A 55384-nucleotide genomic window follows, 5' to 3' on the forward strand; every position below is an offset into this window, starting at 1 on the left:
TCTTGTTCATCGCCTGGCCGATGGGAAAGCGCATCGACTCCGGCGAATAGACGCCGATGATCGACAGCGTGCCGGCCTTGGCCAGCGCCTGAACCGCCCACTCCAGCGCCTGGGATGGGGCATCGCCGGGCTGCCACTGGGCGTTGTCGTTGGGCGCCGGTGCATGGCCGGTCGGCTGCTTGCCGCAGCAGCCATGCTCGGCGTCGATACCGACGGCATCGATGGCACGATCCACGCCGATGCCGTCGGTCAGCCGCTGGAGCGTGGCGATCGGGTCCTCGCGGTTGAAATCGATGATCTCCGCACCCTGACGCTGGGCGGCGCGCAAGCGGTCAGGGTACTGGTCGATGGCGAACACGCGACCGGCACCCAGCAAGCGGGCGCTGGCGATGGCGAACAGGCCGACCGGGCCGCAGCCGAACACCGCAACGGTATCGCCCGGGCGTATTTCGGCCATCTCGGCGCCGAAATAGCCGGTGGGGAAGATGTCCGAGAGCAGGATCGCCTGATCGTCGCTGATATCCGAGGGCAGTCGCACCAGGCCGATGTTGGCGAACGGCACGCGGGCCTTTTCCGCCTGCAGGCCGTGGAACGGCCCGGTGCCGGCGGGGCCGCCGTAGAACGCCGTGCCGGCCTGCTTGCCGTTGGGGTTGGCGATGTCGCACTGCGCGAAGTAGCCGGCGCGACAGTAGGCGCAGTTGCCGCAGGCGATGGTCGACGGAATCACCACACGATCGCCGACCTGCAAGTTGCGCACATCCTCGCCGAGTTCCTCGACGATGCCGACGCCCTCATGGCCGAGGATGGTGCCCGGCTGCATGCCGCCTACGGTGCCGCGCACGAAGTGCAGGTCGGTGCCGCAGATCGCCGACGCGGTGAGACGCACGATGGCGTCGGTGGGGGCCTGAAGGCGTGGCTCGGGAACATCCTCCAGGCGAATGTCGCCGACCGCGTGATAGACAACAGCTTTCATAACCACTCCAGCTCGCCAGGCGCGTGGTGTGCACGGCTGCGAGTCGATGGGGCGGAGGGAACGAGCAGTTCGCGTGCTGCAGGATGAACGGCGCGATGCTCGATTCGCGGCTCCGCGGGATCGGAAGAATTCGAACGGACGTGGCGTCTTTGCCACCGCTCACATCTGTTCGGACTTTTTCCGACTGGGGCGGTTCATCTTTTTTTGCGAATGGCGTCGGCGCGCAACGACGGCCGCAGGGCGGCGGTTCATTCGCGTGTCAGGCTCCACGGCGGCTCGCCGGCGAAGGCCTGGACCAGGAAATCGATCATTGCCCGCACCTTGGCCGGTGGCCGACGGTCGGGCGGATAGACCGCATAGATGCCGCCCAGCGTGACGCATGGATGGTCCAGTTCCAGCGCGACCAGCGCGCCGCTGCGCAGCGCGTGGGCGACGATGAACTGTGGCTGGTAGATCACACCCTGACCGCCGATGGCCGCGGCCAGCAGCGCCGTGCCGTTGTTAGCGACCAGATCGCCGCTGATCGCGACGCTGATATCGCCAGCGTGGCCGAACGCCCAGCGCTTGGCGCCGACCCGCGAGGACAGGCTGTAGCCCAGGCAGTTGTGCTGAGCCAGTTCGGCGACGCGGCGCGGAATGCCGCGCGCGTCGAGGTAGCTCGGTGCGGCGCAGACCTGCAGCGGGCAGTCGGCCAGGCGCCGCGCCTGCAACGGGCTGTCTTCGAGCTTGCCGATGCGCACGGCCAGGTCCCAGCCGTCATCGAGCAGGTCGACATGGCTGTCGGTCAGGCCCAGCTCCACGCGCACCGCCGGATGGCGCTGGCTGAACTGCGGCATCAGCGGAGCGATGAAGCCTACGCCGAACGACAGCGGCACGTTCATGCGCAGCAGGCCGGTGGCCTCGATGCGCTGCGAGGCGACGCTGGCTTCGGCCTCGTCGATATCCGGCAGGATGCGCTGGCAGGCTTCCAGGTAGTCGCTGCCGGCTTCTGTGAGGCTCAGCCGGCGAGTGCTGCGGTGGAACAGTTTGACGCCCAGGCGCCGCTCCAGCGCGTCGACATGCTTGGTCGCCATCGCCGGCGACATATCCAGCTGGCGGGCGGCGCCGGACAGGCTGCCGACGCCGGCGGCGCGCACGAAAACCCGCATGCTGGTGATTCGATCGAGCATCTCGGCTCCTACTCAGGGTAATAAGTGTTCTCTTCAAACGACACGTTCTCACACGCCTGACTGTAGTCCATGCTGGTGCCTACTTTCATTTGCGGAGTAGCAGCATGACCGATGTCATCGTCTCGTCCCCGGCGCGGCGCATGCCGACGCTGTTCGTTCCGCACGGCGCCGGCCCCTGTTTCTTCATGGACTGGAACCCGCCGACCGCATGGAACGCCATGGCCGACTTCCTCAAGGGCGTCGCCGCCACGCTGCCGGCTCGCCCGCGCGCGATCCTGATGGTGTCGGCGCACTGGCTGCAGCCGGCCTTCAGCGTCACCGGCGCGGCGCGGCCGGAACTGATCTACGACTACTCCGGCTTTCCCGCGCACACCTACGAGCTGCGCTATCCGGCGCCGGGCGAGCCGCAACTGGCGGCGCGCGTGGCGACGCTGCTCGGCCAGGCGACGCTGGCGCATGTCACGGACCCGCAGCGCGGCTTCGACCATGGCATGTTCATCCCGCTGAAGCTGATGTTCCCGGAGGCGGACATTCCGGTGGTGCAGCTGTCGCTGCGCAGCGATCTCGATCCGCAGGCGCACCTCGACGCCGGCCGCGCGCTGGAGCCGTTGCGCGACGAGGGTGTGCTGATCGTCGGCAGCGGCATGAGCTTTCACAATATGCGCGGCTACGGCGATGCGCGCTTCACGCCGATCTCCGCCGAATTCGATCACTGGCTGAGCGCCGCGGTCGAAGCCGCACCGGCACAGCGCGACGTCGCGTTGCAGCATTGGGAGCAGGCGCCATCGGCGCGGCTCTGTCATCCGGCACGCGCCGAGGAACACCTGCTGCCGCTGCTGGTCGCCGCCGGAGCGGCGGGGCAGTCTCGCGGGCGCAAGCTGTTCGGCGACCGGGTCATGGAGACCGAGCTATCGGCATACGGTTTTGGTTACGACGACTGAGGAGCAGGCAATGCAATCGATCTATCGGGCAGGAAGGCCATCGTCATTGGCCAGGCCAGAGCGGGCGCCTGCGTGGCGCTGGTGGGCCGTGGCCAAGGGCGCCAGCGCGAAGAGCAGGACGGCACTCGGTGTCCAAGGAGGCATCGTTGAACGCATCGCCTGAACTGCAATACCCGTGCAGCAGCGCCGCCACGGTGGCGACCGCCAATCCGTCGCGGCTGATCAACCGGCTGTGCAAGCACTGGGCGCACAAGTTTCCGGTGCGCCACGACGAGCAGGGCGGCGAGATCACGCTCGGCATCGGCGAGTGTCGCTTGCGCGCCGCCGAGGCTGGCTTGGAGGTCCGCCTGCACGCCGCCAACCCCGCACAGCTGCGACAGCTGCAACAGGTGGTCGCCGACCATCTGCTGCGCATGGCGTCCGGCGAGGCCCTGGCATTCGCCTGGCACGCCGGCGTCGGCGCGGCACCGAGCGAGGAGCCAAACGGGCTGCATGACACGCGAGAACGCTACGGCAGGATCAGCCGTGGCTTCCATTGGCTGATGGCCGGGCTGATCGTCTGGCAGTTCCTCAAGCTCGGCGACCGCATCGACGAAGGCGAGCACTGGATCGGCCAGACGCTGGTGCCCTGGCACATCTCCATCGGCGCCTTGCTGCTGGTGCTGGTGGTGCTGCGCGTGGTCTGGGCCTCGACCCAGCGCGGCAAACGTCCGCTGCCGGCTCCGGCCACGGCTGCGCTGGTCAAGGGCGGCCATCTGGCGCTGTACGCGTGCATGCTGTTGCTGCCGGTCAGCGGCATCCTGTTCATGCTCGGCAATGGCTACGGGCTGGAGGTGTTCGGCGTGCAGCTGGCGGCGAAAGGGCCGGAAATCGCCTGGGCGGCGTCGCTGGGTAGCGTCCATTCGCCGCTCGCCTGGCTGACGGTGCTGCTGGTGGTCGGCCACGCCGGTATCGCGCTGCTGCATCACCTCGTCCGGCGTGACGGTGTGCTGCAACGCATGCTGTGAACGCTACGGCTCACTCATCGCGAAGTTCGGCAGCGAATCGACCGGCTGGGCGAAACGGAAGGGGATGGACGCGAGTTCGTCCCCGACTTTTTTCTGCACCACGAAATGCAGGTGCGGCCCGGTACTGCGTCCGGTGTTGCCGGATTCGCCGAGACGCGTGCCGACCTTGACCTGCTGTCCGGGGCGAACCTGCAATGAGCCGCGACGCAGGTGCAGGTAGGCACTGTGGGTGCCGTCGGCATGCTCGATGCGCACGTAGTTGCCGGCCGGATCGGGAAAGCGCCCGCGCTGGCCGTCGCGCACCTTCACCACCGTCCCGGCGCGCGCCGCGACGATCGGCGTGCCCACCGGCATGGCGATATCCACCGCATAGCGGCCTTTGGTGGTGTTGTGGCTGTAGTCGCCGCCGGCGCCCTGGGAGATGCGGAACGGCCCGCCTTTCCAGGGCAGGGCATAGGCGTGCCCGCCGATGTGGCCGCCGGCCATGCGGCGCGCCGGATCGGGCGCATAGATCATTCCGTAGCTGAAACTGTGGCGGTACATCAGCGGATAGCCGACCTGCCGCTTGACCAGCGTCGCCACGCGCAGCTGGCTGCGCGGCGGCACCGTCTTGCGGATCACGCCGTCGCGCAGCCCCGCCACGTTGACCAACCGGCTCAGACGCAGCGTGGCTTCGACCGGCACGTCCAGCTCGTTGCGCACATCCAGCACCTTGCCGGAGCGCGTCGGGTTGACCAGCAGGCGCACCGTGGCGGCGCGATGGCTCGGAACTTCGATGGGTTTCGCTGCGCCGCTGGCCGTGGCGGCGCTCGGTGCGAGCGTGGTGCCCAGCGAGAGCAGCAGCGCCAGGGCTAGGGGTGGGATTGCGTACATGGGCCTGTGATCCGTCACGAAATAAAGGACTGTTCGCCTGCGCCTGGCAGGTGAATCGGGTGGTCGCCACGGCGTTCGAGGGCGCGAGGCGGCCACAGGTTCACTGCCATACGTCGTGAAGCGGTTTCAGCCAGTGGCGCGCGGAACGTCGAGCGGGCTGACCGACCCGCTCATCCGCGCGTCCGGCGCCGGCTCATTCGTCCTCCTTGATCAGCTCCAGCAGCAGCAGCGAACGCCCGGTCACCGCGTACTCGTCGTTGAAGTCGAAACGCTCCGGGCGCACCAGCGGCTGGTTGGTATCGATCAGGCGATTCCAGAAGATGCCCTGCGGCACCTCCGGCAGGGTGAAGTTCACCAGGTCGTGGTGGGCGTTGACGATCAGCAGCAGCGTCACGTCCGAACCCGCGCGGCGAATGCCGGTGGGCTGCGCGCGGCCGTCGAGCAGCATGCCCATGCAGCGGTTGTGGGCATCCTGCCATTGCTCGATGCTCATCTCATCGCCGTTGGGCGCCAGCCAGGTCACGTCCTTGACGCCCAATTCCTCGTTGTAGGCGCCGACCAGGAAGCGGGTGCGGCGCAGCATGGGGAAGCGCTGACGCAGGCGGATCAGCTTGCGCACGAAGGCCAGTAGCCCGTAGCTGTCCTCACTGATGTCCCAATTGACCCAGCCAATCTCGCTGTCCTGGCAGTAGGCATTGTTGTTGCCGTGCTGGGTGCGGGCGAACTCGTCACCGGCGACGATCATCGGCGTGCCCTGGGCGAACAGCAGCGTGGCGAAGAAGTTGCGCATCTGCCGGTAGCGCAGGGTGACGATTTCCGGATCATGCGAGGGACCTTCGACGCCGTGGTTCCACGACAGGTTGTTGTCGCTGCCGTCGCGGTTGCCCTCGTCGTTATCCTCGTTGTGCTTGTGGTTGTAGGACACCAGGTCCTTCAAGGTGAAGCCATCGTGCGCGGTGACGAAGTTGACCGAGCTGAATGGCCGCCGTCCGCGCTGGTTGTACAGATCGCCGGAGCCGGTCAGCCGTGCGGCGAAGTCGGCGAGCTTGCCGTCGTCGCCTTTCCAGAACGCGCGCACGGTGTCGCGGAATTGATCGTTCCACTCGGCCCAGCCGGGCGGAAAGCCGCCGACCTGATAGCCGCCGGGGCCGCAGTCCCAGGGTTCGGCGATCAGTTTGGTCTTGGCCAGTACCGGGTCCTGGCGGCAGGCGACGAGAAAGCTGTGGCGCTCGTCGAAGCCCGCGTGTTCGCGGCCGAGGATGGTTGCCAGGTCGAAGCGGAACCCGTCGACGTGCATCTCCGTGGCCCAGTAGCGCAGTGAGTCGGTGACCATCTGCAGGACACACGGGTGGCTCATGTCCAGCGTGTTGCCGGTGCCTGAATCGTTGACGTAATAGCGCTTGTCGTCCGGCATCAGGCGGTAGTAGGAGGCATTGTCGATGCCGCGCATGGACAGCGTCGGGCCCAGCTCGTTGCCCTCGGCGGTGTGGTTGTAGACCACGTCGAGGATGACTTCGAGATCGGCGTTGTGCAGGTGCGCGACGGTTTCCTTGAACTCGCTGATCTTGCCGCTGGCCAGGTAGCGCGGGTGCGGCGCGAAGAAGGCGATGCTGTTGTAGCCCCAGTAGTTGGTCATGCCTTTTTCCAGCAGGTGCTGGTCCTGGACGAACGCATGAATCGGCAGAAACTCGATGGACGACACGCCGAGCTTGCGGATGTAGTCGATCACTTCCGGCGTCTTGAACGCCGCGAAGGTGCCGCGCGCCTCGTCGGCGACCGCCGGGTGGCGCATGGTGTAACCGCGCACGTGGGTCTCGTAGATGATGGTCTTGTCCCACGGCACTTGCACCGGATGGTCGCGACCCCAGGTGAAGGCCGGGTCGATCACCTTGCACTTGGGCACGAAGGGCGCGCTGTCGCGCTCATCGAAGCTCAGGTCGCCATCGGGGTGGCCGATGGTGTAGCCGAACAGCGCTTCCGACCAGCGCAGCTCGCCCACCAGCTGCTTGGCGTAGGGGTCGATCAGCAGCTTGTTGGGGTTGAAGCGATGCCCGGCTTCCGGCTCGTACGGGCCGTGCACGCGGTAGCCGTAGATCATCCCCGGATGCGCGTCGGGCAGGTAGCCGTGCCAGATTTCGTCGGTGTATTCCGGCAGCTCGATGCGCTCGATCTCGGTCTCGCCCTTGTCGTCGAACAGGCACAGTTCGACCTTGGTGGCGTGGGCCGAGAAGATCGCGAAGTTAACCCCCAGGCCATCCCAGGTCGCGCCCAGCGGAAACGGCAGGCCCTCTCGAACCCGCGAAGGCGTCACGACCGGGGAAGCAGGACTCTTTATCTGACGGCTCATGGAAACTCCGTGATTGGCGCATGAAATAACGGCCCGGCCGGACAGGCTGGCCGGGACACTGCAGCGGCTGCGGGACGCCTGTCAGGCGTCTTTCTTGGCCCGCGGGCTGCGCGGTTTCTTAGCTGATTGCGGCGTCGGTTGGGCCGCATCGGCGGCCGCCGGGCTGGCGGCTTTCTTCGTCGTCGCGCGTGCGGCGCGTGGCTTGCTGGCTGGCGCGCCGGCGCCGGCTGCCACCTCGGTGGGTTTGGTGGCCGGCTTGCGGGCACGGCTGGCCAGCTTGGCGCTGGGTGCGCTCTGCTGCGCCTCCACCAGCTTGCGTGCCATTTCCCAATGGCGCTCCTCCTGGCCGTGCGGACAGCCCTCGGATTGCCAGATCTGATAGGCGAATTCGCGGATGCGTTGTTCTTCTGGGTTCATTGTTCGGATTCTCCTGATGACCATCCGGTTGTGTGCAGGACCTCTACCGACAGCTCGTCGAGTACCTGCGCCACGCTCAAGCCGGCTCGTTGGAATGTGACTGCGGTTGAAGAAAAAAGTCGCTGCAGCGGCCGACCGTCCAGCGCTTCGGGCAAAACCACGCGGGTATCGCCCCAGCGATCGGCGGCGATGCGCGGCAGCGGGCTGCCGTCCAGCAGGGCGCTACTCAGGCGCGGGACCAGCACCACCAGCCAGTCGCCATCCGCCTCGCGGGCGAAGGCGAGCAGATGCTCGGCCTGCGCGCCCTCGACCGCCAGCGGCTGGTAGCGCCCGCCGGTGAACAGCTGCGGCCGGGCGAGGCGCAGGTTCAGCGTGCGCGCGATCAGCCATTGCTTGATGCGGCCGTCATGCCAGGCGGCCAGCAGCTCGGCGGACGGGGCGTCAGGGTCGAAGCTGGCGCGGCGGGCGGCGAAGTCCACCGGCCGGCGGTTGTCCGGGTCGACCAGACTGAAGTCCCAGTAATCGGCGCCCTGGTAGAGGTCCGGTACGCCGGGCGTGGTCATGCGCAGCAGCGTCTGGGCGAGGCTGTTGAGCGCGCCGGCGGGCGCCAGTTCGAGCGCCGCGGCGGCGATGGCCTGACGCAGGCGGGCGTCATTGCCCAGCAGCAGGCGTTCGACGTACTGCTGACAGGCGCCTTCATACGCCTCGTTGGGCGCGGCCCAGGTGCTGCGTAGCTTGGCTTCGCGCACGGCCTTGCGCTGCCATTGCAGGATGCGTTCGCAGTAGCCACTCAGGCCTTCGCGATCATCCGCGCGCAGCTCCAGCGGCCAGCTGCCGAGCAGGGTCTGGATCAGCAGCAGCTCGTCGGCAGGCGAGGGGGCCAGACCATCGTCCAGTGGCTGCAACAGGTCGGCGGCCAGCGCGCGCCATTCCTGCACCTTGCCAGCGAACCAGTGCGCGCGTTCGCTGAGTACGGCGATGCGCGCGCGGGTGTCTTCGCCGCGTTTGTGGTCGTGGGTGGCGGTGGTCAGCAGGTTGTGCGGCAGGTGCTCGGCGCGCTGCATGCATTCGGCGTGGAAGTCGGCCGGCGAGGCGCTGAAGCGTTGCGGATCGAAGCCGACGTCGTTGCGCGACAGCAGCACCGCGGAACGGTAGCAGGCGGTGTCCTCCACCGCCTTGGCTGCCGCGGGTGAGGTGAGCTGTTGGAAGCGTGCACAGACGTAGCGGCGCAGCTTGCGCTGTGGCCCCGGTGGCAGATCGCGCAGGCTTTCACCGCCCAGCCAGCGCTGCAGGTGCTCGAGCAGCGGCCAGTCGCTTTCACCCAGCGTGGTGCGCGCGCCTTCCAGCGCCTGCTGGAAGAACGGCTCGTCGGCCGCGCGCCGGCCCGGCGCGGCGATGTAGGTGCGGTAGACCGGGAAGTGCACGATCAGCTCCAGCAACGCGCGGCGAATCTGCCCGAGGGTGATGTCGCGGGTCATCACGTCGCCGCGCGCCACCTGCAGCAGCGCCTGCGCCACGGCCTCGAAATCACCCGCCAGCGGCCCGGTGAGCACCAGCTGGCGTGCCTGCCGGGCTTCGTCGAGGAAGTCCGCCGGGCGTCCGCTGGTGTCGCTCCAGAGCGCGCAAAGCGGCGCCTGCCCGGCCGGGTCGTGCTGGAGCAGCGATACCTGGTTCATGAATTCATAACCGGTGGTGCCGTCCACGCCCCAGTCGTCGTGCAGATGCTCGCCGGCGGCGAGGATCTTCTCCACATAGATCGGCACGTGATCCTGCGCTGCCTCGGGTGGCCGCGCGGCGTTCAGCCGGTCGACCCGACGGCGCAGGCGCCGGCAGTAGCCGCGCGGGTCGGCGAGGCCATCGATGTGATCGATGCGCAGGCCGTCCACCAGACCGTCGGCCAGCAGCTGGAAGACCTTCGCGTGGGTCTGCTCGAACACCACCGGGCGCTCGACGCGCAGGCCGCCCAGCTCGTTGATGTCGAAGAAGCGCCGCCAGTTGATGTCGTCGGCGGCGGTGCGCCAGCTCGCCAGCCGGTAATGCTGGCGTTCGAGCAGCGCGTGCAGGCGCTGGAAGCCCTCGGCGTTAGTCGCGTCGTAGCGGGACAGAGCCTGCTCCAGCTGCTGGCGGGTATCGGCGTCCTCGAGCTGCTGGGCGAGGTCCGCGCGCAACCTTTGCGCGGCAAGGTAGGGCGCCGGCTCGGTCTTCAGTGCATCGAAATGCTGGGCCAGCGCGCGCAGCTGCGGGTGTTCGGTCTGGCGCAGCACTTCGCCGTAACTCGGTGGTGTCAGCGGGAAACGGTGTTCATAGTGCTCGGCGTAGAGCGCGCCGTTCTCCACGTCCAGACGCAGCACGACGTTGCCTTGCTGCAGCGCTTCGCCGTAGTCGCTGCCGAGAAAGGGCACCAGCAGCTGCCCTTCGAGCAGCGGGTCGGGCGAATTCCATTCGATGTCGTAGAACTGTGCATAGGGGCTGCGCTTGCCCCATTCGAGCACGTCCAGCCACCAGGGGTTGCCGGCGCCGCCGACCGCCATGTGGTTGGAAACGATGTCGAGGATCAGCCCCATGCCGCGTGCCCGCAGTGCCTCGACCAAGCGACGCAGCGCCGCCTCGCCGCCCAGCTCGGGATTGATGCGGGTCGGGTCGATCACGTCGTAGCCGTGCATCGAGCCGGGGCGGGCGGTCAGCAACGGCGAGGCGTACAGATGGCTGATGCCGAGTGCGGCGAAGTAGTCGACCAGCGCGGTGGCGTCGTCGAGGGTGAAGTCGCGGTGGAACTGCAGGCGCAGCGTGGCAGTGAGCGGCTTCATCGACGGCTTCCTTCGCGGTGATCGTGGCGGGCCTTGTTCAGGCAATGCAGGCGGCGGCTGCAGACGGGCTGGTCGAGCAGGGTGGCGCTGTCGTACGGGTAGCGCCGTCGCCAGTTCGGATGGATTTCGACGATGCCGGGCATATTGGTCTGCTCGCTGAGGCCGAGCGCATCCTCCACCGGCAGCAATGCCAGCGGCGCGGGGGTATGGCCGAGGAAACAGGCGGCGGCATCGACCGCCTGTTGAACCTCCAGCAGCTGCCCGGGATCGCGCCCGCCGTCTTCGCAGAGCACGCGATTCAGCCCGGCGCGCTCGTGCTCGCGTGCGCGCCACTGAGACTCGCGCTCCGCTTCGCTCAGCTGGCCGATCCTGATCCGCCAGTCGATGTCATGCCCGCTCCACCACCCGGCGAGCGGCGGAATATCGTGGGTGGTGCTGGTCGCCAGCGCCTGATCGGAGTACTGACCGGCGCGCTGGAAATGGCCGTCGTGCTGCTCGAACAGCAGCACGCGCATGCCGAGTATGCCGCGCGCGGCGAGCACCTCGCGCAGGCCTTCGGGGATGGTGCCGAGGTCTTCGCCGAGGATCACCGCGCGGTGCCGCCAGGCCTCCAGGCAGAGCAGGCGCAGCATGTCGTCGAAGGGGTAGTTGAGGTACACGCCGCGCTTCGGATCGGCGCCGGCCGGCATCACCCACAGGCGCTTGAGGCCCAGCACGTGGTCGATGCGCATGCCGCCAGCGTGCGCAAGGTTGGCGCGCAGCATCTCGATGTAGGCGCGAAAGCCGTGGCGCTGCAGGCCCCAGGGTGAGAACGCGGAGATGCCCCAGTTCTGCCCGGCGCGATTCATCACGTCCGGTGGCGCGCCGACGCTGAGCGCAGCCAGGAGTTCGGCCTGCCGGCTCCAGGCCTGACTGCCGCCGCCATCGGCGCCGACGGCCAGATCCGAGATCAGGCCGATGCGCATGCCGGCGCTACGCGCGGCGACATGGGCGCGTTGCAGGCCGCGCGCCATCAGCCATTGGCCGAAGGCGTGGTAGCTGACCGCATCGGCGTGTTCGCGGGCAAACGCGGCCACCGCCGGGCTGGCCGGATCGCGGTATTCGGCCGGCCAGGCATTCCAGTGCTGCGGGTTGCCCTCGGCATCGCGCAGGTGGTCGTGCAGCGCCTCGAACCGGCAGTGGTTTTCCAGCGCTTCGCCCCCGCTGGCGCGGAAGCTGTCGAAATCGACCTGCTGCGCATTGCCGCCGCGATTGAAATCCTCGAACAGCTGACGCAGCAGGCGCTGACGGCTGAGCGCCACGGCCGGCCAGTCGATCAGCTCCAGCTGCTCCAGACGCTCCCGCTCGCGGCCCAGATCGCAGGTTTGGATGCCTAGCTGCACCGGGCGCTCGCCGAGGATTGCGCCGGGCGCGGCGTGCAGCACATTGAGGAAAAGCCGGCTGGATGGCGAGTAGGGGCTGTACTGATGGGGATAGGCGCCGAACATGGCGTGCACCGGGCTGATGCCCAGCGCGTCGGCACCATGGGCGGCGGCACTGCGGGCCAGGGTTTCCAGCGCCTGGGTATCGCCCAGGCCGCCGTCGCCTGGCCGGCGCAGGGCATACAGCTGCACGGTGAGGCCCCAGGCGTCGGGACCGGCGATGTCCGCCACAGTCGGGCAGGCATGCGGCGCCACCGCCACGGTCAGCTGGTGCTCGGCGATGCTCAGCTGGTAGTAGCCGGGAGTGCCGATCGCCGGCAGCCGCGCCTGCTCGTCGAGCTGGCCGTCACGGGCTTCGCCGTCCTCGGACGTCAGCTGGTAGTGGCTCGCCGGCGCGAAATAGCTGCCCAGTTCCAGCGCGGCGTGCTGGTCGCAGGTCAACAGCGGCGGCACGCCGCCGTGGTTGTACTGTTGCGCGAGCAGATCGAGGCTGGCCTGAATGTCGGCTTCGCTGTGCGCGGCCAGCCCGAGGCAGCCCAGCACCTCGCGAAGCACCTGCGGCTCGACGCGTTGCGGGCAGTTGTCGGCGTCCGTCCAGTCGACGGACAGCCCCGCGGCAGTGGCCAGGCGGATCAGCGATTCGTCACTCATGGTCTTTCTCCAGATACAGCCTGGCCAGACGCGGCGCCAACGTATCGCGTGCATCGACCACCTCGCGGCTGGCGAACAGCAGTTGGGCACCCGGCGGGGCCTCCGACAGCGGCGCGGCCTGCTCGCCGAGATTCAGCTCCAGGCGCAATCGGCAGCCGCCGCCGAGGCGCCAGTGCACCAGCACCGCTGCATCGCCCAGCACACAGGCATCGAGAAAACGCGCACCCGGCAGGCGCGGCACGATCTCGCGCCGACGAATGTCCAGCAGCTGGCGATACAGCGCCTGCCATTCGGCATGCCCCGGCTCCTGGCGCGCGCCGAAATCCGGGCACGAGGCGTCGAAGGTGGCGATGGCGTTGGGGTCCGGGATGCGCTCGCGGGTGTTCTCGTCGGCGAACTCGGCAAACTCGGCGAACTCGTTGCGGCGGCCTTCGCGCACGGCGTCCGCCAGTTCGCCGTGGTGGCTGGTAAAGAACAGGAACGGCTGGCGCGCGCCCCATTCTTCGCCCATGAATAGCAGCGGAATCATCGGCGAGAGCAACAGCACGGCCGTCGCGGCACGCAGCGATTGCGGGTCGGCGAGGCTGATCAGGCGCTCGCCGAAGGCGCGGTTGCCGATCTGGTCGTGGTTCTGCAGGAACAGCACGAAAGCGGTCGGGGACAGGTGGCCGCTGGGTTCACCGCGCGTCTCGCCACGGCGGTTGGCCTCGCCCTGGTAGATGAAACCCTCGCCGAGAAAGCGCGCCAGCTTGGCCGTGGCGTCGCCGTGGTAGTCGGCGTAGTAGCCCTGGCGCTCGCCGGTGAGCAGACAGTGCAGGACATTGTGGCCGTCGTCGTTCCACTGCGCGGTGAAGCCCTGGGCCAGCAGGCTGGCGCGGTTGTCCTCGTTCTCCAGCACCAGGTGGACGTGCCGGCCGGGTTCGGTTGCCTCGCGCACCCGGGCCGCCAGTTCGGTGAGGAAGCTGCGTTCCGGGATGGCGTGCACGGCGTCCAGGCGCAGGCCGTCGAAGCGGTATTCCTGCAGCCACATCAACGCGTTGTCGATGAAGAAATCGCGCACCTCGCGGCGGCGGAAGTCGATGGCATCGCCCCAAGGCGTCTGCTGGTCATGGCGGAAGAAGTGCTTGGCGTAACGGCCGAGGTAGTTGCCGTCCGGGCCGAAGTGGTTGTAGACCACATCGAGGAAGACCATCAGGCCGTGGCCGTGGGCGCTGTCGATCAGCTGCTTGAGCTCGGCCGGCGAGCCGTAGGCCGCCTCCGGGGCGTAGGGCAGTACGCCGTCGTAGCCCCAGTTGCGCTCGCCAGGAAATTCCGCCAGCGGCATCAGCTCGATGGCCGTGACGCCCAGCGCGGCGAGGTCCGCCAGGCGCCGCTCGACCCCGGCAAAGCCACCGAGCAGGCCAGCATGCAATTCGTAGAGCACCGTTTCGTGCCACGGGCGGCCCTGCCAGTCGGCGTGACGCCACAGGTAGTCGTTGGGGTCGACCACCACGCTGGGGTCGTGCACATCGCCGGCCTGCGCGCGTGACGCCGGGTCGGGCACCTGCAGTTCGCCGTCGATGAGAAAGCGATACAGCGTACCCGCGCCATACGGAGCATCCACGCCGTACCAGCCATCCGCCTCGGGCTGCATCGGCAGCGTTTCGCCGCCAACGATAACCAGCGCCACGCTTGCGGCATCCGGCGCCCAGAGCCTGAAGCGGGTGGTGTTGCAGTCCAGCAGTTGTGGGCCGTGTCGTCCGATGGGGGCACGCATGGATGGCATTGACTGTCCTCGGGTTGGCGCACTCAGGAAATGGCGTGGGCGGCCTCGCGGTGGACGCCCAGCAGTTGCTGGTACAGGTGGTCGTACGGGGCGATGGCGTGGCGCCAGAAGAATCCGGTGGCCATCGCCCGGCAGCGCATGGCGCACAGCAGGTCCGGCCGCTGGTGAATCTCCAGGGCGCGCAGCACCGCATGGCGATAGCTGTCGACGCTGGGCTGGTCGAACAAGAAGCCGGTCAGCCCGTCCTCGATGGAGTCGGCCAGGCCGCCGGTGCGGCGGGCGATCGGCAGCGAGGCGTAGCGCTGGGCATACATCTGGCTGAGGCCGCACGGCTCGTAGCGCGAGGGCATCAGCAGGAAATCGCTGCCGGCGAACAACCGCCGCGCATCGTGTTCGTTGAAGCCGACGTGCGCGGCGACACGGCCCGGATAGCGACGGGCGAGTTCGCGCACCTCTTCTTCGATATGCGGCTCGCCCTGGCCGAGGATGGCCAGCTGGCCGCCGTTGGCGACGATGGTTTCGGCTACGCCGAGGGTCAGGTCGATGCCTTTCTGCTGCACCAGGCGCGACACCACGGCAAACAGCGGACTGGCGTCCGCCTCGAGGCCGAACGCCTGGCGCACATAGGCGGCGTTGGCAGCCTTGCCCTGCCAGTCGCACGCGCTGAAGCCGCGTACCAGATGGGGATCGCTCTGCGGTTCCCAGCTTTCGTCGATGCCGTTGAGCAGGCCACTGAGCAGGCCCTGGCGCGCCTTCATGCGCAGAAAACCTTCCATGCCGCAGCCGAATTCTTCGGTGGTGATTTCCTGCGCATAGGTCGCGCTGACGGTGGTGACATGGCTGGCGTAGGCGATGCCGGCCTTGAGCAGCGAGAGCTTGCCGTAGAATTCCATGCGCTCCACGCCGCAGGCTTCATGCGGCAGCGCCAGTGCGCGGCGCAGGCTCATGTCGATGTTGCCTTGGTAGGCCAGGTTGTGAATGGTGAATACGCTCGGTGTACGCAGCCCGCGCCAGTGCATGTAGGCGGGCGTGAGTCCGGTGGGCCAGTCGTGCGCGTGCACCAGCTCCGGCGTCCAGCGGATGCAGGCGGTGCCGGCGGCGATCTCCGCAGCGGCCAGGCATAGACGGGCAAAGCGCACCGGGTTATCCGGCCAGTCATTGCCGTGGCCGTCGCCGTATGGGTTGCCGTCGCGCTCGTAGAGCTCCGGGCAGATCAGCACGTAGATGATCAGGCCGTCGGGCATGTCCATTCGGCCGATGCGGCAGGCAGGTATCTCCGCCTGGGCGCCGAGGCTGCCGACCACGCGGATCGCATGACCGCTGCGCAGCACCTGCGTGTAGCCGGGAATCAGCACGCGCACGTCGTGCAGCGTACCGAGCGCGCGGGGCAGGGCGGCGGACACGTCGGCCAGCCCGCCGGTCTTGATCAGATCGGTCAGCTCCGAGGTGACGAAGAGGATTTTCTTTTTCTCGCTGTGACTGCTGCGAACCTGCAGCACCGGGCGCGGCGTTAGCCGAATGGCGGGCTGGGTCTTGTTCAGGCGAATGGAACCGGCGTTCACCGCAATACTCATCACGATCTCCCCAAGTGTTCCGGCATCCAGGCGCCGGCGCCAGTTACGAGCATATTTCTCCAGTGCAACGATCTGATGACCGTCACACCCGTGAACACGATAGGCAGGAATCACTATTGCGAACCGCCGAACGGCGGGGGTAGGGCTACGCTGGCCCTACCAAAAACCAGACCGGACAGTGTGTGAGAAAGTTCTGGTTTCGGTTGAAAAAGACCCGGCGTGGAACTCGTTTCCGACAGGCTGCTCCGAACGGTAGGCAAATCGTTACGGAGGCGATCATGCAAAGGCTTGAAGAAGTGGTGGCATTCCTGCGCGACCGGCAGGCAGTGCTGAGTACGGCCGAGTCCTGCACCTGTGGCCTTATGGCCTCGTTGCTGGCCGATATTCCGGGTTGCGGGCAGGTGCTCGACAGCGGCTTCGTGGTCTATTCGCCAGACGCCAAGCACCGGCTGCTGCAGGTCAGCTTCGCCACCATCGAGCGCTTCGGCCTGACCAGCGAGGAGGTCGCGACCGAAATGGCCACGGGCGCGCTGCGGGCCAGCGCGGCGTCGCTCAGCGTGGCCAACACCGGCGTCGCCGACGATGCCCAGGAGGACGAGGGCGGTACCCAGTGCTTCGCCTGGGCGCTGCGCGAGGGTGAGCGGCTGGTTTCGATCAGCGAAACGGTGAAGTTCGATGGCGACCGCGTGGCGATTCGCAAGCAGGCGGCGCGCTACGGACTCGAGCAGTTGCCGCAGCGCTATGCGCAGCTGCAGGGGATGCTGATCAGTCAGGACTAACGACGTGCAGTCAGTCGGACGGGGGGAACTCCCGGGACAGCGTGCGTTTCACACCCATCAGAGGATCCGACATTCACGCCTTACAGGAGACGCCCCATGCAAAGTGCCCAGACCGGTCACGACGTCCGTACCGAACGCCTCATCGAATGGCTGCGCGATGCCCACGCGATGGAGGCCCAGGCCGAAACCATGCTGACCAAGCAGGCCAGCCGCATCCAGCACTACCCTGAGCTGAAGGCGCGCATCGAGCAGCACATCACCGAAACCCAGAACCAGGCCCGCCTGATCGAGGACTGCCTGCGCCGTCACGACAGGTCCTATTCCGGGTTGAAGGACCTGGGCGGCAAGATGATGGCGATGGGGCAGGCGATGGGCGGCATGATGGTCAGTGACGAGATCGTCAAAGGCGCGCAGATGGGTTACGTGTTCGAGAACCTGGAAATCGCCTCCTACAAGATTCTCATCGCCGCCGCCGAAGCCGTGGGCGACCTTGAGACCAAGGCAGTCTGCGAACGCATCCTGGTCGAGGAAATCGCGATGGCTGACTGGCTGCGCGACCACCTGGCCGAACTGACCCATGCCTACCTGACGCGCGCGGCCGAGCCACATGTCGAGGCCAAGCGCTAGGCCCGTCTCTACGTCGGCGGGATAGGGAGCGCAGCCCGCCCAAATTCAGCGAACCGTTCGCGCAGCCGTCCGGAGGAGCGGCGGCTGCGCGATGGGAACCTTCGATGAAGCCCAGACCGCTACTGAAGACCTTCACTTTCGCCATCCTGCATTTCGCCACGGCCTTCATCGTGGTTTACGCACTGACCGGCAATGTCGCGATCAGCGGCGCAGCGGCGCTGATCGAGCCGCTGCTCAATACCGTGGTGTTCTATTTTCACGAACGGGCATGGAACCGCTTCGGCCGGCAGACACCGCAGCAAAGCCACAGTTACGGGCACGACGTGTTCGTTAAATATCTCGCGCGGCGCAAGGGGGCGCGCGCCGAGGCATCGGCTATTCGACGGAGCTGAGCGTGGCGTTCTCGGCCGGTATTTCGCTACGGGTGACGAACATTTCGATGCGCAGCTCCTGTGCCAGACGCACAAGATTGGCGGCGTCGCGGCACTGCTCATGGGTCACGCCGAGTACCGTCAGCTCTTCGTGTTCGGCCTGGGCATCGTACAGCCGCACACTGAGGCCGCTGGCCTGCTCCAGGCATTCGCAGCGGAACGGGTGCAGGTAGTCGTGCAGGATCGCTTCGATCTTGAACAGGGGGAGTCGCGAGCCCATAAATCCTCCTTTTTCGGTAGGGGACGGATCACTGCACCTCGGCATCGTCATCTTGCCGACACAATGACCGTAGCAGTGGCTTGCCGGTTGTAAATCGCCGTTTGGCGCCATTTGCCGAGCATGGGACAGCAGCCCCGTGAGGCGGCGCTTTTCGGCCGCGACCTTTCATCGGAAGGCATGCCGGCCCGGCGATCGGCCTCGCTGAACTTCATACCGCAGGGGGATGACAAAACTGCTAAGGCGGACCGAAACCTGCGGAGGACCACATGAAGAAAGCATTCCTGGCGGTGGTACTAGCCGGCGTACTGACATTGCCCGCACTGGCGCAGTATCCGGCCGGCACGCCTGGCGACGATCGCGCCTCGCCGCCCAGCACGATGGGTAATCCGACGCCGCACGAAGAAGTAGAAACGCGCAAGGACGAGCAGGGGCGCACGGTTACCGAAGATGGCCGGCCGGTGGTCACGCCCAAGCATGATCGGGAGGCGGAGCCGTCCACCGATCCGACGCGACACTCGGCACCCGGCGGCCACGACGATCCCTCCACCAGCGCCGGCGAGCTGGATTGACGGGGCGTCATGGCGCTCGACGAGTACCAGCGCAAGCGTGATTTCGCCGCCACGCCCGAGCCGGCTGGCACGCATAAGCGCACCCGGCGCAGCGAGCAGGCGCTGCAGTACTGCATCCAGAAACATGACGCCACGCGACTGCATTACGACTTCCGCCTGGAACTCGACGGCACGCTGAAGAGCTGGGCGATTCCCAAGGGGCCGAGCCTGGACCCAGCGGTGCGCCGGCTGGCGGTCCATGTCGAGGATCATCCGCTGGACTATGCCAGCTTCGAGGGGCATATCCCCGAAGGGCACTACGGCGCCGGTGACGTGATCGTCTGGGATCGCGGCGTCTGGCTACCGGACGGTGATCCGCAGGTCGGTTATCGCAAGGGCAAGCTGAAATTCACCTTGCAGGGCGAGAAGCTCGCCGGCAGCTGGAATCTGGTGCGTACTCGCATGGAGGGCAAGCAGGAGCAGTGGTTCCTGATCAAATCCCGCGATGAGGCCGCGCGCGAGCAAGCCGATTACGACATCACCGCCGCCCAGCCGGACAGCGTGCTCAGCGAGCGCACTTTGGTGCCGCGCCGCCGCGGGACGGCGCGCAAACGCACCGAGGAAGATCCGCCCAAGCCGGTGAAGCGCCCAGGTCGCACGCGAAAGGGCGCGGCGACCAAGGCGCCGCCGCAAGCGCTACCGGGCGCCGTTGCCGCTGACCTGCCGGCCACGCTGACACCGCAGTTGGCCACGCTGGTGGATGCGGTGCCGAGCGGTGACTGGCGCTACGAGATCAAGTTCGACGGCTACCGCATCCTTGCGCGCATTGATGCGGGGCGGGTGCAGCTGTTCACCCGCAATGGCCATGACTGGACGGCGAAGATGCCGCAGCAGGCTGCCGCGCTTGCCGGGCTCGGGCTGCAATCGGGCTGGCTCGATGGCGAGGTGGTGGTGCCGGACGAGAGCGGCACGCCGGATTTCCAGGCGCTGCAGAATGCCTTCGAGGCCGGCCGCAGTGGCGGCATCCTCTATTACCTGTTCGATGCGCCGTACCTGAACGGGCTGGACCTGCGCGAGGTGCCGCTGGAGCAGCGTCGCGCGGCGTTGCGTGAAGTTCTGGCGCGTAGCGATAGCGATCTGCTGCGTTTTTCCGAGGATTTCACCGAGGCGCCGCAGAGCATTCTCGAAAGCGCCTGCCAGATGAAGCTCGAAGGGCTGATCGGCAAGCGCGGCGGCAGCAGCTATGTCGGCAAGCGCAGCAGCAGCTGGGTCAAGATCAAGTGCGGCAACCGCCAGGAATTCATCATCGTCGGCTACACCGCCCCCAAGGGCACGCGCACCGGTTTCGGTGCGTTGCTGCTGGGGCTGCATGACGATGACGGGCAGCTGCGCTACGCCGGCAAGGTGGGCACAGGCTTCGATGTGGCGACGCTAACCAGCCTGCATCGGCGCTTGCAGGCGCTGGAAATCGCCCGCTGCCCGCTGGACAAGGCGCCGCCGGCGACCGATGTGCGCGGCGCGCAATGGCTCGAACCGAAGCTGATGTGCGAAGTGGCCTATGCCGAGATGACACGCCAGGGCGTGGTGCGGCATGCGGTGTTCCATGGCCTGCGCACCGACAAACCGGCACAGGCGATCACCCGCGAGCGCGCCCGGCCGGTTAGCGCGGCGCGCAGCCGGGGCGGCAGGCGCAAGGCGGACGATCCGCTCGCCGACACCGGCGTGCGCATCTCCAACCCGGAACGCGTCATCGACCCGCACAGCGGCACTACCAAGCTCGAACTGGCGCGCTTCTACGCCCGTCTCGCGCCGTGGCTGCTGCCGCAACTGCGCGATCGCCCGCTGGCGCTGGTGCGCGCGCCGGAAGGCATCACCGGCGAGCTGTTCTTCCAGAAGCACGCGGACAAGCTGAGCATCCCGCACATCACCCAGCTCGATCCGGCGCTCGACAAGCACGGCGCGCTGCTGGTGATCGACAGCCGCGACGCGCTGGTCGGTGCGGCACAGATGGGCACCATCGAGCTGCACGCCTGGAATGCCGTCGCCCCCGGGCTGGAGCACCCGGACCGTTTCGTGCTCGACCTCGACCCAGACCCCGCCTTGCCGTGGAAACGCATGGTCGAGGCTACCCAGCTGACCCAGACGCTGCTGGACGAGATCGGCCTGCAGTCGTTTCTCAAGACCAGCGGCGGCAAGGGACTGCACATCGTCGTGCCGCTGGCGCCGGTGCATGGCTGGAGTGAAGTGAAAGCCTTCAGCCATGCCATCGCCCGCTATCTCGCCAAGCTGCTGCCGGGCCACTTTTCCGCCGTCAGCGGACCGAAGAACCGCGTCGGCCGCATCTTCATCGACTACCTGCGCAACAGCCGCGGCGCCAGCACGGTGTCGGCCTATTCGGTTCGCGCACGGCCGGGACTGCCGGTTTCCGTGCCCATCCACCGCGATGAGCTGAGCGAATTGCAGGGCGCCAACCTGTGGACGGTCGGCAACCTGTTCGAGCGTCTGCAGGAGCTGGGCGAGGCGGATCCCTGGGCTGAGCTGCCAACGGTACGACAACGCATCGACGACGACATGCGCGCACGCCTTGGCGGTTGAGCCGCGCGCAACCCCATCACAGCGAGGTAAGCGTCATGGACAAATCGTACGACGAATCATCCAGCGCACCGACGACTGGCGACGACACGCCCGTGGTGCAGCATCAGGGGCTGGTGATCGAGCTGGACGCCGGGCAAGGCCGCGGCCGGATCGAGACGACCGACGGCCGGCAATTGCCGTTTCACCGGCGCGACGTGGCCGGTGGCGCGTTCGATGGCTTGCGAAAAGGCGATCAGGTGCGCTTCGCCGAGGAGCTGGGCGACGAAGGACCGGAGGCGAGAAAGGTGGAGCGCGGCGAGGTATAGCACGCTCGCCGACAGCGCAAAAATAAAACAGCAACGGCGCCTGTCGGCATCGTTGCTGTTCGACACGCCATTCGCGGTCAGAAGTTGTGGCAGTCCGGCCCCTGGCGCAGATACGACGTCACATGGGTTTCGCCCTGAGAGTCGACGTAGGTCATCTTCGCCTCGACGATCTCGCAGCCGCCGGCCGGAACTTCCAGCGAAACGACCTCGGCAACGTCCAGCTCGTCACCGTACTGATAGGGCACGGTCGCGGTTTCAGCATTGGCCAGCGGGGCGCACAGCGCCAGACTGGCGATACACAGCAGCTTTTTCATATCGAACCTCTAACGATGTGTCTGGCGGTCGACAGGGCCAAGCCGGGTACCGCCCGAAGCCGGCTCACGTCTGAGGTGCGCCGGCGCAATAAACAGGGCCGCAACGAGGAGAGCGGCCCGAAAGGGGCAATGACCGCGGGAGCGAAGGAGCACTCGATCGGGCGGTCTAGCGGTGCAGGGAAACCGCTGTTGCCACTGACGCAGAATACGCCGCGTCGTATCGGTAAAAAATGACGCGCATCGTCATAGACCTTTACCGAATCAGCAACAATCAGGCCCAGTAGTTCGGGTTCTGAATGATCTGGTGATAGCTGTCAAAAGCCTTGGGCAGTTCCAGCTTGAGAAACTCCAGCCAGGTCTTGATCTTCGCATCGAGAAACCGCCGCGATGGGTACAGCGCGTAGATGTGCTTGCACTGCAGGCGGAAGCCCGGCAACAGGCGCACCAGCGTGCCGCGCTGCAGCGCCGGCGCGGCCACGTAGTCGGGCAGCAGGCAGATGCCCATGCCGGCCTCGGCGGCACTGGCCATTGCCTCGGCGACGTTGACCTTGAAGGTGTCGCCCGGATGGATCAGGTGCACGGCGTCGCCGTCGTTGAATTCCCAGGCATCGGCGAACACCGGATCGACCAGACGCAGGCAACGATACTGCTGCAGCTCCTGCGGAGTCGTTGGAGTGCCGTGCTGCCTGAGGTAGCTGGGCGCGGCGCAGACCAGGTTGAACACAGAGCCGAGATTCTGCGCGATCAGTTCGGAATCCGGCAGCTCGCGTGAAAGCGTGATGACCACGTCCAGGCTTTCGCCCAGCAGATCCGGTTGGCGCTGCGAGAGCATCAGCTCCAGATTCACCTCGGGATACTGCTCGCTGTAGCGGCTCGCCAGCGTGGCCAGCATCTGGATGCCGAGCCCAGTGGTGGAGTGCACGCGCAGCCGTCCGCGCGGTGTCAGGTGCGCGCCGCTGGCCTCCAGCCGGGCCTGTTCGAGTTGGGCGAGAATCTGCCGACTCTGCTCGAGGAAGCGCTCGCCGGCTTCGGTCAGCGCCAGCCGCCGGGTGGTGCGATGCAGCAGACGCGCCTGCAACTGGCTTTCCAGCTCGGCGACCTGGCGCGAGACCTGCGCCGTGGAGGTCGCCGACTGCGCCGCGGCCGCGGTGAAGCTGCCGGCGTCGACCACCCGCACGAACGCCCGCATGGCCTGCAGCATATCCATCGATGTTTACCTCTTGGCGCAACTGACGAGGCGAATGGTGCCCGCATCGAGTGAAGGGGAGAAGCGTTGTTTCGTTTTGCGCAAGTATCGTCGCCGCATACATTATCGGCGCTTGACGCGCGCCCGACACCACGCAGACTAGCCGCCTCTGTTGGTTACCGAGACGCTTCGCTCATGATGCTCGACGATCTCCGCCGCTGGGCCAGGCTGCTCAAGCGCCAGGTGATGGTGCTCTGGTTCGCTTGCCGGCATCCACGCACGCCCTGGCTGCCCAAGCTGATCGCCCTGTGCGTGGTGGCTTATGCGCTCAGTCCCATCGACCTGATTCCCGACTTCATCCCGGTATTGGGCTATCTGGACGACCTGCTGCTCCTGCCGCTGGGAATCTGGCTGGCGCTGCGCCTGATGCCCACCGCGCTGCTGGAAGAATGCCGCCAGCAGGCGCTGGCCTGGGAAGCGCAACAGACGCCTCGGCCCGTCAACCGGGTTGCGGCGGGGGTGATCGTGCTCATCTGGCTGGGGCTGCTCGCGTGGCTCTGGCATCTCTACGCCGCCAGCCCGGCCGGCCTCTGATCAAGGAACAACTGCGTGGAACTGTTACGTCTGGTTGGCCTGTTTGCCCTGACCGCGCTGGCGGAAATTCTCGGCTGCTATCTGCCCTGGCTGGTCCTGAAGCAAGGCAAGAGCGCGCTGCTGCTGGTGCCGGCCGCGCTTTCGCTGGCGCTGTTCGCCTGGCTGCTGACGCTGCATCCGACCGCGGCCGGGCGCACCTATGCTGCATACGGCGGCATGTACATAGCGGTCGCGCTGCTCTGGCTGCGGCTGGTCGACGGCGTCGCGCTGACGCGCTGGGACATCGCCGGTGCCACCATCGCGCTGGTCGGCATGGCGGTCATCGCGTTGCAACCGACCGCGCACTGATCACTCAATGCGCGGCGGCCACGCCCGGCTCGCTGCCGGCGACGGTCGTCCAACCTCCGCCCAGGGCGAGGAACAGGTCGACCTGATCCTGTGACAACCGGGCCTCGGATGCGGCGAGGGTGGCTTCACTGGCGGCCAGTGTGCGCTCGGCGTCCAGACTGTCGAGGTAGGCAAGCCGGCCCTCCTGATACAGCGTGCGGCTGTACTCGGCGGCTGCCTTGGCCGCATCGCGCGACTGGCGCAGGGCGCGGTTACGCTGCAGGTCGTCGGCGTAGCGGGCGAGCAGCGTCTGGGTTTCACGCAGCGCGTCGAGCACCACGCCATCGAAGCGGGCGAGCGCGGCGTCGGCACCGGCCTCGGTGGCACGCACGCGGGCACGGTCGACCTGGGTCGGGAAGTGCCAGGCGATATGCGGACCGAACGCCCAGCGCCGGGTGATCGGATCGCCCATGTGCTCGAGCATGCCGGTGTAGCCCGCGCTGGCGCCGAGGCTGACTTCGGGGTACATCATCGCGGTCGCCACACCGATATCGGCGGTGGCGGCGGCCAGTTGCCGTTCGGCGGCGCGAATGTCCGGGCGACGCTTGAGCAGAGCTGCGCCATCGCCCACCGGAATCGGCTGGCTCAGCTGTGGCGCATGCGTGCAGGCGGCAACCGTCGGCGGCAGGTCGCCGGGCGTGCGGCCGAGCAGGGCGGCCAGGCGGTAGAGCGCGGCTGCCTTCTTGGTCTCGAACGGCGGCAGCTCGGCGCGTAGCGCCTCGGTCTGGGCGCGGGCGCGGGCGACGTCGATCTGATTGCCGCGCCCACCGGCGAACAGTCGCTCGGCGACGTCGAGCTGACGTTGCTGGATATCCAGCGACTGCCCGGCGATGTGCAGTTCCTCGGTGGCATGGCAGGCTTCGACGTAATCGCGCACGACCTGCGCCACCACGGTGATACGCGCGGTATCCAGCGCGGCCTGGCTGGACTGGGCGCTGGCGGCGGCCGATTCGGTGGCGCGCTGCAGCTTGCCGAACAGGTCGAGCTGATAGCCAACGGTCAGCCCGGCGTCTGCAAGGTTCATCATCGGCAGCTTTTCATGCAATGCCAGCGCTTCGCTGGACAACTGGCCGCGTGCGAGCGAGCCGCTGCCGCCGATCTCGACCTCCTGCGCGTGATGCGCCATCTGATAGCCCTCGTAGGCACGCCGCAGGTTGTGGTACGCCAGGCGCACGTCGCGGTTGCCGTCGAGCGCCGCGCGCACCAGCTGGTCGAGCAACGGGTCGTCGTACAGTCGCCACCAGTCGTCGGGCAGGGTCCTTGCGCTGACGGCGGCATTGTCGGCGAGGTCGAAGGATTGCTGCGCCTTCTCCTGTTTGATGACCGCCTCGTCAGGCACCTGGTAATCCGGACCGACAGCCGAACAGCCCGACAGCAGGGCGATCAGCGCGAGCGACGCGCAGCGCGACGTGCGGCTCATGGCTTCACCGGCTGCGCATCCGCGGCGGCGGGCCAGGGCAGCACCGAAAGCGTCGCCGTGCGGCCGATGACCATGCGGATGTCGGTCTGCTGGCCCTCGTCCAGCACCACCCGCACCGGGATGCGCTGGGCCAGGCGGACCCAGTTGAAGCTCGGGTCGATGTTGGGCAGCAGCGAATTGCCGCGCGCGCGGTCGCGATCCTCGATGCCTGCGGCAATGCTCTGCACATGGCCCTGCAGGTGCTGCGACTCGCCCATGATGTGAATGTCCACCGGCTGGCCGATGGCAATGGCGTGCAGCTTGGTTTCCTCGAAGTAGCCCTCGACGCGCAGGGAGTCGGTATCGACGATCGACAAGACAGGTGTGCCGGTTTTCACGTAGTCGCCGACGCGCATGGTCTGGTCGCTGAGATAGCCGTCCACCGGGCTGAGCACGCGGGTGCGCTTGAGGTCCAGCCGCGCCACGCCGAGCGCGGCTTCGGCGGTGGCCAGTGCGGCTTCGGCACGCTTGACCTGGGTGTCGCCAATCTCGACGGTTTCGGCGGCAATGAGGTCCTTGAGCACGCGGTTGCGCCTGGCTTCGCGACGCGCCTGGTCGAGCTGCGCGCGGCGCTCCAATACATTGGCCTCGGCTTCGTCGACGGCCAGTTCGAAGCGTGCCTGGTCGATGACGAACAGCACTTGGCCGCGGCTGACCTTCTGGTTGTCACGTACGTGCAGCTCGGTCACCAGCCCGGAAACGTCCGGCGCGACCTGGATGATGTCGGCGTGAACGTGGCCGTCGCGCGTCCAGGGCGCTTCCATGTAGTAGTCCCACAGGTGCAGGCTGACGATAACTGCGGCGCTCACGGCCAGCAGGGTGAGCAGCACCGAGCCGATGGCGGGTATCCAGTTCTTCACGCATTCACATCCTGGGTACGAGGTTGAACAGGGCGCCGAGTACGAGGATGTACAGGGCGAGATTGAACAGCGGCGGGTGCCAGACCCAGCGGTAAAAGCCCAGCCGCCGCAGTACCGCGGCGATCACGCTCTTCGCGCCGTAGGCGGCCAGCATCGCCACCAGCAACACCGGCACGTAGACGCCGTAGACATTCAGATGACCGGTCATGCGAAGGCTCCGGCAAGTTCCGCCGCGGACGGCGGCGGTCGCATCGGCACGCTGGCCGGTGCGTGGGGAAACAACGCCAGGCGCAGGCCGTGCAGTGCCTGTGCGGCCTTGCGGGCGATGCGCGTGGGATCGTCCTGCAGCAGCCGCAGCGTGCTCTCCAGGGCCTGCAGCAATTCTTCGGCGGGCGGCAGCTGGCGATGCGCCCGGGCGCAGGCGAGGAAGTGTTCGCGGAGCTGCTGCAGCACCATTTGCACCTGCTGTTCTTTGCCTCGCGTCAGGTGCAGCTCGCGCAGCTCCAGCAGCCGGAAGCACACGCGCAGCTCGCGCGTGGCATCGTTCAGCGCCTGACCGTCGTCGCCCAGCTGGGTGAGGCGCGGCAGCAGCTGCGCGGTGCGATCGACGAAGCTCGAGGCGACCGTCGCGTAATCCCGCTTGCGGCGCGTCACGGCCAGCTCGGCCAGGCTCAGCCAGCCATGCCGTTCCAGCCGGCGCGCCGCCCAGAACGTGCCGAACGGCCGACTCAGGCGCGCCCAGACCAGCGCGAAGATCACGCCGAGCGCGGTCGACAACGCGATGTCGGCGAACAGCTGGAAGTCCGCGCGATAGCTGTCCTGAATGGTGATATTGGAGATCGTCTGCACGGCCACCAGGATCACCGTGCCGGCATGTTGCGGGCGGCCGGCGAGGGTTCCCAGCACCAGCAGCGGCACGGCGAGGAGGGTGGCCAGGCTGCCGAAGTCGTGCACGTTGGGCATCAGCGCGAACAAATAGATGCCCGCCGCGACGGAGGAAAACAGCGTGGCGATCAGAAACGAGCGGATGAATGGGGCCGGATTGTCCTGACTGGCGAAGAAGCATCCGGCTACCGCGGCGATGAAGACGCCGCTGTAGCCGTACTCCCAGCCGGAAACGAACCACAGCATGCAAAGACAGAAGATCGACAGGGCAACCGACGCGGCGGAGAACGCCAGCAGACCGTAATCGTAGTGGCGCGGACCGCCGATCAGCTGCTGCACGTGGTAGCGCAGTGCCGGCGCCGCATCGGCGTGGCCGTCGCGAAACTGCCGGTGCAGATCGAGACAGTCCTGCCAGAGATCGACCAGCGCGCGCAGCTGACGCAGGCCGCTGTCGATCGCCAACGCGTGGGCCGGATGGGTATCGCAGAGCCAGGCGGCCAGTTGCTGGGCGCGCTCGCGCAGCTGTTCGGCGCTCCCGTCCGGCGCATCGCCCTGAATCCACTGATCGACATCCTGCAGGTATTCCTCCAGTTCCGGCAGCAGGCCATGCAGTTCGTCCTGCAGGCGGTGCAAGGCGTCCGCCGCGGAAATCAGCTGCGGCATCAGCATCGCCATGCGTGCACGAAACTCGCGCGCGTGCGTCGCCGACAGATGACTGCTGCTGTCGTAGCTCAGGTGATTGATCATGCCGTCCAGGCCCATCACGTCGACCAGCAGCGCGTTCAGCGCGCGCTGATCGGCCTCGCCAAGGTGCCGCGCATTGAGCATGCGGCTGACGGCGGCACGGCCATCCTGCAACAACAGGCCCATCTTCGCGCCGAGCGTGGTGGCGATACGGCTGGGAAACAGCACGGCATTGACCACACTGGCGCAGACGATCCCCAGCAGGATTTCCTCGGAGCGCGCCAGAGCGACATCGAAGATCGTCGACGGGTGATTGACCTCGGCCAGGCTGACCAGCGGCACCGTGTAGGCAGCCAGCATGAAGATGTAGCTGCGCGGCGAGCGGTCCAGCAATGATAGAAAGAGTAGGGCGCCGATCCACAGCGAGATCACCAGGCTCAGCATCACCGGTTGCTGGGCGAACATCGGCAGCAGTACGACCGACGCCGCCGCACCGAGCAGCGTGCCCAGCGCGCGGTAGATAGCCTTGGAGCGCGTCGCCCCGGAAAGCGGGTGCGACACGACATACACCGAGGCCATCGCCCAGTACGGGTTGTCCAGCGGAATCGCCAGGGCAATGTAGAGCGCGAGCAGGGCAGCAATCAGCGCCTTGGCCGAAAACAGCCATTCGCGCCAGGTCGGCATGGTCATAGCAGGTCTGTTCTGAAGAAGCGCGCGCCGGGGAGGAGGTGACAGGGCGCCACGCAAGCACACAAGAAGTTACATTTAACGCGAATTCGCTATGACAAATTGAACAAGCACTAGGACAATTGCGACCTATCCGGGCGTTCGATGTCGACGTAAACGCCCGTCTTGCTTTGCTGAATCACGACAATGACCAAACGCATACCCAATTACGCGCTGTACGGTCAGGCCGCCTTGCCGAGCTGGCAGAACCTGCTGCATCTGGAGTGGATCAGCACGCGAGGCGAGTCGCATCAGCGCGAAATTCGCCCGCATCAGCACGATTCATTGCTACAGATCGTCTACGTGCGTCGGGGGCACGGCGAGGTTTCGCTGGAAAACAGCCGCATGGCGTTCCAGGCGCCGTGCCTGATCCTGCTGCCGCAACGCACCGTGCATGCGTTTCGCTACAGCGCCGAGACTGACGGCCCGGTCATCACGGTGGCACAGCGGCCGCTCGAGTCGACGGCGCGCATTCTCTCCGCCGATCTGCTGGCATTCCTGCAGCGTCCGGTAGTCGTGGCGTTGCCGTGGCCAGCCGATGGCAGCGAGCCGATCTGGCCGCTATTCGAGCTGATCGAGGCCGAAGCCGAAAGTCAGGCCCCCGGAAGCGTCGCTGCCGGGCAGGCGCTGCTGGCTGCGTTGCTGCTGCGCATCACACGGCTTGAGCGCCCGGCGCCGACACCCATCCAGAGCCGCGGGCGCCGCTCGGCCATGTTGGGGCGGTTTCGCGAGCTGGTCGATGCGCATTATCGTCAGCAGTGGTCGCTCGGCCGCTATGCGGAGGCGCTCGGCGTCACAGTGGCCACGCTGGGGCGTGCCTGTCGCGAACAATTCGGCGAATCGCCAAGCGCAATCGTCAGTGCACGCATCGTCCGCGAAGCGCAACGGCAACTGGCGTACACCAGCCTTGATATCCAACAGATCGCTCGCGACCTAGGCTTTGCCGATGCGGCGTATTTCAGCCGGTTCTTCCGCAAACAGTCCGGCCTCAAACCTAGCGATTTCCGCGCCGCATTCCGTGATGCGCAGTCGTGACGGGCAGAAAGTGGACACGAAGAGACTCAGCATCGCGCTGGATAGCGCGCTGACGCTGTTGTCCCGCCTACAGTCGATATCTATGAGTTCTCATAATCTATATTATGTTAAATAGGATATTTATCTCCATCCTGTCACTTGCGGGAATCCTTGGTAGCCCACAATGATATTGAGCCATCGCTAGCCATCCTCCGCCCTTTGATCCTCATCAACGTTAGATGCCGGCCCATGACGCTGTCCGCTGCACTGCCTCGTGGCGTGCAACTGCGCGTGTTATGTTGCGGCGTCCATTTCACCGGGAGTCTTTCCATGCTGCTTCGCCTATTGACCGCGAGCTGTCTGAGTGCGTTTTGCCTGGCTGCTAACGCCCAGGAGCATCATCATTCATCATCTGCACCCGCTCAGGCCGCAACCGTTTCGGTAAGCCAGGCCTGGTCGCGTGCCATGCCGCCGAGCGCCGCTAACGGTGCGGTTTATTTCGTGCTGGACAATGCGGGCGATCGGGATGATCGGCTGATCGCCGCGCACACGTTGCGCGCGGAGAAAGCCGAGCTGCACACCCATGTGCACGAAGGCGACATGATGCGCATGCAACAGGTGGACTCCGTAGCCGTTCCGGCTGGCGAAACGGTCCGTTTTCAACCCAGCGGCAACCACGTGATGCTGTTCGGTCTGAAGCAACCGTTGGCGGCTGGCGAGCGCTTCGAGCTGACGCTCGAGTTTGAACATGCCGGCCAAATCACCACCGATGTCGATATTCTCGATGAAGCACCGGCCGCGCCGCCGGCTGCCAACCCGCACATGCATCACTGATCGAGTATCGTCGGTCGGGCGCCAGATCGGCGCCCTCCTTTCCTGTGGCTTCGCCCGTTCAGATCGACGCAGGCGTGCGCATGGTGACGAACTCTTCCGCCGCCGTGGGATGAATGCCCACGGTTTCGTCGAATACCCGCTTCGTCGCCCCGGCCTTAAGGGCAACGGCCAGCCCCTGCATGATTTCGCCGGCATCGGGTCCGGCCATGTGGCAACCCAGCACGCGATCGGTTTCGGCATCGACCACCAGCTTCATCAGGCTGCGTTCCAGGCTGTCGGTCATGGTCAGTTTCATCGGACGGAAGCGACTCTCGAAGACGGTGACCTTGCGGCCCTGCTTGCGCGCCTCCTCTTCGGTTAGGCCGACAGTCGCCATGTTCGGCAGGCTGAATACCGCAGTCGGGATGCAGGTGTAGTCCACCGGACGATAATCTTCCGGTTTGAACAAGCGACGCGCCACCGCCATGCCTTCGGCAAGCGCGACTGGTGTCAGCTGCACGCGGCCAATGACGTCGCCGATGGCGAGGATCGATGGAATCGACGTGCGGAACTCGTCGTCGACGGCGATGAAGCCGCGCTCGTCCAGCGCCACCTCGAGCGTGTCGAGCCCCAGTCCGTCGAGCATCGGCCGGCGGCCGGTGGCGTAGAAAATGCAATCCGCTTCCAGCGTCCGGCCGTCCTTGAGTGTCGCCAGCAGGCTGCCGTCCGTTTGCCGATCGATGCGGGCGATATCCGCGTTGAACTGTAGATCGACGCCCTTCTTGATCAGTTCGTCCTTCAGATGATCGCGCAGCGAGCCGTCGAAGCCGCGCAGGAACAACTCGCCGCGATACAGCAGCGAGGTTTGTGCGCCGCAGCCGTGAAAGATCGAAGCGAACTCCACCGCGATGTAGCCGCCACCGACGACCAGTACGCGCCGCGGCAGCACCTCCAGATAGAACGCCTCGTTGGAGGTGATGGCGTGCTCGCGCCCGGGAATGTCCGGCACCTGCGGCCAGCCGCCGGTGGCGATCAGGATGTGTTCGGCGCTGTAGTGCTTGCCGTCCACCTCGACGGTGTGCGCGTCGACCAGGCGCGCATGCGCTTGCAGCAGGGTCACACCGCTGTCGACCAGCAGGTTGTGATAGATGCCGTTGAGGCGCTGGATTTCGCGGTTCTTGTTGGCGATCAGCGACGTCCAGTCGAAGCTCGCGCCCTCGACCGTCCAGCCGTAACTCTGTGCCTGGGCGATGTCTTCGGCGTAGTGCGCGCCGTAGACCAGCAGTTTCTTCGGCACGCAGCCGACGTTGACGCAGGTGCCTCCCAGATAGCGGCTCTCGGCCACGGCAACCCGTGCGCCGAAGCCCGCTGCGAAGCGCGCTGCGCGCACACCGCCGGAGCCGGCGCCGATGACGAATAGATCGAAGTCGTAAGCCATGAGATGTTGTCTCCTTCTAGAGCGGGACAGCATACCCCAGCCATCGCGCACCATCAGCGGAGGAGTGACGCATGCCCCCTACCCTTACCCACATCGCCCTGCATGTGCCGGATCTGGACGCCTGCATCGATTTCTACTCGCGTTTCTGTGGCATGCACGTATTCCACCAACGCGCGGGCAAGGGCTCGCGCATCGTCTGGATGGCCGAGCCCGGAAAGGAGCGCGAGTTCATCTTCGTGATCATGCCGGGTGGACACGACCGCGCGCTGGCGGGCGATGACTACAGCCATTTCGGCTTCGCCCTGGACAGCCGCGCCGCGGTCGATGCGATTGCCGACGAGGCACGTGCGGCTGGTTGTCTGATCTGGGAACCGCGCGATGAACCCTATCCGGTCGGCTATTACTGCGGCCTGCGCGATCCTGCGGGCAACTATGTGGAATTCAGCTACGGGCAGCCGCTCGGTCCCGGTGCGCAGGAATTGCCGGCGCCCTGAAAAACGAATGGGCCACCCGAAGGTGGCCCATTTCGTCCGGCGGCGCGTCGCGTTCTGCGATCAGAACTTGCCGCTCAGGTAGAAGTGCTCGTAGCAGTAGTTGGTCGCGGCGATGTAGCCCTCGGCGCTACCACAGTCGAAACGCTGGCCCTTGAACTTGTAGGCCAGCACGCAACCGTCCTGCGCCTGCTTCATCAGCGCGTCGGTGATCTGGATCTCGCCGCCCTTGCCCGGCTCGGTCTGCTCGATCAGCGCGAAGATGTCCGGTGTCAGGATGTAGCGGCCGATGATCGCCAGGTTGGACGGCGCGTCCTCGGGCTTGGGCTTCTCGACCATGTGGCTGACGCGGAAGATGTCGTCGCGGATCATTTCGCCGGCAATTACACCGTACTTGCTGGTTTCCTCCGGCGGCACTTCCTGGATCGCCACGATCGAGCAGCGGAACTGGTTGTACAGCTTGACCATCTGCGCCAGGACCGGATCGCCGCCGAGGTTGATGCACAGGTCGTCGGCCAGCACCACGGCGAACGGCTCGTCGCCGATCAGCGGACGGCCGCTGAGGATGGCGTGGCCGAGGCCTTTCATTTCAATCTGGCGGGTGTAGGAGAACGTGCATTCGTCGATCAGGCGGCGGATACCGACCAGATACTTCTCCTTGTCGGTGTTGCGAATCTGGTGTTCGAGCTCATAGCTGATATCGAAGTGGTCTTCCAGCGAGCGCTTGCCGCGTCCGGTCACCATCGCGATTTCGGTCAGGCCCGCGGCCAGTGCCTCTTCGACCCCGTATTGGATCAGGGGCTTGTTCACCACCGGCAGCATTTCCTTGGGCATGGCTTTGGTTGCAGGTAGAAAACGCGTGCCATAGCCGGCAGCGGGAAAAAGGCATTTCTTGATCATGTGAGTCCTTGAAATAAAGGTTCCAGTTGATGCACTGCCTTGATAGATAGCAGCTGCCCTCGCGGGGTTCGCCGGAAGCCCGACGCAGAGGCTACGACCATGCAAATCACAGGGGGTTCGCCGGGCTGCGGCAAATCCGAAAGTGCGCCGACCTTGCAACCGCCGGGACTACGCGCAAGCCAACAAACAGTCCCGTTCAGCGGGCGCCACGCTAATGGCTATTGGCCCGTCTGTAAATGCTCTACAGCGGCCTCGTGATACAAAAAAATCCTGCCCCGAACGAGACCGTCAAACCGCGTCGCAAACGGCCTGTTCCGGAAACCGCGCTTAGCTGATCCAGATCAGCGAACACGATGATTTCACTGAAGTTTGTCGTCCGAGTGACGTCAACCGTACGTATCGCAAATATCATATCGCCACTATCGTTGTTGCCCGGCGTGCAGGCCGCCATTTCCCTTTAAAGAACGCGGCTATTAGGCCGATAGCGAGTCTGCAGTCATTTGGCGCCCGCCTTGCCACCGCCCGGCATGTGCGTGCAGCAGTAGATCTAAGGACGAACATGACCAACTCCCCCGCTCCTCGACAACTGTCCGTACAGACCAAGATCAACCTGGCGCTGCTGCTCGTGCTGCTGCTGATCATGTCCGCCTCGCTCTACATCGCGGCCAGTGCCGAGAAGAACCTGGTCCTGCACGTGGTCGAACAGCAGACCAAGGATGCCGCCGACTCCTATTTCGACAGCATCAACACCATGATGCTGACTGGCACGATGGCCCAGCGCGACGTGCTGCGGCAGAAGATTCTCGCCCGTCCCGGTGTGATCGATGCGCGCATCGTGCGCGGCGATGCGGTCATCAAGACCTTCGGCGCCGGTTTTGACCATCAGGCGCCGGCCGATGCTTTGGATCGCAGTGCCCTGGCCGGCAAGGCGATCATGGAGGTCACCAAGCAGAACGGTCGTCGGGTGCTGACCGTGATCAACCCGATCCTGGCTCATGCCGATTATCGCGGCACCAACTGCCTGACCTGTCACCAGGTGGCCGAGAACACGGTGATGGGCGCCGTGCGCATCAGCTACGACCTCAAGGCGCTGGACGCCGAAGTCGAACGCAACATCTGGCTGCTCGGCGGCATCCAGCTGCTCCTGCTGCTGGCCGGCGTTGGCGTGATGATCTACACCGTGCGCCGCGTGATCATCAGCCGCATCCACGCCATGCGCCACACGATGGAAGCGATGACCCGCGACGAAGACCTGAGCCGCAGCGTATCGATCGGTGCGCAGGACGAAATCGGCGCGATGGGCAACGCGTTCAACCGCATGATCGAGAAGTTCCGCCACAGTCTCGAAGCCGTGGCTGGCGTGACGCGCCAGCTGGGCGACGTTTCCGACCGGGTATCCCATGTTGCGGAAAAAACCCTCGGTGCGGTCATGGAGCAGCGCAGCGAGACCGACATGGTCGCCTCGGCGATGAACGAGATGAGCGCCACCGTGCAGGAAGTCGCGCGCAACGCCAACCAGACCGCTACCGCCTCCAACGACGCCGACCTCGAATCCAAATCCGGCGTGCGCGTGGCCAGTGAGGCGCTGGACGGTATCGACACGCTGATCCAGGACATCGAAAAGGCCGCCGTCGTCGTACGCCAGCTCGAAGCGGACAGCGCCAGCATCGATACCGTGGTGGGGGTAATCAACGGCATCGCCGAGCAGACCAACCTGCTGGCCCTGAACGCGGCCATCGAGGCCGCGCGGGCCGGCGAGCAGGGTCGCGGCTTCGCCGTGGTCGCCGACGAGGTGCGCACCCTCGCCTCGCGCACGCAGAAGTCCACCGAGGAAATCCAGCGCATGATCGAGCAGCTGCAACAGGGCGTGGGCAATGCCGTGCAGGCGATGATCGCCGCCCAGTCGCGCGCGCGCTCGGGTTCCGATTGCGTGGCCCGCGCGGCGCAGAGCCTCGGCGCCATCGCCGATGAAGTCGGCACGATCAACGAGATGAATACCCAGATCGCCACCGCTGCCGAGCAGCAGAGCGCGGTTGCCGAGGAGATCAACCGCAACATCACCAACATCAGCCGGATCGCCGACACCACCTCGGCCGATGCCACCCAGACCTCGCAGATCAGCGAGGAACTGGTGCGTCTGGCCGCCGAACTGAACCGTCTGGTCGGCCAGTTCAAGCTCTGAACGCCGAGCGCGGGGCGCCCTGCCCCGCGCCGTGTCTGCGGTGGAAGCGTCGCCCCGGCGTTTGCCGCCAGACTTCTTGATCGGAAACAGTCGGCTCGCGTGCGCGAATCGGCGATAATCCGCGCCAGCCTCTCGGCCGGACCGGCGCATGCCGCGGCCTTCCCCCCCTTTCAACCCGCAAGGTGAAACCGAACATGGACCAAACGCCGAGCTTCAACCGCGCCCTGGTCGAGAAATATGACCGCCCGGGTCCGCGCTACACCTCGTATCCCACCGCGCCGCAGTTTCACCAGGCCTTCGCCGCCGACGACTACCGCAACGCCGCGCGCGCCAGCAACGAGGCGCCTACGCCCAAGCCCCTGTCGGTGTACATCCACATCCCGTTCTGCAAGAGCCTGTGCTACTACTGCGCCTGCAACAAGATCATCACCCACAAGACCGAGCGCGCCGTCGAGTATCTCGAATACCTCAAGCGCGAGATCGCCATGCAGGCCGCGCTGTTCGATCGCTCGCGCAAGCTGACCCAGCTGCACCTGGGCGGCGGCACGCCGACCTATTTCACCAGCGAGCAACTGGCCGACCTGATGGCGACGCTGCACCAGGCGTTCAACATGGACGACAGCGACGATCACGAGTTTTCGCTGGAAGTCGACCCGCGCACCGTCACCCCGGAGCAGATCCACACACTGCGCAAACTGGGCTTCAATCGCTTGAGCTTCGGCGTGCAGGACTTCGATGCCCGCGTGCAGGCCGCAGTCAACCGCATCCAGACCGAGGAGCAGACCCGCGAGCTGGTACAGGCCGCGCGTGATGCGCAGTTCAAGTCGGTCAGCGTCGATCTGATCTACGGCCTGCCGCTGCAGACCGTGGAAAGTTTCAACACCACGCTGAACAAGATCATCGACATCCGCCCGGATCGCATCGCTGCCTACAGCTACGCGCACCTGCCGGACCTGGTGCGCGCGCAGAAGCTGATCCGCCCAGAAGACATGCCGCCGCCCGAGCGCAAGCTGGAGTTGCTGGAGCTGACCATCCAGCGCCTGACCGCGGCTGGCTACGTCTACATCGGCATGGACCACTTCTCGCTGCCGGATGACGAACTGACCCTCGCACGCGCCAATGGCACGCTGCAGCGCAATTTTCAGGGCTATTCGACCCATGCCGACTGCGACCTGATCGGTCTCGGCATTTCCTCGATCGGCAAGGTCGGCGACAGCTACAGCCAGAACGTCAAGGAGCTTTCGCAGTACTACGCGCGTCTGAACGAGGGCATCCTGCCGGTGCAGCGCGGCTACCAGCTCAGCGCCGACGACCGACTGCGCCGCGACGTGATCATCTCGCTGATGTGCCACGGTCGCATTGATTACGCGGCGATCGAGCGCAAGCATGGCATCCACTTCCGCGAATACTTCGCCGATTCGCTGGCCCAGCTGGCCGAGCATGTCGCCGATGGCCTGGTGGAATTGCGTGACGACGCATTGATCCTGCTGCCGCAAGGGCAGCTGATGATGCGCAACGTCGCCATGGCCTTCGACGCCTACCTCGGCGGCGAGCAGCGCGGACGTTTCTCGCGCACCGTCTGAGTCCTGTGCACGAAGCGGGCGTCTGCCCGCTTCGTCTCTCCGCCGATCGTTCCGGCGTTGCCAAAACACGTCATAACTGGATAAATAGCCAGTCTTAAGCCGGGCGCCTCCGCCCCGTGTGAGCAGACGTGCGATGCGCCAGCCTCTGGAAAATCCCTTCTACTACCTCGACAACTTCGAGCGCGTGCTTGCCTGGGTCGGTCAGCATCACGGCGACCTGCTGGACGAGGACGAGCGTGCCTTTCTGGACGCTTTCCCTCAGTTGCCGCGGCCCTCGCGGGCGCTGCTGGTGCGCATGGTGATGCGCAAGGGCGAACTGTTTCGTGCGAGCAAGCTGCGCTACACCGAGATCGGCTGCGCGTTGCAGGCGAGCGAACCGCTGATTGCGCGCGGCTGGGTCGATCCCGTGCCGGCGCTGGCTCTGGAGCAGCTGTTTGCGTTGCTCAAGAAGGACGAACTGTTACAGGTCTTCGATTCCGCCGCCGGACGGCGTATGCGCAAACCCGAGCTGCTGGACTGTCTGCGCGCCAGCCATGCCAGCGCGCAGACGCTGCACCAATGGCATCCCGCACTGGATGACCGGATCTTCGCCTTACGCATCAGCGCATTCAGCGAACGTCTGCGGTTGATGTTCTTCGGCAACGCCCATCAGGACTGGTCGGAATTCGTCCTGGCCGACCTCGGCATCCATCGCTACGAGCAGGTGCCCTTCTCGCCCGCCTCACGGGCCTTCGCCAGTCGCGCGGAGGTGGATGCCTACCTGCACATGCAGCATTGCCGCGAACGCTTCGATGCCAGCGAGCCGCTGGCGGAGCTGCTCGCCGATGTCCCCGCGCAGGCCTTCGCCAATCCCTGGCTGGAGAGTCGGCGCGGAAAATTGCTCCTGCGCATCGGCCAGCAGCTGGAACGCCAGGGCGCATTCGAGCAAGCGCTGCGCGTCCATGCGGGCAACGGCTATCCCGGTGCGCGCGAGCGGGCCATTCGCGTGCTCGAACGTTGCGGGCAGCCGGAGGCCGCGCTGACGCTCGCATTGCAAGCCGCCGCCGCACCGGAATCCGAGAACGAAGCCCAGCAACTGGCGCGCATCCTGCCGCGCCTGCAGCGCAGCCTCGGCTTGCAGCCTGCAGCGCAACGGCGTTCGGCGACGGTGGAGCGCATCGACCTGCTGCTGCCGCACCCGGCGGGTGCCGTCCGTGTGGAGCAGGCGGTGCGCGTCCACCTGAGCACTAGCGACGCGCCCGTGCATTACGTGGAAAACACCCTGCTCGGTTCGCTGTTCGGCTTGCTGTGCTGGGACGCGCTGTTCGCGCCGCTGCCGGGCGCGTTCTTCCATCCGTTCCATTGGGCGCCGGCGGACCTCGAGCGCGCCGATTTCCATCAGCGTCGCGCCGAGCTGTTCGGCGGCTGTCTTGCTCATCTGGATGGTGACGGCTATCGCGAGTGCATCCACCGCGCCTTCCGCGCGAAGTACGGCATCCACAACGCCTTCGTCAGCTGGGGCATGCTCGATGAGGCGCTGCTGCAGCAGGCGTTGGACTGTCTGCCGGCCGCGCACCTCAAGCTGATCTTCCAACGCATGCTCGCCGACATCGGCAGCAATCGCAGCGGTCTGCCCGACCTGATCCAGTTCTGGCCGGCCGAGCGGCGCTACCGGATGATCGAAGTCAAAGGCCCTGGCGACCGCCTGCAGGACAACCAGCTGCGCTGGCTGGCCTTCGCCGATGAGCACGGCCTGCCGCTCAGCGTGTGCTACGTGCAGTGGGCGGAAAGCGCAGCGTGAACTATCGGATTGCCGTGCGGGCACTCTGCGAGTTCACCGCCAAGCAGGGCGATCTGGACTTACGCTTCACGCCCTCGCCCACCGCGCTGGAAGGCATCGCCGGTCACGCTCAGGTCACCGCCCGCCGGGGCGCGGGCTACGAGCGCGAAGTCGCCCTGGAAGGCACCTACGGTACGCTTACCGTGCGCGGCCGGGCCGATGGCTACGATCCGCAGCGCAACCGTCTGGAGGAGATCAAGACGTTCCGCGGCGACCTCTCCCGCCAGCCGGCCAACCATCGCCTGCTGCATTGGGCGCAAGCCAAGGTCTACGGCTGGCTGCTCTGCCAAACGCGGGGACTGGCGGAAATCGAGCTGGCGCTGGTGTATTTCGACGTGCTCAGCCAGAAGGAAACGCTGCTGATCGAACGCCATCGTGCTGACGAACTGCGCCAGTTCTTCGAGGCCCAGTGCATGCGCTTCCTCGCCTGGGCCGAGCAGGAACTGGCCCACCGCGCGCAGCGCGATCTGGCGTTACATGCGCTGAAATTCCCCTATGGTGAATTCCGCCAGGGCCAGCGTCAGCTAGCCGAAGCGACATACAAGGCCGCCTGCACCGGCACCGTGTTGATGGCGCAGGCCCCGACCGGCATCGGCAAGACGCTGGGCACGTTGTTCCCGCTGCTCAAGGCGATGCCAGGCCAGCAGCTGGACAAGCTGTTCTTCCTTGCCGCCAAGACCTCGGGGCGACGCCTGGCGCTGGACGCACTGCAGACGTTGCAGCGCACTGGCGCGGACGAGGTGCGCGTGCTGGAGCTCATTGCCCGCGACAAGGCCTGCGAGCATCCGGACAAGGCCTGCCACGGCGAGTCCTGTCCGCTGGCGCGCGGCTTCTATGACCGGCTGCCGGTGGCGCGACAAGCCGCGCTGGCGCACCCGCAGCTGGATCAGACGACGCTGCGCGAGGTGGCGCTGGCGCACGATGTCTGTCCTTACTACCTCAGCCAGGAAATGGCGCGCTGGGCTGACGTGGTGATCGGCGATTACAACTACTACTTCGACGTCAGCGCGCTGCTCCACGGGCTGACGCTGACCAATCAGTGGCGTGCCTGCGTGCTGGTGGATGAAGCGCACAACCTCCTCGAGCGCGCTCGGAGCATGTACAGCGCCGAGTTGGATCAACGAGATTTCAAAGGCTTGCGAGCCAAAGCTCCTGCAAAACTGCACAAATCGCTCAGCCGTATTCAGCGCTGTTGGAACGAGCTGCACCGCGACCAGACCGGCGAGTATCGCGTGCTGGCGGAACTGCCGCAAAAGCTGATCGGCGCGCTGCAGCAACTGGTTAGCGCCGTTACCGATTACCTGGGCGAGAACCCCACCGGGGTGGACGCCGCCATACTCAACGCCTACTTCCAGGCCATGCATCTGTGCCGGATGGCTGAACTGTTCGGCGAGCACTCGCTGGTCGATTGCACATTACTGCCCGCGGGCGGTTCGGCTCGTGGCAAGGCTTCGCGGTTGTGCCTGCGCAATGTGATCCCGGCGCCGTTCCTCGCGCCGCGGCTGGCGCAGGCGCGCGCCTGCGTGCTGTTTTCCGCCACGCTCAGCCCGCGTCGGTTCTACGCCGACACCCTGGGGGTGCCGACCAGCAGTGTCTGGATCGACGTGGACTCGCCGTTTCGTGGTGAGCAGCTGCAGGTGCAGCTGGCGCGGCATATCTCCACCCGCTACCAGGACCGCGAGCGTTCCCTGGCGCCGATCGTTGCGCTGCTGGCTGAGCAGTATCGTCGGCGGCCGGGCAATTACCTGGCGTTCTTCAGCAGCTTCGACTACCTGCATCAGGTCGCCGCGCTGCTCGCCGAATGCCATCCCGACGTGCCGATCTGGCAGCAAACCCGCGGCATGCAGGAGAGCGCCCGCGAGGCTTTTCTTGCGCGCTTCGAGGCGAACGGACGTGGTATCGGCTTCGCCGTGCTCGGCGGTGCGTTCGCCGAAGGCATCGACCTGCCGGGCAATCGGCTGATCGGCGCGTTCGTCGCGACCCTTGGTCTGCCACAGGTCAACCCGGTCAACGAACAGCTCAAGGCGCGTATGGAGGCGGTATTCGGCAACGGCTATGACTACACCTATCTCTACCCCGGCCTGCAGAAGGTGGTGCAGGCTGCCGGTCGAGTGATTCGCACCACCCAGGACGAAGGCGTCATCCACCTGATCGACGATCGTTTTGCCCGCACACAGGTACGCCGCCTGTTGCCGTCGTGGTGGGAAATCGGCAGATAAAGCTGCTGCTAGATATGAAGTTTCACATCAAGATAACGGCATAACATATTGAGTTAACGACTAATAGTTTTCGGCTATTCCTGCGGATCGTAAACGCATAGGCCGTCGGGGGATCGCTTCTATACTCGAATCGAACCCATCGGAGGATACCGCCATGCGTCGCCTTATCAGTTTCACCGTTGCCGCTCTCTTCAGTGCCCCGCTCTGGGCCATGCATTGTCCGATGGACATGGCCAAGATCGACGAACAGCTCGCCGCCAATCCGCCCAGCGACGCTACCACCCTCGAACGCGTCAAGCAGTTGCGCGCCGAGGGCGAGCAACTGCACAACGCCGGCGATCACGCCCAGTCGGTCAAAGTGCTCGGCGAAGCGCTCGACCTGCTGGGCGTCAAATCCTGAGCCGCAAGCGCCCTGGCAATTACTTGCCGGGGCGCACTCTCACAGCTTGGCGATCGACACTTCGGTCGATTTGACAAACGCGATCACCTCGCTGCCGATCCCAAGCTCCAGCTCGCGCACCGAGCGCGTGGTGATCACTGAGGTGACGATGCCTGCCGCGGTCTGCACGTCGATTTCCGACAGCACGTCGCCCTGGACGATCTCGCGAATGGTGCCCCTGAATTGATTGCGTACGTTGATGGCCTTTATGGTCATGGTGTTGCTCCGTCTGAGTAGTCGGGTTGGAGATGGGTCAGAGCGCCCAGCGCAGTTGCGTGGGCAAGGGTGAAACGGGTTCGGCCCGTGGCGGCAGTTCCGGCAGCGCGAGTACGCGGTTGAGCACCTGTTCTTCCAGCGCGGCGAGGCTGGCCGAGCCGCGATTGCGCGGGCGTCGGATATTCACGGCGAGATCCAGGCCGATCTGGCCGTCCTCGATGAGAATCACCCGGTCCGCGATTGCCACCGCCTCGCTGACATCGTGAGTAACCAGCAACACGGTAAAACCGTGCCGCTGCCACAACCGCTCGATCAGCTGCTGCATCTCGATACGGGTCAGCGCGTCCAGCGCGCCGAGCGGCTCGTCGAGCAGCAGCAGGCGCGGCTGATGGATCAGCGCGCGGGCCAGCGCCACACGCTGCTTCTGCCCGCCGGACAGTGCCGCGGGCCAGTCGTTGGCGCGCTCGGCGAGCCCTACCGCCGCCAGCGCATCGGCCGCTTGCGACCGCCAGTCGCCGCTCAGACCGAGGCCGACGTTGTCGATCACCCGCTTCCACGGCAACAGACGGGCGTCCTGGAACATCAGCCGAATGGCGTCGCGCGCGGTGCCAAGCGAGTCAGTGTCGGCGCCGAGCGAACCACGGCTGGGTTGTTCTAGCCCGGCCAGCAAGCGCAGCAGCGTGCTCTTGCCGCAACCGCTGCGCCCGACCACGGCGACGAACTGCCCGGCCGGAATCTGCAGATCGATGCCCCTGAGCACCTCGCGCTGGTCGAAGGCCTTGCCGACGCCCTCGATGGTCAACGGGATGCCGCCGGGCGCAGCGCTCTGCTGGATACGATGCAATGCGGTCATTGCGCACCTGCCTTGGTCTGATAGGCCGGGTGCCAGCGCAGCCACGAGCGTTCCAGCGCGCGCGCCGCAAGGTCGGCCAGCTTGCCGAGCACGGCATAGAGCAGGATCGCCAGCACCACCACGTCGGTCTGCAGGAACTCGCGGGCGTTCATCGCCAGATAGCCGATACCGGCGCTCGCCGAGATGGTTTCGGCGACGATCAGCGTCAGCCACATGAAGCCGAGCGCGAAGCGCACGCCGACCAGAATCGACGGCAGCGCGCCGGGCAGGATCACCTGGCGGAACAGCGCGAAGCCGGATAGCCCATAGCTGCGCGCCATTTCCACCAGCCCGGCATCGACGCTGCGGATGCCGTGATAGGTGTTCAGGTAGATGGGGAACAGCGTGCCGAGCGCAACGAGGAAGATCTTTGCGCTCTCGTCGATGCCGAACCACAGGATAACCAGCGGAATCAGCGCCAGATGCGGCACGTTGCGGATCATCTGTACCGAGCTGTCGAGCAGGCGCTCGCCCCAGTTCGACAGGCCGGTGATGAAGCCCAGCGCCAGGCCGATACCGCCGCCGATGGCGAAGCCGATGCCAGCGCGCCAACCGCTGATGGCCAGATGGGTCCAGAGATCGCCGCTGGCGATCAGCGTCCAGCCCGCCGCCACCACCGCGCTCGGTGCCGGCAGGATGCGCGTGGACAGCAACCCGAAGGCCACCGCGCCCTGCCAGGCCGCCAGTAACGCCAAAGGCAGCAGCCAGGGGGCCAGACGCTGGCCGAAAGAATGAAGGGTCATAGTTTGCTCCGTTCTGCTCATGCACTTCGTAGGCTGGAAATCGCGCAATTCGCTTTTCCAGCGCCAGGTGGGAAAGACCTGCGGTCGTTTCCCACCCCACGTAGTCCGTATCGATTCAACTGGCCGCCGCGCTTTTGGGCAGGATGTCGCTGGAGATCATTTCGCCGAACGGGCTGACATAGCCGCGGCTTTCCGGCCGCTGCGGCTGGGCGATATCCAGATGCGGGAACAGCAGCTCGGCGACGCGGTAGCTCTCCTCCAGATGCGGATAGCCGGAGAAGACGAACGTATCGATGCCCAGCTCGGCGTATTCCCGGACCCGCGCGGCCACGGTGGGGCCGTCGCCGACCAGTGCCGTGCCGGCACCGCCGCGCACCAGACCGACCCCGGCCCAGAGATTCGGCGCCACCACCAGCCGGTCCCTGCGCCCACCATGCAGCGCGGCCATGCGCTGCTGGCCGACCGAATCGAAGCGCGCCAGCGAGGCCTGCGCCTTGGCGATGGTGTCGTCGTCGAGATGGCTGATAAGCCGCTCGGCGGCGGCCCAGGCCTCGTCGTTGGTTTCGCGCACGATCACATGCAGGCGGATGCCGAACCGCACGGCGCGACCGTGCCGCGCGGCGCGTTTACGCACATCGGCGATCTTCTCGGCGACGGCGTCCAGCGGCTCGCCCCAGGTCAGATACAGCTCGACCTGCTCGGCCGCCAGCTCATGCGCGGCCTCGGACGAGCCGCCGAAGTACAGCGGCGGGCGCGGCTGCTGGATGGGCGGATAGAGCAGCTTGGCGCCCTTGACCTGAAGGTGCTTGCCGTCCAGGTCGACGGTCTCGCCCTCCAGCACGCGGCGCCAGATGCGCGTGAATTCGACGGCGGCCTCATAGCGTTCGGCGTGGCTCAGATTCAGCCCGTCGGCTGCCAGCTCGTCAGGGTCACCGCCGGTGACCAGATTGAACAGCGCACGGCCGTTGGAAAGCCGGTCCAGGGTCGCCGCCTGCCGCGCTGCGACGGTCGGTGAGATGATTCCCGGACGCAGGGCGACGAGGAATTTCAGACGCTGCGTCACCGGGATCAGCGAGGCGGCGACCAGCCAGGAATCCTCGCAGGAGCGTCCGGTGGGGATCAGCACGCCACCGAAACCTAGGCGGTCGGCAGCCTGGGCGATCTGCGTGAGGTAGCCGTGGTCGACCGCGCGAGCGCCTTCCGCCGTGCCTAGGTAGTTACCGTCGCCGTGGGTCGGCAGGAACCAGAAGATGTTAAGACTCATGGGAATGCTCCATATCCATTGGGGTGCGCGACGTCTGCGCCGCGCGAAAAACTCGGTGGAGATGTGTTATTCGGCGTGCTGGGCGATGCGTTTGGGCGGCGTCCAGACGACGCTCTCGATAACCAGCTGTCTGGGAATCAGCTTGAGCGCTGTGAAGGTGTCGGCGATGGCCTGCTGCGCGCGCACCACCTCCGGCGTGATCGGCCGCGCACCATAGCCCTGACGGATCACCGCCTTGCGGGTGATCTCGCTCGGCAGGCCAAGCAGTGGCGCAACCTGCGCGGTGGCTTCGTCGACGTTGTCCTCGACCCACTCGCCGATATCGCGGATTTCCTCGACCAGCACACCGAGCACCGCGGGATTGCGCTCGGCGAAGGGCCGTGCGGCGAGGTAGAACTGGTGATTGCTGACCAGGCCCTGGCCGTCACGCAGGGTACGCGCCTGCAACTGTTGCTCTGCGGCAGCCTGGAATGGATCCCAGATCACCCAGGCATCCACGCTGCCACGCTCGAAGGCGGCGCGGGCATCGGCCGGCGGCAGATAGATTGGCTGGATATCGGTGTAGCTCAGCCCCGCCGATTGCAACGCGCGCACCAGCAGGTAGTGCACGTTGGAGCCCTTGTTCAGGGCGATCTTCTTGCCTTTGAGTTCGGCCAGCGAGCGGATCGGCGAATCCTTGGGCAGCAGGATTGCCTCGCCACTCGGCGCCGGGGGTTCATGCGCGACGTAGAGCAAATCGGCACCGGCGGCTTGGGCGAATACCGGCGGGGTTTCACCGGTTACGCCGAAGTCAATGGAACCGACATTGAGTCCTTCGAGCAGCTGCGGGCCGCCAGGAAACTCCGTCCATTGCACGGTGAAGCCCTGCTCGGCAAGCCGTTTTTCCAGCGTGCCGCGAGCCTTGAGCAGCACCAACGTGCCGTACTTCTGATAGCCGATACGCAGGACGTGGTCCGCTTGCGGCTGGGCCTGAGCCTGAGTGATGGCGCCGAAGGAAATGGCCGCGGCAAACAGGGCGACCAGTCCTCGACGCAAGGTATTGGTGCGCATGGCACTCTCCTTTGCAGTCTGGGTTTGGATTTACGGCCTGCTTGCCCGTTGGCGGGCGAGTGAGACTGTAGAACCGCCGTCAGGCGGATGTTGCGCAGGTAACCCGGTGGCAATCCGGGAATACGGTTGGGGGTTAGATGCTCCAGCGCGCGCTGGCTAATCGCTCAGGCAGCAGCTGCGGGTTAAGCGGTTGCGGTCGTCTGGCGAGGGCGGCATACAGCTGCTGCAGCGATTCGACCAACCGTTCGTGCAGCTCCGGCGCCAGACGGGCCGGGCGCTGCGGCTCGGCATAAGCGATCTGGGCATCTGTCGCGTACACGCCATGGAGCATTTCCTGAGCCTTGAGCGCGGCGAGCACCGGCTTCAGCGAGTAATCGACCGCCAGCATGTGCGCCACGCTGCCACCGGTAGCCAGCGGCAAAACCGCCTTGTGCGCCAAGGCACGCTCGGGCAACAGGTCCAGCAGGGTTTTCAGCGCACCGGCGACGGAGGCCTTATACACCGGCGTGGCGATCAGCAGAGCGTCCGCCCGCGCGACATGCTCGAGCAGTTGCTGTACTCGTGGGCTGTCGAAGCGTGCGTGCAGCAGGTCCGCGGCATCGAAGTCACGCACGCCATAGCGCACCACTTCGACGCCACGCTGGTGCAACCAGTCGCCGGCGATACTCAGCAGCACCGCCGAGCGCGAGCGTTGGCTGGGGCTGCCGGCGAGGGAAACAACCAACATGCAGGAATTCCTTCTCGTACTCGCTCAGCGATTGGGTTGCGGGGTCAGGCGCAAGTACGGCTTGACGGCGCGATAGCCTTTGGGGAAACGCTGCTTGAGCTCTTCCTCGTCCTTGATCGACGGCACGATCACCACGTCATCGCCTTCCTGCCAGTTGGCCGGGGTGGCGACCTTGTAGTTGTCAGTCAGCTGCAGCGAATCGATCACCCGGAGGATCTCGTGGAAGTTGCGCCCGGTGCTCGCCGGATACGTGATGGTCAGGCGCACCTTCTTGTTCGGATCGATGATGAACAGCGAACGCACGGTCAGGGTGTCGTTGGCGTTCGGGTGGATCAGGTCGTACAGCTCGGAAACCTTGCGGTCGGCGTCGGCGAGGATCGGAAAGTTGACTCGGGTGTTCTGCGTCTCGTTGATGTCGTCGATCCACCTGATGTGCGAAGCCACCGGGTCTACGGACAGGGCGATGGCTTTGACGTTGCGCTTGGCAAACTCGTCCTTCAGCTTGGCGGTGAAACCGAGCTCCGTGGTGCATACCGGGGTGAAGTCGGCCGGGTGCGAGAACAGCACGCCCCAGCTGTCGCCGAGCCATTCGTGGAAGCGGATGCGGCCTTCGTTGGAGTCCTGCTCGAAATCGGGGGCGATGTCGCCGAGGCGGATGCTCATGGTTCTGCTCCTTCAGTGATTCGTTGAGGTGGGCACACTATGCGCACTGTCGTTTCGAGTTAAAAAGAATAAATAATGATTTATCTATAACCAAAAGCAATTATGGGGGCGTGCCCTTTCCGGCTGCCCGGCCTTTAGGAAAACTGGCGAATCAGCTGCTGAAGGCGCTCGCAGGCGGCAGGAAGCTGCTGCTCGCTTGCGCGGGCGACGCCGAGAAGCAACCCCGGACGCTGAGGGTCGACCGGAGCGAACCATGTCGAAAGCGGCGATGGCGCCAGTCCGAATGCCAGCGCCTCACGAGCGATGACGCGATCGCGTGCCCCTTCGGGCAGCCAAAGCAGCACGCCGAGCCCCGCCGGACGCACCGGATACCCCATGGCCTGTAACGTCGCATGCAGCGCCGCGCTGCGACTCGCGTAGACACGCTTCATGCGACGCAGATGCCGTAGGTAATGGCCGTCGCGCATGAACTCGGCGGTGGCCGTTTGCACGGCGGGGCCGGGAGCCGGTGCGAGACACATCACCGCTTCGGCGAACCGCGCAACCAGTGCCGCCGGGACGACGACGAAGCCGAGCCGCAGCGTGGGGCTGATGGTCTTGCTGAACGAGCCGATGTGGATGACGCGGCCGGCGCCGTCCAGCGATGCCAACGCCGGTGCCGCGCGGCGCTTCAGCTGCAATTCGCCGAGATAGTCATCCTCGATGATCCACGCCCCGGAGCGCGCCGCCCAGTCAAGCAGCTGAACCCGCCGGGCGAGCGACAGCGGGACGCCGGTTGGAGCCTGCTGTCCCGGTGTCACCAGGGCCAAGGCGGCATCCGGCGCATGCTGCATGCCGTAGGCGACGTCGATGCCATCGTCGTCCACCGGAATCGGGATCGGAGTGACTTGAGCGATTTCCAGCGCTTTGCGGCTGGGCGGGAACCCCGGATTCTCCACCCAGGCCGAGCGCCCTTCGGCCTTAAGGACCCTCAGCGCGACGCCGAGGGCGCCGGAGAACCCCGCGGTGATGAACACCTGGGATGGGCGACATTCGATGCCTCGTGACAGCGCCAGGTGCGCGGCGATCTCGTTGCGCAGCGCCTGCTCGCCGCGAGGGTCCGGATAGATGAGCTGAGCGTGCACTTCGCTGCGGGCAGCATGTGCACGCAAGCGTGCAAAAAGCGTCACCGGAAAACTATCTGAGGCGGGCACGCCATTCTGGAAGACGGCCGCTCCGCTCAGAAATTCCCGGTACAGCGGCGGCAGCGCATCCGCCGCGCTGGCCGGCTCCGACAAGGCGATTTTCGGTGGGTGATTGGTCACCCGGGTGCCGCCGGCACCGCAGGAGACGACCAGTTGTTTGTCCGCCAGGCGCTCGTATGCGGTCTTGACGGTGCCTCTGGCGACGCCCAGTTGGGCGGCGAGGTCCAGCCATGACGGCAGCCTGGCGCCAGGCGCGAGCACGCCGTTGTTGATAGCTGCCGCGATACCGATGTGAATCTGCTCGGCCAACGGTATATCGGCAGTCCGGTCCAGCTTCAGGTCAAGGATTTTCATGCCGCATGGTACTGCCGAAATGAACATTTTCGGTTCTTTTGGGTGAACCCTCGACGGTCGCATACTGGCCGCCGCCCTCAAAGGAGATTCCCATGAAGCCCACACGCTTGCTACCGCCCTTGCTGACCGCCCTCGGAATGACCTTTGTCGGCGTGGCCAGCGCCGACGCTCCCGGCGACACGATCAAACCCAACTTTTCCCATGCCCTGCCGAACATTCCGGGCAAGTCGCTGACGGCCGTGGAGGTGACCTACGCGCCAGGAGGCGCATCGATGCCGCACCGTCATGCGCAATCGGCGTTTATCTATGCCTATGTCGTTTCCGGCCGGATTGTCAGCCAAGTGGCCGGGGAACCGGAGCGCACCTACTCGGCGGGGGAAACCTGGTACGAAATGCCGGGCGCGCATCATGTCGTCAGTCGCAACGCGAGCGACTCCGAACCCGCCAAGCTGCTGGCGGTGTTCGTCGTCGATTCCGACGACGACGTCCTCACCACGCCTGACGAGCAGGACTCCGGAAATGAGTAAACGACTGGACTACGCAAAAGCCTCGCCCGGCGGGGTGAAAGCCCTCGGCGGCGTCTACGGCTATGTCACCCAGTGCGGTCTCGACGAGGTGCTGGTCGAACTCGTCTACCTGCGCATCAGCCAGATCAACGGATGCGCCTATTGCCTGGACATGCACACCCGTGATCTCGCCACGAAAGGTGTCGGAATCGAGAAACTAGCGTTGGTGCAGACCTGGCAGGAGGCCGGCGACCTGTTCAGCGAGCGGGAACGCGCGGCGCTGGCCTGGGCGGAAAGCGTAACCCGCGTCGCGCAGACCGGCGTTCCGGATGCCGAGTTCGCCGCGGCCCGGCAAATCTTCGAGGAAAAGGAGCTGGCCGATCTGACCGTGGCCATCGGCTTGATGAATGCGTACAACCGCCTCGCCATCAGCTTCCGCCGCGTGCCGCAAGCGGTGCTCGCAGCCAAGGCTTGAATAGCGAAACGCCCGTCACGGCGTGCAAGCAGCCGAAGACCCGTCACTGCAACTACAGGATGAAACACATGGAACAGCGATTCGACGTCGCCCAACTTATCCCCGAAGGCTACCGAGCCATGTATGCCTTGCACGCCTACGTGCAGGGCGCCGGCCTGGATCTTGGCCTGCTCGAACTGGTGCGTCTGCGCATATCGCAGACCAATGGCTGCGGTTTCTGCGTCGCCATGCATATCCCGCTGGCGCGCAAGCACGGCGTCAGCGAGCATCAGGTCAATCTGGTCGCCACCTGGAAGGAATCGCCGGTCTTCAGCACGCGCGAGCGGGCCGCGTTGGCCTGGGCCGATGCGGTCACCAGCCTGGCCGGGCAGGAAGTGCCGGATACGGTCTATGCACAGGTGAAAGCCGAGTTCAGCCCTGAGGAGATCGCCAAACTCACGCTGTGCATCGGCGAGATCAATACCTGGAACCGCCTCATGATCGCTTCGCGCACGCCGCCCGCCTTGTAACCGCAGTCCCAGCCGGATCAGCGCGCCGCGTCCTCGAAACGATCGACCTGGCGCAGGCTCTTGAAGCCCAGCGCCCAGCCGCCGGTGACTGCCAGGGTGCAGGCGCACCCCAGCAGCGCTGCCGGCACCGCGCCGAGCCATGCGGCGCTGAGGCCGGCGCGGAATTCGCCCAGCTCGTTGGATGAGCCGATGAACAGCATGTTCACCGCATTGACCCGGCCACGCATGGCATCCGGGGTGGAGAACTGGATCAGCGAGGAGCGGATGTACACGCTGACCATGTCCGCCGCGCCCGCCACCACCAGCGCGGCGAACGACAGCCAGAACAGCGTGGACAGCGCGAACACCAGGTTGGCCAGGCCGAACAGCGCCACGGCGACGAACATCACCCGCCCGACATGCCGGTCGAACGGCCGCACGCTGAGGTACAACCCCACCGCCACTTCGCCGATCGCCATCGCGCTGCGCAGCAGGCCGAGGCCGGTGGGGCCGACTTCGAGCACGTCCTGCGCGTAGATCGGCAGCAGCGCCACCACGCCGCCGAGCAGCACGGCGAACAGGTCCAGGGAGATCGTGCCGAGGATGATCGGCCGCGAGCGAATGAAACCAATGCCCGCGGTAAAGCGCGTCCAGGCACTGGTTGTCAGCGTCTCGCGGCGTTCGGCGAAGCGTACCGGTACGCGCCACAGCAGCAGCGTGCCGACCACGAAACCGACCAGGCAGGTGCCGTAGGTCAGCGCGCCGCCACCCAGCGCATAGAGCGCCCCGCCCAGCACCGGGCCGCCAATGGTGGCCACGCGCATGATCATGCTGTTGGCGGCGATGGCCGAGGCAAGGCGCTTGCGCGGTACGATCTGCGGCAGCAGGCTGGACAACGCCGGTCCGGTGAAGGCCCGCGCGCAGCCATACAACACCAACACACCGTAGTAGTAGCTCACCGCCTCGCCATGCAGCGACAGCCAGAGCAGCGCCGCGGCGCAGGCGGCTTCGAGCAGCCAGCTCAGCGCCAGGATCAGCTTGCGATCGTAGCGGTCGATCAGATCACCCGCCGGCAGCAGCAGGAACAGCATCGGCACGAACTGCGCCAGGCCGACATAGGCCAGCGACAGCGGATCGCGGGTGATGTCGTAGACCTGCCAGGCAACGACCACCGCCTGGATCTGCATGGCGAACACCGCCAACAGGCGAGCGGCGAGAAAGGCGGCGAAACCGGGAAGACGGTAGACGGATGAGGTGGTCAAGGCTGGAATCCGCGCGGCAATGGCAGCGCCCGTACCGCAACGGCCGGGCGAAAGCGGATCAGCCTACTGGAGCGCACGGGCCGCAGGCAAACCGGGCCGCCACGTTCCAGGCCCCAGCCGTCGGGCGATTCCGCTTCGGCTCAGGCGGCCCGACGGCGGTTCTGGTCGATGCGTTTCTGCAGGCGGTACAGGTAGGCGAAGCCCTGCTCCCAGCGGTGGTGGCCGGATTGCACGTTGATGTGGCCGACGCCCGGAAGGATCACCGTCTCGCTGCCCCAGTCGATTCCCAGCATACGGGCGCGCTCGACGCTGGCGGCAGTGTCGTTGTCGGAACCGACCAGTTGGCTGGGGAACGGCAGCGCCTGGCGCGGGATCGGCGCGAAGTCGCGCAGCGCCTCGGGGCAGTTGCTGCGCTCGACATCCGCCGGCGCCACCAGTAGCGCACCGCGTACGCGCCGCAGCGACGCCGGATCGGCCGTCTGTGCCCAATGCGCCACGGTCACGCAGCCCAGGCTGTGGGCGATGAGAATGGTCGGCTGATCGCTGGCGTCGATGCTGCACTGCAGTTCGGCCACCCAGTCCATGCGGCGCGGCCTGAGCCAGTCCTGCTGCTCGACGCGCGCGCTGTTCGGCAGGCTGCGCTGCCAGTGGCTCTGCCAATGATCGTCTGGCGAGCCTTGCCAGCCCGGCACGATCAGATAACGGATGGATTCGCTGTACATCACCTGCCCTCCTGTGAATGCGGCGCAGTCTAGGTCAGGCTGCACAAGGTAAAAAAGAATAAAAAATCATTTGCTTATTCCATAAGTCAGCACGACGGCGATAGGCATTGTGAAGTGATCTAATTCGATAATGTTATATAAATGTTCTTAAATGATATTTTTAAGCATATAACCCCCGCACCTATTATCCGCCCCACGCCTCCCCTGGCTGCGTTTCATCCCGAAGCGCATGGAGGTTTTCATGGAGAGCAACCCGATGAGCGCGACCCTTCGCAGCCCGGAAGGTCAGGACGAAGCCAGCATCCTGCGCGAAATTCGCAGCGCCCTGAACGGCCTGAAGTTTGGCTCGGTGGAAATCACCGTGCACAACGGTCAGGTCGTGCAGATCGAGCGTAAGGAGAAGTTCCGCCTGCAATCGACTGGCAAGACCGCCTGATTCGCTAGACCAAACCAAGCCCGACTGGACCACCGGAGGGCGTGCATGAGAACGACACCATGACCACGCACCGGTACTGCCGCTGTCATCCGCGAATGCGGAGCTGACCAACCTGAACACCCACAAGCCAACGCAAAAAACGATTTCTTCATTCAGGAGCTGCACATGTCCATTCGTCGCTTTGCCCTCGCCGCCCTGGCGAGCGCCCTCGTCGCCGGCCCCGCCGTGGCCGCCGACTCTCTGCTCAACGTGTCCTACGACCCGACGCGCGAGCTCTATGTGGAATTCAACGAAGCCTTCAACAAGCACTGGCAGGCCCAGGGCCATGAGCCGATCAAGATCCAGCAGTCCCATGGCGGTTCGGGCAAGCAGGCCCGCGCGGTGATCGACGGCCTGCGCGCCGACGTGGTGACTCTGGCACTGGCGGGCGATATCGACGAGCTGCATCGCCTCGGCAAACTGATCCCCGAGAACTGGCAGACCCGCCTGCCGGACGCCAGCACGCCCTATACCTCAACCATCGTGTTCCTGGTGCGCAAGGGCAATCCGAAGGGCATCAAGGACTGGGATGACCTGGTCAAGCCGGGCGTCGAGGTGATCACGCCGAACCCGAAGACCTCCGGCGGCGCACGCTGGAATTTCCTCGCCGCCTGGGCCTACGCCCAGCAGAAATTCGGCGACGAGGCGCAGGCCCAGGCCTTTGTCGAGAAGCTCTACAAGAACGTGCCGGTGCTGGATACCGGCGCCCGCGGCTCGACTGTCACCTTCGTCAACAACGGTATCGGCGACGTGCTGCTGGCCTGGGAGAACGAGGCCTTCCTGGCGCTCAAGGAGGAAGGCGGCGGCAATTTCGAGATCGTCGCACCGAGCCTGTCGATCCTCGCGGAGCCGCCGGTGGCGGTGGTCGACAAGAACGTCGAGCGCAAGGGCACGCGCGAAGTCGCCGAGGCGTACCTGAACTACCTGTACAGCGAGGAAGGTCAACGCATCGCGGCGAAGAACTTCTACCGCCCGCGTAACGAGGCCGTGGCGGCCGAGTTCAAGGATCAGTTCCCGGCGCTGAAGCTGGTCACCATCGACGGGGATTTCGGCGGCTGGAAGGTCGCGCAGCCGAAGTTCTTCAATGATGGCGGCATCTTCGACCAGATCTACCAGGCGCAGTAAGCGGAAATTCGTAGGGTGGATGGCCGAAGCCATCCACGCGTCCGAGGCGCTGGCCTGCATACGGCAGGCTCGGGCGTGATGCGCGTGGAAAATCGCTTCGCGCGTTTTCCACCCTACGGTCCTCCCGCTTCCGGCTTCCAATTGCCAAACCGACCGAGCCTCGAACATGTCTAGCCGATCTACCTCCGTCATACCCGGCTTCGGGCTGACGCTGGGCTACACCCTGGTGTACCTCAGCCTGTTGGTGCTGATTCCCCTGGGTGCGCTGTTTCTCAAGACCACCGAACTCTCGTGGGCGCAGTTCATCGCCATCGTCAGCGCGCCGCGCGTGCTGGCGGCGCTCAAGCTGAGCTTTGGCACCGCCTTCGCGGCCGCCGTGCTCAATGGCGTGATCGGCACGCTGCTGGCCTGGGTGCTGGTGCGCTATCGCTTCCCCGGCCGCAAGATCATCGAGGCGATGATCGACCTGCCCTTCGCCCTGCCGACCGCGGTGGCAGGCATTGCCCTCACCGCGCTGTACGCGCCGAACGGACCGATCGGCCAGTTCGCTACCGAGCTGGGCTTCAAGATCGCCTACAGTCCGCTGGGCATCACCCTGGCACTGACCTTCGTGACCCTGCCCTTCGTGGTGCGCACCCTCCAGCCGGTGCTCGCCGATATCCCGCGTGAAGTGGAAGAAGCCGCGGCCTGCCTCGGCGCGCGTCCGCTGCAGGTGGTTCGCCATGTGCTGCTGCCGGCGCTGCTGCCCGCCTGGCTGACCGGCTTCGCCCTGGCCTTTGCCCGCGGCGTCGGCGAGTACGGCTCGGTGATCTTCATCGCCGGCAACATGCCGATGAAGACCGAGATCCTGCCGCTGCTGATCATGGTCAAGCTGGACCAGTACGACTACGCCGGCGCCACGGCCATCGGCGTGCTGATGCTGGTGGTGTCTTTCATCCTGCTGCTGGCGATCAACCTGCTGCAGCGCCGCATTGCCCACGGCTGAGGAGGCCAGCATGACTACCGCTTCCCTGCCCGTGTCGGCGAATGCCCGCGCCACCACTACCCGTCGCGGCAAGCAAACGGCCCGCCGCCTGTTGATCGGCGCGGCCTGGCTGACCTTCGCGCTGTTCCTTCTGCTGCCGCTGTTGATCGTCCTCGGCGAAGCCTTCAAGCAAGGGGTCGGCACCTTCTTCACGGCGATCCTCGAGCCTGATGCCCTGGCCGCGCTCAAGCTCACCCTGCTTGCCGTGGGCATCTCGGTGCCGCTCAATCTGGTGTTCGGTGTCGCCGCCGCCTGGTGCGTGAGCAAGTACGAGTTCCGCGGCAAGAGCCTGCTGGTGACCCTGATAGACCTGCCGTTCTCGGTCTCCCCGGTCATCGCCGGCCTGATCTACGTGCTCTTGTTCGGCGCCCAGGGCTATTTCGGCGAGTGGCTGAGTGATCGCGATATCCAGATCGTCTTCGCCGTGCCGGGCATCGTCCTGGCGACCCTGTTCGTCACCGTGCCCTTCGTCGCCCGCGAGCTGATCCCGCTGATGCAGGAGCAGGGCAGTACCGAAGAGGAAGCCGCGCGGCTGCTCGGCGCCAGCGGCTGGCAGATGTTCTGGCACATCACCCTGCCGAACATCAAATGGGGCCTGATCTACGGCGTGGTGCTCTGCACCGCGCGGGCAATGGGCGAGTTCGGCGCGGTGTCGGTGGTCTCCGGGCATATCCGCGGGCTGACCAACACCCTGCCGCTGCACGTCGAGATTCTCTACAACGAATACAACCACGTCGCCGCGTTCAGCGTGGCCAGCCTGCTGCTGGCCCT

The 55384-nt window shown here is 65.8% G+C and carries 53 protein-coding genes (2 of these 53 only partly in view); 25 read left to right on the plus strand and 28 right to left on the minus strand.

From position 1 onward, the window contains the following. On the minus strand, positions 1–973 hold the 5' portion of the coding sequence (locus tag HU825_RS14165) for a zinc-dependent alcohol dehydrogenase (protein WP_138299881.1). The gene continues 305 nt to the left of window position 1, outside the view; 973 of the gene's 1278 nt are visible here — the first part of the coding sequence; it begins with the start codon at positions 971–973; the stop codon falls past the left edge of the window. 248 nt (positions 974–1221) lie between these two features. Next, a complete protein-coding gene (locus HU825_RS14170) occupies positions 1222–2142 on the minus strand; it encodes a LysR family transcriptional regulator (RefSeq protein WP_234302285.1) in 921 nt (306 codons plus the stop codon). A 104-nt stretch (positions 2143–2246) separates the two neighbouring features. Between HU825_RS14170 and HU825_RS14175 the strand changes: the two genes are divergently transcribed. Continuing rightward, positions 2247–3083, plus strand: coding sequence for a DODA-type extradiol aromatic ring-opening family dioxygenase (locus HU825_RS14175; protein WP_234302286.1), 837 nt, complete (start codon positions 2247–2249; stop codon positions 3081–3083). Between the two features lie 146 nt (positions 3084–3229). Continuing rightward, positions 3230–4090: a DUF2218 domain-containing protein gene (locus HU825_RS14180; protein WP_234302287.1), complete on the plus strand. Its 861-nt coding sequence runs from the start codon at positions 3230–3232 to the stop codon at positions 4088–4090. 3 nt (positions 4091–4093) lie between these two features. Here the strand turns inward: HU825_RS14180 and HU825_RS14185 are convergent, their stop codons facing one another. The 7 genes from HU825_RS14185 to glgA all read right to left on the minus strand — a co-directional run bounded on the left by HU825_RS14185 (position 4094) and on the right by glgA (position 15945). Continuing rightward, positions 4094–4963 (minus strand): M23 family metallopeptidase, encoded by an 870-nt coding sequence (locus tag HU825_RS14185; RefSeq protein ID WP_234302288.1) that lies wholly within the window; start codon positions 4961–4963, stop codon positions 4094–4096. 193 nt (positions 4964–5156) lie between these two features. Further along, entirely contained in the window at positions 5157–7310 is a 2154-nt protein-coding gene (glgX, locus tag HU825_RS14190; RefSeq protein WP_234302289.1) for a glycogen debranching protein GlgX, read from the minus strand. An 81-nt stretch (positions 7311–7391) separates the two neighbouring features. Beyond that, positions 7392–7727 carry a DUF2934 domain-containing protein gene (locus HU825_RS14195; RefSeq protein ID WP_043298605.1) on the minus strand — a complete coding sequence of 112 codons (336 nt, stop codon included), beginning with the start codon at positions 7725–7727 and terminating at the stop codon, positions 7392–7394. Then, positions 7724–10534, minus strand: a complete 2811-nt coding sequence (locus HU825_RS14200; RefSeq protein WP_156714432.1) for a malto-oligosyltrehalose synthase — start codon at positions 10532–10534, stop codon at positions 7724–7726. The genes HU825_RS14195 and HU825_RS14200 overlap by 4 nt, the downstream gene beginning before the upstream one ends. Then, positions 10531–12606, minus strand: a complete 2076-nt coding sequence (gene malQ, locus HU825_RS14205) for a 4-alpha-glucanotransferase (protein ID WP_234302290.1) — start codon at positions 12604–12606, stop codon at positions 10531–10533. Before malQ ends, HU825_RS14200 begins: the two co-directional genes overlap by 4 nt. Then, positions 12599–14371 carry a malto-oligosyltrehalose trehalohydrolase gene (gene treZ, locus HU825_RS14210; RefSeq protein ID WP_234302291.1) on the minus strand — a complete coding sequence of 591 codons (1773 nt, stop codon included), beginning with the start codon at positions 14369–14371 and terminating at the stop codon, positions 12599–12601. Before treZ ends, malQ begins: the two co-directional genes overlap by 8 nt. 23 nt (positions 14372–14394) lie before the next feature. Further along, complete coding sequence (gene glgA, locus HU825_RS14215; RefSeq protein WP_138299889.1) at positions 14395–15945, minus strand: glycogen synthase GlgA; 1551 nt, start codon at positions 15943–15945, stop codon at positions 14395–14397. Between the two features lie 278 nt (positions 15946–16223). Here glgA and HU825_RS14220 point away from each other — a divergent pair, with 278 nt between their 5' ends. The 3 genes from HU825_RS14220 to HU825_RS14230 all read left to right on the plus strand — a co-directional run bounded on the left by HU825_RS14220 (position 16224) and on the right by HU825_RS14230 (position 17743). Then, positions 16224–16724 carry a CinA family protein gene (locus HU825_RS14220; protein ID WP_138299890.1) on the plus strand — a complete coding sequence of 167 codons (501 nt, stop codon included), beginning with the start codon at positions 16224–16226 and terminating at the stop codon, positions 16722–16724. A gap of 96 nt (positions 16725–16820) precedes the next feature. Next, complete coding sequence (locus HU825_RS14225) at positions 16821–17351, plus strand: ferritin-like domain-containing protein (protein ID WP_043296789.1); 531 nt, start codon at positions 16821–16823, stop codon at positions 17349–17351. A 104-nt stretch (positions 17352–17455) separates the two neighbouring features. Further along, positions 17456–17743 (plus strand): DUF2061 domain-containing protein, encoded by a 288-nt coding sequence (locus HU825_RS14230; RefSeq protein ID WP_102828464.1) that lies wholly within the window; start codon positions 17456–17458, stop codon positions 17741–17743. On the opposite strand, the gene HU825_RS14235 is transcribed toward HU825_RS14230, so the two are convergent. After that, positions 17727–18002 (minus strand): DUF1652 domain-containing protein, encoded by a 276-nt coding sequence (locus HU825_RS14235; protein WP_234302292.1) that lies wholly within the window; start codon positions 18000–18002, stop codon positions 17727–17729. The genes HU825_RS14230 and HU825_RS14235 overlap by 17 nt on opposite strands. Positions 18003–18268: 266 nt before the next feature. Here HU825_RS14235 and HU825_RS14240 point away from each other — a divergent pair, with 266 nt between their 5' ends. Genes HU825_RS14240 through HU825_RS14250 form a run of 3 tightly spaced genes read left to right on the plus strand, consistent with a single transcriptional unit; the run spans position 18269 to position 21450 of the window. Next, positions 18269–18571 (plus strand): hypothetical protein, encoded by a 303-nt coding sequence (locus HU825_RS14240; protein ID WP_234302293.1) that lies wholly within the window; start codon positions 18269–18271, stop codon positions 18569–18571. 9 nt (positions 18572–18580) lie between these two features. Next, a complete protein-coding gene (ligD, locus tag HU825_RS14245; protein ID WP_234302294.1) occupies positions 18581–21145 on the plus strand; it encodes a DNA ligase D in 2565 nt (854 codons plus the stop codon). Between the two features lie 35 nt (positions 21146–21180). Then, positions 21181–21450, plus strand: a complete 270-nt coding sequence (locus HU825_RS14250; protein ID WP_052079010.1) for a cold-shock protein — start codon at positions 21181–21183, stop codon at positions 21448–21450. A 77-nt stretch (positions 21451–21527) separates the two neighbouring features. Here HU825_RS14250 and HU825_RS14255 read toward each other — a convergent pair whose 3' ends face one another. Further along, positions 21528–21764, minus strand: a complete 237-nt coding sequence (locus HU825_RS14255; protein ID WP_054094754.1) for a DUF2790 domain-containing protein — start codon at positions 21762–21764, stop codon at positions 21528–21530. Positions 21765–22035: 271 nt separating this feature from the next. Then, the gene (locus tag HU825_RS14260) at positions 22036–22971 is read right to left on the minus strand and encodes a LysR family transcriptional regulator (RefSeq protein ID WP_234302295.1); all 936 of its coding nucleotides are present in this window, start codon (positions 22969–22971) and stop codon (positions 22036–22038) included. A gap of 174 nt (positions 22972–23145) precedes the next feature. Here HU825_RS14260 and HU825_RS14265 point away from each other — a divergent pair, with 174 nt between their 5' ends. Then, positions 23146–23544: a YkvA family protein gene (locus tag HU825_RS14265; RefSeq protein WP_102828457.1), complete on the plus strand. Its 399-nt coding sequence runs from the start codon at positions 23146–23148 to the stop codon at positions 23542–23544. Positions 23545–23565: 21 nt separating this feature from the next. Next, the gene (locus HU825_RS14270) at positions 23566–23892 is read left to right on the plus strand and encodes a YnfA family protein (protein ID WP_178099679.1); all 327 of its coding nucleotides are present in this window, start codon (positions 23566–23568) and stop codon (positions 23890–23892) included. A 4-nt stretch (positions 23893–23896) separates the two neighbouring features. Here the strand turns inward: HU825_RS14270 and HU825_RS14275 are convergent, their stop codons facing one another. The 4 genes from HU825_RS14275 to HU825_RS14290 are packed head-to-tail and all read right to left on the minus strand — an operon-like array spanning position 23897 to position 28509. Continuing rightward, the gene (locus HU825_RS14275; protein WP_234302296.1) at positions 23897–25351 is read right to left on the minus strand and encodes an efflux transporter outer membrane subunit; all 1455 of its coding nucleotides are present in this window, start codon (positions 25349–25351) and stop codon (positions 23897–23899) included. Continuing rightward, positions 25348–26250: an efflux RND transporter periplasmic adaptor subunit gene (locus tag HU825_RS14280; RefSeq protein WP_043296774.1), complete on the minus strand. Its 903-nt coding sequence runs from the start codon at positions 26248–26250 to the stop codon at positions 25348–25350. Before HU825_RS14280 ends, HU825_RS14275 begins: the two co-directional genes overlap by 4 nt. A 4-nt stretch (positions 26251–26254) precedes the next feature. Continuing rightward, positions 26255–26458 (minus strand): DUF1656 domain-containing protein, encoded by a 204-nt coding sequence (locus tag HU825_RS14285; RefSeq protein WP_043296772.1) that lies wholly within the window; start codon positions 26456–26458, stop codon positions 26255–26257. After that, a complete protein-coding gene (locus HU825_RS14290; RefSeq protein WP_234302297.1) occupies positions 26455–28509 on the minus strand; it encodes an FUSC family protein in 2055 nt (684 codons plus the stop codon). Before HU825_RS14290 ends, HU825_RS14285 begins: the two co-directional genes overlap by 4 nt. A gap of 183 nt (positions 28510–28692) precedes the next feature. On the opposite strand from HU825_RS14290, the gene HU825_RS14295 reads away from it, so the two are divergent. Both HU825_RS14295 and HU825_RS14300 read left to right on the plus strand, forming a co-directional pair. Next, on the plus strand, positions 28693–29580 hold the full coding sequence (locus tag HU825_RS14295) for a helix-turn-helix domain-containing protein (RefSeq protein WP_234302298.1): 888 nt from the start codon (positions 28693–28695) through the stop codon (positions 29578–29580). A gap of 309 nt (positions 29581–29889) precedes the next feature. Further along, positions 29890–30393 (plus strand): copper chaperone PCu(A)C, encoded by a 504-nt coding sequence (locus HU825_RS14300; protein ID WP_102828453.1) that lies wholly within the window; start codon positions 29890–29892, stop codon positions 30391–30393. Between the two features lie 58 nt (positions 30394–30451). Here the strand turns inward: HU825_RS14300 and gorA are convergent, their stop codons facing one another. Then, complete coding sequence (gene gorA / locus HU825_RS14305) at positions 30452–31810, minus strand: glutathione-disulfide reductase (RefSeq protein WP_234302299.1); 1359 nt, start codon at positions 31808–31810, stop codon at positions 30452–30454. A 71-nt stretch (positions 31811–31881) separates the two neighbouring features. On the opposite strand from gorA, the gene HU825_RS14310 reads away from it, so the two are divergent. Continuing rightward, positions 31882–32304, plus strand: a complete 423-nt coding sequence (locus HU825_RS14310; RefSeq protein WP_077683275.1) for a VOC family protein — start codon at positions 31882–31884, stop codon at positions 32302–32304. 60 nt (positions 32305–32364) lie between these two features. Here the strand turns inward: HU825_RS14310 and galU are convergent, their stop codons facing one another. Then, a complete protein-coding gene (gene galU / locus HU825_RS14315) occupies positions 32365–33201 on the minus strand; it encodes a UTP--glucose-1-phosphate uridylyltransferase GalU (RefSeq protein ID WP_043296762.1) in 837 nt (278 codons plus the stop codon). 1477 nt (positions 33202–34678) lie between these two features. On the opposite strand from galU, the gene HU825_RS18910 reads away from it, so the two are divergent. The 5 genes from HU825_RS18910 to HU825_RS14340 all read left to right on the plus strand — a co-directional run bounded on the left by HU825_RS18910 (position 34679) and on the right by HU825_RS14340 (position 41404). Further along, positions 34679–35383 (plus strand): methyl-accepting chemotaxis protein, encoded by a 705-nt coding sequence (locus tag HU825_RS18910; RefSeq protein WP_431978474.1) that lies wholly within the window; start codon positions 34679–34681, stop codon positions 35381–35383. Positions 35384–35577: 194 nt separating this feature from the next. Beyond that, positions 35578–36966, plus strand: coding sequence for an oxygen-independent coproporphyrinogen III oxidase (gene hemN, locus HU825_RS14325; RefSeq protein WP_138299900.1), 1389 nt, complete (start codon positions 35578–35580; stop codon positions 36964–36966). Between the two features lie 133 nt (positions 36967–37099). Further along, positions 37100–38746, plus strand: a complete 1647-nt coding sequence (locus tag HU825_RS14330; RefSeq protein WP_234302300.1) for a VRR-NUC domain-containing protein — start codon at positions 37100–37102, stop codon at positions 38744–38746. After that, positions 38743–41004 (plus strand): ATP-dependent DNA helicase, encoded by a 2262-nt coding sequence (locus tag HU825_RS14335; RefSeq protein WP_234302301.1) that lies wholly within the window; start codon positions 38743–38745, stop codon positions 41002–41004. The genes HU825_RS14330 and HU825_RS14335 overlap by 4 nt, the downstream gene beginning before the upstream one ends. Positions 41005–41158: 154 nt before the next feature. Continuing rightward, a complete protein-coding gene (locus tag HU825_RS14340) occupies positions 41159–41404 on the plus strand; it encodes a hypothetical protein (RefSeq protein ID WP_008568717.1) in 246 nt (81 codons plus the stop codon). Between the two features lie 39 nt (positions 41405–41443). Here HU825_RS14340 and HU825_RS14345 read toward each other — a convergent pair whose 3' ends face one another. The 8 genes from HU825_RS14345 to HU825_RS14380 all read right to left on the minus strand — a co-directional run bounded on the left by HU825_RS14345 (position 41444) and on the right by HU825_RS14380 (position 48563). Further along, positions 41444–41659, minus strand: a complete 216-nt coding sequence (locus HU825_RS14345; protein WP_008568716.1) for a TOBE domain-containing protein — start codon at positions 41657–41659, stop codon at positions 41444–41446. A 37-nt stretch (positions 41660–41696) separates the two neighbouring features. Then, the gene (gene ssuB / locus HU825_RS14350; RefSeq protein ID WP_234302302.1) at positions 41697–42512 is read right to left on the minus strand and encodes an aliphatic sulfonates ABC transporter ATP-binding protein; all 816 of its coding nucleotides are present in this window, start codon (positions 42510–42512) and stop codon (positions 41697–41699) included. After that, on the minus strand, positions 42509–43294 hold the full coding sequence (gene ssuC, locus HU825_RS14355) for an aliphatic sulfonate ABC transporter permease SsuC (protein WP_234302303.1): 786 nt from the start codon (positions 43292–43294) through the stop codon (positions 42509–42511). The genes ssuB and ssuC overlap by 4 nt, the downstream gene beginning before the upstream one ends. A gap of 115 nt (positions 43295–43409) precedes the next feature. Then, on the minus strand, positions 43410–44558 hold the full coding sequence (gene ssuD / locus HU825_RS14360) for an FMNH2-dependent alkanesulfonate monooxygenase (RefSeq protein WP_234302304.1): 1149 nt from the start codon (positions 44556–44558) through the stop codon (positions 43410–43412). 66 nt (positions 44559–44624) lie between these two features. Next, entirely contained in the window at positions 44625–45608 is a 984-nt protein-coding gene (locus HU825_RS14365) for a sulfonate ABC transporter substrate-binding protein (RefSeq protein WP_008568711.1), read from the minus strand. Positions 45609–45741: 133 nt separating this feature from the next. After that, positions 45742–46335: an NADPH-dependent FMN reductase gene (gene ssuE / locus HU825_RS14370; RefSeq protein WP_234302305.1), complete on the minus strand. Its 594-nt coding sequence runs from the start codon at positions 46333–46335 to the stop codon at positions 45742–45744. 24 nt (positions 46336–46359) lie between these two features. Further along, positions 46360–46998: a peroxiredoxin gene (locus tag HU825_RS14375; RefSeq protein WP_156714458.1), complete on the minus strand. Its 639-nt coding sequence runs from the start codon at positions 46996–46998 to the stop codon at positions 46360–46362. A 134-nt stretch (positions 46999–47132) separates the two neighbouring features. Continuing rightward, the gene (locus HU825_RS14380) at positions 47133–48563 is read right to left on the minus strand and encodes a MocR-like pyridoxine biosynthesis transcription factor PdxR (protein ID WP_234302306.1); all 1431 of its coding nucleotides are present in this window, start codon (positions 48561–48563) and stop codon (positions 47133–47135) included. Positions 48564–48628: 65 nt separating this feature from the next. Here HU825_RS14380 and HU825_RS14385 point away from each other — a divergent pair, with 65 nt between their 5' ends. The 3 genes from HU825_RS14385 to HU825_RS14395 all read left to right on the plus strand — a co-directional run bounded on the left by HU825_RS14385 (position 48629) and on the right by HU825_RS14395 (position 50026). Then, entirely contained in the window at positions 48629–49063 is a 435-nt protein-coding gene (locus HU825_RS14385; RefSeq protein ID WP_054094738.1) for a cupin domain-containing protein, read from the plus strand. Beyond that, positions 49056–49517 (plus strand): carboxymuconolactone decarboxylase family protein, encoded by a 462-nt coding sequence (locus tag HU825_RS14390; protein WP_234302307.1) that lies wholly within the window; start codon positions 49056–49058, stop codon positions 49515–49517. Before HU825_RS14385 ends, HU825_RS14390 begins: the two co-directional genes overlap by 8 nt. A 68-nt stretch (positions 49518–49585) precedes the next feature. Then, on the plus strand, positions 49586–50026 hold the full coding sequence (locus tag HU825_RS14395) for a carboxymuconolactone decarboxylase family protein (RefSeq protein ID WP_234302308.1): 441 nt from the start codon (positions 49586–49588) through the stop codon (positions 50024–50026). 17 nt (positions 50027–50043) lie between these two features. On the opposite strand, the gene HU825_RS14400 is transcribed toward HU825_RS14395, so the two are convergent. Together HU825_RS14400 and HU825_RS14405 are read right to left on the minus strand one after the other, a co-directional pair. Next, a complete protein-coding gene (locus HU825_RS14400) occupies positions 50044–51267 on the minus strand; it encodes an MFS transporter (protein ID WP_234302309.1) in 1224 nt (407 codons plus the stop codon). Positions 51268–51407: 140 nt separating this feature from the next. Beyond that, positions 51408–51989, minus strand: a complete 582-nt coding sequence (locus HU825_RS14405) for an alpha/beta hydrolase (RefSeq protein ID WP_234302310.1) — start codon at positions 51987–51989, stop codon at positions 51408–51410. A 256-nt stretch (positions 51990–52245) separates the two neighbouring features. On the opposite strand from HU825_RS14405, the gene oscA reads away from it, so the two are divergent. The 4 genes from oscA to cysW all read left to right on the plus strand — a co-directional run. Continuing rightward, complete coding sequence (gene oscA, locus HU825_RS14410; protein ID WP_054094823.1) at positions 52246–52425, plus strand: sulfur starvation response protein OscA; 180 nt, start codon at positions 52246–52248, stop codon at positions 52423–52425. A 165-nt stretch (positions 52426–52590) separates the two neighbouring features. Then, positions 52591–53589 (plus strand): sulfate ABC transporter substrate-binding protein, encoded by a 999-nt coding sequence (locus tag HU825_RS14415; protein ID WP_234302311.1) that lies wholly within the window; start codon positions 52591–52593, stop codon positions 53587–53589. Positions 53590–53755: 166 nt separating this feature from the next. Beyond that, positions 53756–54574 (plus strand): sulfate ABC transporter permease subunit CysT, encoded by an 819-nt coding sequence (gene cysT, locus HU825_RS14420; protein ID WP_234302312.1) that lies wholly within the window; start codon positions 53756–53758, stop codon positions 54572–54574. 10 nt (positions 54575–54584) lie between these two features. Further along, positions 54585–55384 carry the 5' portion of a sulfate ABC transporter permease subunit CysW gene (cysW, locus tag HU825_RS14425; RefSeq protein ID WP_045633779.1) on the plus strand. The gene runs 76 nt beyond the window's last position, so the window shows 800 of its 876 coding nt (coding positions 1–800); the start codon lies at positions 54585–54587; the stop codon falls past the right edge of the window.

Source organism: Pseudomonas phenolilytica (assembly GCF_021432765.1).
GTDB classification, from domain to species: Bacteria; Pseudomonadota; Gammaproteobacteria; order Pseudomonadales; family Pseudomonadaceae; genus Stutzerimonas; species Stutzerimonas phenolilytica.

What these genes read in the sequence shown, in the direction of transcription:
- HU825_RS14170 (WP_234302285.1), bottom strand. Translation starts at nt 2,142, where the DNA reads ATGCTCGATCGAATCACCAGCATGCGGGTTTTCGTGCGCGCCGCCGGC.
- HU825_RS14175 (WP_234302286.1), top strand. Translation starts at nt 2,247, where the DNA reads ATGACCGATGTCATCGTCTCGTCCCCGGCGCGGCGCATGCCGACGCTG.
- HU825_RS14185 (WP_234302288.1), bottom strand. Translation starts at nt 4,963, where the DNA reads ATGTACGCAATCCCACCCCTAGCCCTGGCGCTGCTGCTCTCGCTGGGC.
- glgX (WP_234302289.1), bottom strand. Translation starts at nt 7,310, where the DNA reads ATGAGCCGTCAGATAAAGAGTCCTGCTTCCCCGGTCGTGACGCCTTCG.
- HU825_RS14195 (WP_043298605.1), bottom strand. Translation starts at nt 7,727, where the DNA reads ATGAACCCAGAAGAACAACGCATCCGCGAATTCGCCTATCAGATCTGG.
- HU825_RS14200 (WP_156714432.1), bottom strand. Translation starts at nt 10,534, where the DNA reads ATGAAGCCGCTCACTGCCACGCTGCGCCTGCAGTTCCACCGCGACTTC.
- malQ (WP_234302290.1), bottom strand. Translation starts at nt 12,606, where the DNA reads ATGAGTGACGAATCGCTGATCCGCCTGGCCACTGCCGCGGGGCTGTCC.
- treZ (WP_234302291.1), bottom strand. Translation starts at nt 14,371, where the DNA reads ATGCCATCCATGCGTGCCCCCATCGGACGACACGGCCCACAACTGCTG.
- glgA (WP_138299889.1), bottom strand. Translation starts at nt 15,945, where the DNA reads ATGAGTATTGCGGTGAACGCCGGTTCCATTCGCCTGAACAAGACCCAG.
- HU825_RS14220 (WP_138299890.1), top strand. Translation starts at nt 16,224, where the DNA reads ATGCAAAGGCTTGAAGAAGTGGTGGCATTCCTGCGCGACCGGCAGGCA.
- HU825_RS14225 (WP_043296789.1), top strand. Translation starts at nt 16,821, where the DNA reads ATGCAAAGTGCCCAGACCGGTCACGACGTCCGTACCGAACGCCTCATC.
- HU825_RS14230 (WP_102828464.1), top strand. Translation starts at nt 17,456, where the DNA reads ATGAAGCCCAGACCGCTACTGAAGACCTTCACTTTCGCCATCCTGCAT.
- HU825_RS14235 (WP_234302292.1), bottom strand. Translation starts at nt 18,002, where the DNA reads ATGGGCTCGCGACTCCCCCTGTTCAAGATCGAAGCGATCCTGCACGAC.
- HU825_RS14240 (WP_234302293.1), top strand. Translation starts at nt 18,269, where the DNA reads ATGAAGAAAGCATTCCTGGCGGTGGTACTAGCCGGCGTACTGACATTG.
- ligD (WP_234302294.1), top strand. Translation starts at nt 18,581, where the DNA reads ATGGCGCTCGACGAGTACCAGCGCAAGCGTGATTTCGCCGCCACGCCC.
- HU825_RS14250 (WP_052079010.1), top strand. Translation starts at nt 21,181, where the DNA reads ATGGACAAATCGTACGACGAATCATCCAGCGCACCGACGACTGGCGAC.
- HU825_RS14255 (WP_054094754.1), bottom strand. Translation starts at nt 21,764, where the DNA reads ATGAAAAAGCTGCTGTGTATCGCCAGTCTGGCGCTGTGCGCCCCGCTG.
- HU825_RS14260 (WP_234302295.1), bottom strand. Translation starts at nt 22,971, where the DNA reads ATGGATATGCTGCAGGCCATGCGGGCGTTCGTGCGGGTGGTCGACGCC.
- HU825_RS14265 (WP_102828457.1), top strand. Translation starts at nt 23,146, where the DNA reads ATGATGCTCGACGATCTCCGCCGCTGGGCCAGGCTGCTCAAGCGCCAG.
- HU825_RS14275 (WP_234302296.1), bottom strand. Translation starts at nt 25,351, where the DNA reads ATGAGCCGCACGTCGCGCTGCGCGTCGCTCGCGCTGATCGCCCTGCTG.
- HU825_RS14285 (WP_043296772.1), bottom strand. Translation starts at nt 26,458, where the DNA reads ATGACCGGTCATCTGAATGTCTACGGCGTCTACGTGCCGGTGTTGCTG.
- HU825_RS14290 (WP_234302297.1), bottom strand. Translation starts at nt 28,509, where the DNA reads ATGACCATGCCGACCTGGCGCGAATGGCTGTTTTCGGCCAAGGCGCTG.
- HU825_RS14295 (WP_234302298.1), top strand. Translation starts at nt 28,693, where the DNA reads ATGACCAAACGCATACCCAATTACGCGCTGTACGGTCAGGCCGCCTTG.
- HU825_RS14300 (WP_102828453.1), top strand. Translation starts at nt 29,890, where the DNA reads ATGCTGCTTCGCCTATTGACCGCGAGCTGTCTGAGTGCGTTTTGCCTG.
- gorA (WP_234302299.1), bottom strand. Translation starts at nt 31,810, where the DNA reads ATGGCTTACGACTTCGATCTATTCGTCATCGGCGCCGGCTCCGGCGGT.
- HU825_RS14310 (WP_077683275.1), top strand. Translation starts at nt 31,882, where the DNA reads ATGCCCCCTACCCTTACCCACATCGCCCTGCATGTGCCGGATCTGGAC.
- galU (WP_043296762.1), bottom strand. Translation starts at nt 33,201, where the DNA reads ATGATCAAGAAATGCCTTTTTCCCGCTGCCGGCTATGGCACGCGTTTT.
- HU825_RS18910 (WP_431978474.1), top strand. Translation starts at nt 34,679, where the DNA reads ATGAGCGCCACCGTGCAGGAAGTCGCGCGCAACGCCAACCAGACCGCT.
- hemN (WP_138299900.1), top strand. Translation starts at nt 35,578, where the DNA reads ATGGACCAAACGCCGAGCTTCAACCGCGCCCTGGTCGAGAAATATGAC.
- HU825_RS14330 (WP_234302300.1), top strand. Translation starts at nt 37,100, where the DNA reads ATGCGCCAGCCTCTGGAAAATCCCTTCTACTACCTCGACAACTTCGAG.
- HU825_RS14340 (WP_008568717.1), top strand. Translation starts at nt 41,159, where the DNA reads ATGCGTCGCCTTATCAGTTTCACCGTTGCCGCTCTCTTCAGTGCCCCG.
- HU825_RS14345 (WP_008568716.1), bottom strand. Translation starts at nt 41,659, where the DNA reads ATGACCATAAAGGCCATCAACGTACGCAATCAATTCAGGGGCACCATT.
- ssuB (WP_234302302.1), bottom strand. Translation starts at nt 42,512, where the DNA reads ATGACCGCATTGCATCGTATCCAGCAGAGCGCTGCGCCCGGCGGCATC.
- ssuC (WP_234302303.1), bottom strand. Translation starts at nt 43,294, where the DNA reads ATGACCCTTCATTCTTTCGGCCAGCGTCTGGCCCCCTGGCTGCTGCCT.
- ssuD (WP_234302304.1), bottom strand. Translation starts at nt 44,558, where the DNA reads ATGAGTCTTAACATCTTCTGGTTCCTGCCGACCCACGGCGACGGTAAC.
- HU825_RS14365 (WP_008568711.1), bottom strand. Translation starts at nt 45,608, where the DNA reads ATGCGCACCAATACCTTGCGTCGAGGACTGGTCGCCCTGTTTGCCGCG.
- ssuE (WP_234302305.1), bottom strand. Translation starts at nt 46,335, where the DNA reads ATGTTGGTTGTTTCCCTCGCCGGCAGCCCCAGCCAACGCTCGCGCTCG.
- HU825_RS14375 (WP_156714458.1), bottom strand. Translation starts at nt 46,998, where the DNA reads ATGAGCATCCGCCTCGGCGACATCGCCCCCGATTTCGAGCAGGACTCC.
- HU825_RS14380 (WP_234302306.1), bottom strand. Translation starts at nt 48,563, where the DNA reads ATGTTCATTTCGGCAGTACCATGCGGCATGAAAATCCTTGACCTGAAG.
- HU825_RS14385 (WP_054094738.1), top strand. Translation starts at nt 48,629, where the DNA reads ATGAAGCCCACACGCTTGCTACCGCCCTTGCTGACCGCCCTCGGAATG.
- HU825_RS14390 (WP_234302307.1), top strand. Translation starts at nt 49,056, where the DNA reads ATGAGTAAACGACTGGACTACGCAAAAGCCTCGCCCGGCGGGGTGAAA.
- HU825_RS14395 (WP_234302308.1), top strand. Translation starts at nt 49,586, where the DNA reads ATGGAACAGCGATTCGACGTCGCCCAACTTATCCCCGAAGGCTACCGA.
- HU825_RS14405 (WP_234302310.1), bottom strand. Translation starts at nt 51,989, where the DNA reads ATGTACAGCGAATCCATCCGTTATCTGATCGTGCCGGGCTGGCAAGGC.
- oscA (WP_054094823.1), top strand. Translation starts at nt 52,246, where the DNA reads ATGAGCGCGACCCTTCGCAGCCCGGAAGGTCAGGACGAAGCCAGCATC.
- HU825_RS14415 (WP_234302311.1), top strand. Translation starts at nt 52,591, where the DNA reads ATGTCCATTCGTCGCTTTGCCCTCGCCGCCCTGGCGAGCGCCCTCGTC.
- cysT (WP_234302312.1), top strand. Translation starts at nt 53,756, where the DNA reads ATGTCTAGCCGATCTACCTCCGTCATACCCGGCTTCGGGCTGACGCTG.